Here is a 57,065-nt window from a genome sequence, read left to right on the forward strand (position 1 = left end):
CGTGATGCGGAAGATGCTGGTCATTCTCAACGCCCGCGTGCGCGACGCCTCAAGCGGACCGATCCCCGCTTGAGGCACGCCCAGGGCGCACGGCAGCGGCTGCCGGCCGGCAGCCGGCTTTGCCGTGTCTGTCTGCCAGACGGCCAAAATCCCATCCCACAACACAGTTGCTACATGGACGTACTTGCGGCGTGTCCTGCCCACCCACACCGCCCCGCCATCCCACGGAATGCCCGCTTTTGACGTTGCTTCAGTCGAGCACGGCTCGACTCTACAAGGGTGCAGGGCGCAGTCCTGCCGAACTAAACTAGACGCCGTTACCTGCAGGATCGCCCATGTTCGATATCTCGCCCCAGCTCGACTGCGCCGGCCGCATCCTGCGCCTGGATCGCGCCCAGGTCATGGGCATCGTCAACGTGACCCCCGATTCGTTCTCCGACGGCGGCGCACATGACAGCACCGACGCGGCGGTCGCCCATGGCCTGAAGCTGGTGGAGCAGGGCGCCGACCTGCTCGATATTGGCGGTGAATCGACCCGCCCGGGCGCCGCCCCGGTGTCGATCGACGAAGAGCTGCAGCGCGTCGTGCCGGTCATCGAACAGCTCGCGGCCCGCACCCAGGTGCCGATCAGCATCGATACCTTCAAGCCGGAAGTGATGCGCGCGGCCGTGGCCGCTGGCGCGGGCATGATCAACGACATCTACGGGCTTCGCCAGGAGGGCGCGCTGGAAGCCGCCGCCGCCGCGGGCGTGCCGGTGGTGCTGATGCACATGCAGGGCGAACCCGGCAACATGCAGGCCGAACCGCACTACGACGACGTGGTGGCCGAGGTGCACGGCTTCCTGGTGCAGCGCCTGTTTGCCGCTGAAATGGCCGGCATCGCCAAGAAGCATCTGGTCATCGACCTCGGCTTCGGCTTCGGCAAGACCACCGCGCACAACATGACCCTGCTTGCCCGTTCCGAGCGCTTCCTGGAACTGGGCGTGCCGATGCTGGCCGGCCTGTCGCGCAAGCGCAGCCTGGGCGAGCTGACCGGGCGGCAGGTGCCGTCCGATCGCGTCGCAGCGTCGGTGGCCGCGCACCTGATCGCGGTGCAGCGCGGCGCGCGCATCGTGCGCGTGCACGACGTGGCCGCAACGGTCGATGCATTGAAGATCTGGCAGGCGGTCGAGGCCGTGCCCGCCCCGCGCGTGGCCGCCTCCGCGGCGATCCGCTGGCCGGACGAAGACTGATGGCCGCCGACCGGCGACCGCTGGCGATCGCCGTGATGGGGCCGACCGCCAGCGGCAAGACCGCTACCGCGATCGCCCTGGCCAAGCAGTTGAATGGCGAGATCGTCAGCGTCGATTCGGCGCTGGTCTACCGCGGCCTGGATATCGGCTCGGCCAAGCCGGACGCCGCCGAACGCGCGCAGGCGGCGCACCATCTGCTGGACCTGCGTGATCCCTGGCAGACCTATTCGGCCGCCGAGTTCGCCGCCGACGCAGGCCGCGTGGTGGCAGACATCGTGGCCCGTGGCCGCATGCCGATCCTGGCCGGCGGCACCGGCCTGTACTTCCGGGCGTTGCTGGAAGGCCTTTCGCCGATGCCGGAAGCCGATCCCGGCATGCGCGAAGCGCTGGCGGCAGAGGCGGCCGAGCGTGGCTGGGCTGCCCTGCACAACGAGCTGGCGGCGGTCGATCCGGCCGCGGCGGCGCGCATCCATGCCACCGACCCGCAGCGCATCCAGCGGGCGCTGGAGGTGTACCGGCTGACCGGCACGCCGATCACCGAACTGCAGCGCCAGCGCGGTGTCGCGCCGCTGCCGGTGCGGACCCTGAAGCTGATCCTGGCGCCGCGCGAGCGGTCAGTGCTGCACCAGCGCATCGAAGCGCGGTTCGATACCATGCTGGCGAAGGGGTTCCTGGACGAGGTGCGTGCCCTGCGCGCCCTGCCGCAGATGGCCGCCGTGGCCGCGCCGCTGGACCTGCCGGCGGTCCGGGCGGTCGGCTACCGCCAGGCCTGGGAATTCCTGGACGGGCAGGGCACTGCCGCCGGGTTCCGTGACAAGGGCATCTTCGCCACCCGCCAGCTGGCCAAGCGCCAGCTGACCTGGCTGCGCGGCGAGCTTGATGCCCGCTGGTTCGACCCCCATATCGACCAACAGCGGCTGGCCGACGCAGTCGCGACCTTCGTCGCACGCTGAACGGCCGCTGGCCGTGTACCATCATGGGCCGGCGTGCGGCTCGGGGGCCGCAGCCAGCGCCGGCAATCCAATAAGAACAATAATCAGGAGTATGCAATGTCCAAGGGGCAATCGCTGCAGGATCCTTTCCTGAACGCACTGCGGCGCGAACGCGTGCCGGTTTCGGTGTACCTGGTCAACGGTATCAAGCTGCAGGGCACGATCGAATCGTTCGATCAGTTCGTTGTCCTGCTGCGCAACACCGTCAGCCAGATGGTCTACAAGCACGCCATCTCCACGGTGGTGCCGGCACGCAACGTCAAGGTCGGCCCGGGTGGCGGCTACGTGCAGTCGGGTGAAAATGGTCAGGCGGGTGATGAAGCAGACGAGTAACAACGGAGCGGTGAATGTTTGACCGCTCGAAACGGGGCGAACACGCCCTGCTGATCCAGCCCCACTTCGGCAAGCTGGAAGAGGATGTGCTGGAAGAATTCGGCGATCTGGCCCGCTCGGCCGGGGCCAGCATCGCTGCCACCATCACCGCGCGCCTGGATCGCCCCAATCCGTCCACCCTGATCGGCAGCGGCAAGCTGGATGAGATCAAGGCGGCGGTGGAGGCTACCGGCGCCGACCTGATCCTGGTCAACCACGCACTCAGCCCCGGCCAGGAACGCAACCTGGAGCGCTTCCTGGAGCGCCGGGTGATCGACCGTACCGGTCTGATCCTGGACATCTTCGCCCAGCGTGCGCACAGCCACGAAGGCAAGCTGCAGGTCGAGCTGGCCCAGCTGCGGCATATCGCCACGCGGCTGGTGCGCGGCTGGACCCACCTGGAGCGCCAGCGCGGCGGTTCGATCGGCCTGCGTGGCCCGGGTGAAACCCAGCTGGAAACCGACCGCCGCCTGCTGCAGAAGCGGGTGGAACAGCTGCAGAAGCGGCTGGAAAAGGTGGAAGTGCAGCGCACCCAGATGCGCCGTGCGCGCGTGCGCAGCGAACTGCCGCGCGTGGCCCTGGTGGGCTACACCAACGCCGGCAAGTCCACGCTGTTCAACGCGCTGACCGGTGCCGAGGCGTACGCGGCCGACCAGCTGTTCGCCACCCTGGATCCGACCGTGCGACGCATTGCGGTGCCCGGTGGCAACGTGGTGCTGGCCGACACCGTGGGCTTCGTGCGCGACCTGCCGCATGACCTGGTGGCGGCGTTCCGCTCCACCCTGTCCGAGGCGCGCGAGGCGGATTTCCTGCTGCATATCGTCGATGCCGCCGACCCGCACCGCGAAGAGCGCATCGCCCAGGTGGACGAGGTGCTGGCCGCGGTGGGTGCAGGTGACCTTCCGCAGTTGCTGGTGTTCAACAAGATCGACCGCATTGACGGCGCGCAGGTGCGCCACGACGGCCAGGACGGCGTGCCCGACGAGGCACGTCGCGAGCGGGTCTGGATCTCGGCGCGTGACGGCCAGGGCCTGGAGCTGCTGCAGACCGTGCTGGGCCGCCGCCTGGGCCTGCAGCACGTGACCGGCGAGCTGCGCCTGCCACCCAGTGCGGGGCGCCTGCGCGCACGCCTGCACCAGCTGGAAGTGATCCGCAGCGAGCAGGCCGATGAAGACGGCTGGCTGCTGCAGGTCGACCTGCCGATCGCCGAGGCCGAGAAACTGGCGGCGAGCGCCGATGGCGCGCTGATCCGCGCATTGCTGCCGGAAAAACTGCCGGAGTGGTGATGTCGGCGGCCGGGGTCGTAGCCCGTTGCGTTGCAACGGAATCCGACCCCGTCGCACAACCGGCCGATTACCGCACGCCAGCCGCCTGATGCTGCACACCGTCTTGCACACGGCGGGAGGATGATCCGAAGGTCGGCCCCCACGGCCCCCTTCGGAGTTCCCCATGTCGCAGGCCCCGGCCGTCGATCTGCCCCAGTACACCGCTGCGGAGAAGCGCCATCGCGTCTTCGCCATCATGTCGGCCTCGTCCGGCAACCTGGTGGAATGGTTCGACTTCTACGTCTACGCGTTCTGTGCGATCTACTTCGCGGGCGCCTTCTTCCCCGCCTCCAATCCCACCGTGCAGCTGCTCAACACCGCCGGCGTGTTCGCGGCCGGTTTCCTGATGCGGCCGATCGGCGGCTGGCTGTTCGGCCGCATTGCTGACCGCCTGGGGCGCAAGAAGTCGCTGCTGATCTCGGTCAGCATGATGTGCGGCGGTTCGCTGATGGTGGCCTGCCTGCCGACCTACGCGACCATCGGTGCGCTGGCGCCGGTGCTGCTGCTGGTGGCGCGGCTGATCCAGGGCCTGTCGGTGGGCGGCGAGTACGGCACCACGGCCACCTACATGAGCGAAGTCGCGCTGCGCGGCCAGCGCGGATTCTTCTCTTCGTTCCAGTACGTCACCCTGATCGGCGGCCAGCTGCTGGCCGTGCTGGTGATCGTCATCATGGAATCGGTGCTGAGCGAGGCCGAGATCCGCGCCTGGGGCTGGCGCATTCCGTTCGTGCTGGGTGCCGTCGCCGCCGTGGTGGCGCTGCTGCTGCGGCGTACCCTGCACGAGACCCAGAGCGAATCGAGCCGCGATGACAAGGACGCCGGCACGCTGGGCGCGCTGTTCCGCGACCACAAAGCGGCCTTCTTGACCGTGCTCGGCTATACCGCCGGCGGCTCGCTGATCTTCTACACCTTCACCACCTACATGCAGAAGTTCCTGGTGAACACGGTGCACCTGCCGATCAAGACCGCCAGTTACGTGATGACCGGGGCATTGTTCCTGTACATGTGCATGCAGCCGCTGTTCGGCATGCTCTCCGACCGCATCGGCCGTCGCACCAGCATGATGCTGTTCGGTGCGCTCGGTGCGCTCACCACCGTGCCGATCCTGATCACCCTGCAGCACGTCACCAGCCCGTGGGCGGCCTTCGGGCTGATCGTGCTGGCGTTGGCCATCGTCAGTTTCTACACCTCGATCTCGGGCATCGTGAAAGCTGAAATGTTCCCGCCGCAGGTGCGCGCACTGGGCGTGGGCCTGGCCTACGCCATCGGCAACGCCGTGTTCGGTGGCAGTGCCGAGTACGCCGCGCTGGGGCTGAAGCAGCTGGGCCATGAGCAGCTGTTCTTCTGGTATGTCACGGTGATGATGGTGGTGGCTTTCCTGGTCAGCCTGCGCCTGCCGGCCCAGGCCCGTTACCTGCACCACGACCACTGATGCGGCGGGACAGCGGCGCGGATCTGCGGTACAACGTGCCGTCGTTTCCGCGAACCCTGCCGATGTCCATTCCCACCGATGCCGATCTGAATGCCCAGGCCGCCGCGCTTGGGCAGCGCCTGCAGCACGCCGCGCTGCAACTGGTCACCGCCGAAAGCTGCAGTGGCGGCTGGATCGCCAAATGCATGACCGATATCGCCGGTTCGTCGGCGTTCTTCGACTGCGGCATGGTGGTCTACAGCTACGAGGCCAAGCAGCGGCTGCTGGGGGTGCGCGCGCAGACGCTGGAGCAGTCCGGTGCGGTCAGCCGCGAAACGGTGCTGGAAATGGTGTCCGGCGCGCTGGTCAATTCCGGGGCCGGCATTGCCGTTGCGGTCACCGGCATTGCCGGCCCGGGCGGTGGCAGCGCGGACAAGCCGGTGGGCAGTGTCTGGATCGGCTGGAAGCGCCGCGGCGGCTATGCGCATGCGGAATTGTTCCAGTTCGATGGCGACCGCGACGCCATCCGCCGGCAGACCGTTGCGGCAGCATTGCGCGGCATCGACGCCCAGCTGTGACATGCTGGCCCGGTACATGACCGGAGGCGTCAGCGATGTGGGAAACACTGGGCACAGTCCGTGACCTGGGCCGGCTGCAGGAAATCGCGGCCGTCCTGATCCGCTATGGATTCGGTGATGTGGTGCGCCGCATCGGCCTGGCCAGCGTGCTGGAGCGCGCCGGCCGCCTGCTGCACTGGAACGAGGAAGGCCAGCAGATGCTGCGCATGACCGCGCCGGTGCGCGTGCGCAGCGCCCTGCAGGATCTGGGGCCGACCTTCGTGAAGCTTGGCCAGGTGCTGGCCACGCGCGTGGACCTGCTGCCGCCGGACTGGATCGCCGAGCTGTCCGAACTGCAGAACGCCGTGCCCGCGCTGCCATACGCGGCCATCCGCGAACAACTGGAAGCCGACCTGGGGGCGCCGCCGGCGCAGGTGTTCGCCTTCCTGGATGAAACGCCGATGGCGGCCGCCTCGCTGGCCCAGGCACACCGGGCGCGCCTGCATGACGGCAGCGAGGTGGTGTTGAAAGTGCGCCGGCCCGGCATCCGTGACGTGGTCGAAGCCGACCTGCGGTTGCTGGCGCGCCTGGCCGAGATCGTGGAAGCACGGCTGCCCGACCTGCGCCGCTACCGGCCGGCCGAAGTGGTGCAGCAGTTCACCGTATCGCTGCGCCGCGAACTGGATTTCGCCGCCGAATGCCGCAACGCCGAGCGCATCGCCCGCAATTTCGAAGGGCGCGACGACATCCTGGTACCCGCGGTGCACTGGCAGTGGACCTGCGAAAGCCTGAACGTGCAGGACTTCGTGGACGGCATTCCCGGCCGTGATCTGGCGGCCGTGGATGCCGCCGGCCTGGACCGGCGTACGCTGGCGCGGCGCGGTGCCGACATCGTCCTGAAGATGGTGCTCGAGGACGGCAGCTTCCATGCCGATCCGCACCCGGGCAACATCATCTACCTGCGCGATGGCCGTATCGGGGTGATCGACTTCGGCATGGTCGGCGCTTTGTCCGAAGTGCGCCGATTCCAGGTCGCGCAGCTGCTGCACGGGCTGGTGGAACAGGACCCGCAAGGCGTGGCCGACGTGCTGCTGGACTGGGCCGGTGGCGTGGAGGTGGATGAAAACCGGCTGCAGCACGACATCAGCCAGTTCGTCGACCAGTACCGCGGGGTGCCGCTGAAGGACCTGCGCATCGGCCTGATGCTGGGTGACATCACCCAGCTGCTGCGCAGCTACAGCCTGACCCTGCCGGCCGACCTGGCGCTGATGATCAAGGCCTTCCTGACCCTGGAGGGCATGGGCCGGCAGCTGGACCCGGATTTCGACATGGCCAGCGCCGCGCGGCCGTTCCTTGAGCGCGTGGTGCTGCAGCGCTATGCACCGCGAGCGCTGATCAAGCGGGGCCGGCGCTCGCTGCAGGGCATGATCGATCTGGCCGGCGAACTGCCGCGCGACCTGCGCAAGCTGGTGCAGGCGGCGCGCCGCGGCCGCCTGCAGTTGAAGGTGGAGACCAGCGCCCTGCAAGGCTTCGGCGACCAGGTGAACCGGGCCGCCAACCGGCTGGTGATGGGCATCGTCACCGCCGCGCTGATCATCGGCTCGTCCATCGTGATGCACAGCGTGGGCGGCATCTCCAGTCGCTGGCTGCTGGCGCTGGGGGTGTGCGGCTTCGTCGGCGCCGGGTTCTGCGGGGTGTGGATCCTGTTCTCGATCTGGCGCAGCGGCAAGCACACGTAACCTGCGCGATTCCGGTAGGGCCGATCCGGTAGAGCCGACTGTCAGTCGGCTGCCCTTGCCGTTGCCTGCTGGTCCATGCCCCGCCGCCGTGTCGCACCCGGCACTTGCGGCGGCCGATATTAGTAGTAATACTACTAACCATGGACCTGACCGACACCCAGCAGGCGATCCTGCAGTTGATCGCCGAGCGTATCGAGAGCGATGGCGCACCGCCGTCGCAGACTGAAATCGCACGCGCCTTCGGCTTCAAGGGCGTCCGCGCGGCCCAGTACCATCTGGAAGCGCTGGAGCAGGCCGGGGCGATTCGTCGCATTCCGGGCCAGGCCCGTGGCATCCGTCTGGTACAGGCGCCGCCGCTGCAGAAACTGGCCGAACCGGGGCTGCCCGACAGCGTGCTGCGGCTGCCGGTGCTGGGTCGGGTCGCGGCCGGTCTGCCGATCGGCGCCGACATCGGCTCGGACGACTTCGTGGTGCTGGACCGGGTGTTCTTCTCGCCCGCGCCGGACTATCTGCTGAAGGTGCAGGGCGATTCGATGATCGACGAAGGCATCTTCGACGGGGACCTGATCGGTGTGCACCGTACCCGCGACGCCCATTCCGGGCAGATCGTGGTGGCCCGCATCGACGACGAGATCACCGTCAAGCTGCTGAAGATCGCCAAGGACCGCATCCGTCTGCTGCCGCGCAACCCCGACTACAAGCCGATCGAGGTCCTGCCCGACCAGGACTTCGCCATCGAGGGCCTGTACTGCGGCCTGCTGCGGCCCAACCGTTGACCCGTTCCACGGCGCAATTCCCCGCGGTCTTTTGTGGCGATTCTCTGGTTCCACTGAGGTTGGTACGGATGTCCGATAATTCTTTTCAGAGCGCCGGGCAGAATCTCAGCCTGTGCGATACGTCCGACTTAAAGTGAGCCCATGGCAAAGAAGACCCCCAAAGACAGCACCCCCAACGACATGACCTCTGCAAGGACCAATACGATGGACGAGAACAAGAAGCGCGCCTTGGCTGCTGCTCTGGGCCAGATCGAGAAGCAGTTCGGCAAGGGCTCGGTGATGCGCATGGGCGACCGCGTGGTCGAGCCCGTCGAAGCCATCCCGACCGGTTCGCTGATGCTCGACATCGCACTGGGCATCGGCGGTCTGCCGAAGGGCCGTGTCGTTGAAATCTATGGTCCGGAATCGTCGGGCAAGACCACCCTGACCCTGCAGGCCATTGCCGAATGCCAGAAGATGGGCGGCACCGCTGCCTTCATCGATGCCGAGCATGCGCTGGACCCGATCTACGCCGGCAAGCTGGGCGTGAACGTGGACGACCTGCTGCTGTCGCAGCCCGATACCGGTGAGCAGGCGCTGGAAATCGCCGACATGCTGGTGCGTTCGGGTTCGGTGGACATCCTGGTGATCGACTCGGTGGCCGCGCTGACCCCGAAGGCCGAAATCGAAGGCGAAATGGGTGATCAGCTGCCGGGCCTGCAGGCCCGCCTGATGAGCCAGGCCCTGCGCAAGCTGACCGGCAACATCAAGCGTTCCAACACGCTGGTCATCTTCATCAACCAGCTGCGCATGAAGATCGGCGTGATGATGCCGGGCCAGAGCCCGGAAACCACCACCGGCGGCAATGCGCTGAAGTTCTACGCCTCGGTCCGCCTGGATATCCGCCGCATCGGTGCGATCAAGAAGGGCGACGAGATCATCGGCAACCAGACCAAGATCAAGGTCGTCAAGAACAAGCTGGCACCGCCGTTCAAGCAGGTCATCACTGAAATCCTGTACGGCGAGGGCATCAGCCGCGAGGGCGAACTGATCGACATGGGCGTGGACGCCAAGCTGGTCGAGAAGGCAGGCGCCTGGTACAGCTACGGCGAAGAGCGTATCGGCCAGGGCAAGGACAACGCGCGCGGCTATCTGCGCGACAACCCGTCCGTGGCTGCCAAGCTGGAAGCCGAACTGCGCGAGAAGTTCCAGCCGGCCGAAGCGGCGCGCGAAGAAGGCGACGACGACGGCGACGACGAGTAAGTCTTGCTGTGGGGCAGGGCGGCGCCGTCAGTGACGTTGCCCTGTCCCGCAGGTTCGAATCGCCCACGGATGGGCTGGGTGCCAGGGACGGCGCCACCCTTGGAGTAACCGATGTCCGACGCTGACGACGTCCCCACCGGCCGCAAGCGCCGGCCCCGCGAGCAGACGCCGGTGCAGCGCGCCCTGGGCCTGCTGGTGCGGCGTGAGCATTCGCGCAAGGAATTGACCCGCAAGCTGACCGCCCGCGGGATCGAGGATGAGGCAGCGCAGGCCGCCGTGGCCAAGCTGACCGAGGCAGGCTGGCAGGACGACACCCGCTTTGCCGAGAATCTGGTGCGCATGCGTGCCAACACCGGTTATGGCCCGATCCACGTGCGCGCCGAACTGGGGACCCATGGCCTGGACAGTGCGGCCATCAGCGCCGCCATGGACAGCTACGAGGGCGATTGGCAGGAAAACGCCCGCGATCTGGTCCGCCGCCGCTTCGGCGAGGACGGTCCGCAGGACCTGGCCCAGCGCCGCAAGGCCGCCGATCTGCTGGCCCGGCGGGGCTTCGACGGCGACACCATCCGCCGCGCCACCCGCTTCGACCCGGATGACTGAGACTGGCGGCGCCGGGCCTGCTACCCTTTAGGTTTTCGGCGGTCCGTCGCGACCCCGGCCAGTGCGGCCGGCGGTGCAGGGTCGCCGGCCCGCAGACTGCCAGCCCCCAATGAACGCATCCGCCAAATTCACGACTTCCCAGATCCGCAGCGATTTCCTTGAATTCTTCAAGGGCAAAGGCCATACCATCGTGCCGTCCGCGCCGCTGGTGCCGGGCAACGATCCGACCCTGCTGTTCACCAATTCCGGCATGGTGCAGTTCAAGGACGTGTTCCTTGGCGCGGAAAAGCGCAGCTACGTGCGCGCGGCCGACGTGCAGCGCTGCCTGCGCGCCGGCGGCAAGCACAACGACCTGGACCAGGTGGGTTACACCGCGCGCCACCACACCTTCTTTGAAATGCTGGGCAACTGGTCCTTCGGTGACTACTTCAAGAAGGACGCCATTGCCTGGGCCTGGGAACTGCTGACCCAGGTCTGGAAGCTGCCGGCCGATCGCCTGCTGGTCACCGTCTACCAGACCGACGACGAAGCCTATGCGCTGTGGCGCGACATGGTCGGCATTCCGGAAGAGCGCATCGTGCGCATCGGCGACAACAAGGGCGCCCCGTTCGCCTCGGACAACTTCTGGCAGATGGCCGACACCGGCCCCTGCGGCCCGTGCACCGAGATCTTCTATGACCACGGCGACCATATTGCCGGTGGCCCCCCGGGTTCGCCGGATGAAGACGGCGACCGCTTCATCGAGATCTGGAACCTGGTCTTCATGCAGTTCGACCGCCAGCCCGACGGCACCCTGGTGCCGCTGCCGGCGCCGTGCGTGGACACCGGCATGGGCTTGGAGCGCCTGGCCGCGATCCTGCAGCACGTGCACACCAACTACGAGATCGACCTGTTCCAGGCGCTGATCCGCAAGGCCAGCGAGCTGACCGGCACGGCCGATCTGGAAAACAAGTCGCTGCGCGTGATCGCCGATCACATCCGCGCCTGCTCGTTCCTGATCGTCGATGGCGTGCTGCCGTCCAACGAAGGACGCGGCTATGTCCTGCGCCGCATCATCCGTCGCGCCCTGCGCCACGGCTGGATGCTGGGCGTGCGCCAGCCGTTCTTCAGCAAGCTGGTGCCGACCCTGGTCGAGCAGATGGGCGAGGCCTACCCGGAACTGCCGGCGGCGGTGGACACCGTCACCCGCGCCCTGCAGGCCGAAGAGGAGCGTTTCGCCGAAACCCTCGACGCCGGCATGAAGATCTTCGAGGACGTGGCCGCCAAGGCCGGCAATGGCGTTATTCCGGGCGTGGACGCATTCCGCCTGTACGACACCTATGGCTTCCCGCTGGACCTGACCCAGGACATTGCCCGCGAACGCGAACTGACCGTGGACATCGCCGGTTTCGACGCGGCCATGGAACAGCAGCGCGAGACGGCGCGCGCGGCCGGCAAGTTCGGCGGCGGCGTGACCCTGCCGGCCGAGCTGGTGGCCACGCTCACCCCGACCGCGTTCCTGGGCTACGACCGCCTGCAGGCCGATGGCCTGACCGTGCTGGCCGTGCTCAAGGACGGCCGCCCAGTGGCTGCCGCCGATGCCGGCGATGCCGTCATCGTGATCACCGACCAGACCCCGTTCTATGCTGAATCCGGCGGCCAGGTGGGCGATACCGGCGTGCTGAGCGGCGCCGGCGTGCGCTTGGACGTGACCGATACGCAGAAGTTCGCCGGCCAGTTCCATGGCCACGTCGGTACCCTGGCCGAAGGCGGCCTGAAGGTGGGCGACGTGCTGGCTGGCCAGGTCGATGGCGAGCGCCGTGGCGCCACCATCCTCAACCACTCGGCCACCCACCTGCTGCACGCCGCCCTGCGCGAAGTGCTGGGCACCCACGTGCAGCAGAAGGGCTCGCTGGTGGCACCGGACCGCCTGCGCTTCGACTTCTCGCATTTCCAGCCGATTTCGGCCGAGGAACTGGCGATCATCGAGCGCAAGGTCAACCAGCAGGTGCGTGCCAACAACGCCGCCGAAGTGCACAACATGGGCATGCAGGAAGCGCTGGATTTCGGCGCCATGGCCCTGTTCGGCGAGAAGTACGGCGAGAACGTGCGCGTGCTGAAGATGGGCGACTACTCCACCGAACTGTGTGGCGGTACCCACGTCGGCCGCACCGGCGACATCGGTCTGTTCAAGATCACCTCTGAAGGTGGTGTCTCGGCCGGCGTGCGCCGCATCGAGGCCGTGACCGGGCAGGGCGCGCTGGACTACGTGGATGCCGAAGAGGCCCGCCTGGCCGAGGCGGCCGAACTGCTCGGCGGCAGCGCTGCCGACGTGGTCGAGAAGATCCGCGCGCTGGGCCAGCGCCAGAAGCAGCTGGAACGCGAACTGGAGGCAGTGAAGGCCAAGGTTGCCGCCGGCGCTACCGCCGACCTGTCCAGCCAGGCCGTGGAAGTGGCCGGGGTGAAGGTCCTGGCCGCCCGCCTGGAAGGCTTCGATGCCAAGGCCCTGCGTGATGCCATCGACCGCCTGAAGCAGCAGCTGGGCGACGCGGTGATCGTGCTGGCCGGCGCCCAGGACGGCAAGGCCGCCCTGGTTGCCGGTGTGAACGGTAGTGCAATGGGCAAGGTCAAGGCCGGGGAACTGTTGTCCCACATCGCCGGTCAGATCGGGGGCAAGGGCGGCGGACGCCCGGACCTCGCCCAGGGTGGTGGCGAGGACGGGCCCGCCCTTGCTACCGCGCTGTCTGCGGTCGTCGAATGGGTCAGCCCCCGCCTGTGATGAATGCCCGGCCGTCCCCCTCCTTGTAGGAGCGGGACGGCTGACGGTACCATTGCGGAATCTTTTCCCTTTGTCGTGGGGACGCTTCTTGACGGAGCGTCAAGCCGGTGGGGGATACCCTTCCACACGGTTCCATGGAGACTTTCAAAAATGTTGATCCTCACTCGCCGCGTTGGCGAAACCCTGATGATCGGTGACTCGGTCAGCGTCACTGTGCTGGGCGTCAAGGGCAACCAGGTGCGCATCGGCATCACCGCGCCGAAGGACGTTGCCGTGCATCGCGAAGAGATCTACCAGCGCATCCAGCGCGGTGACGAAGCCGGCAGCACCGGCAACGAAAATTCTGCGGAATAAAGCTTTACCTTCGCGCGTGATTAACGTTATGATTCACGCCCCGCTGAGGTGCAACGCACCAGACGCGGTAAAAACCCCGGAGCGATGCCCGAGTGGCTGAAGGGGCTCCCCTGCTAAGGGAGTATAGGGTCAAAAGCTCTATCGAGGGTTCGAATCCCTCTCGCTCCGCCAGATACAAGAAAGCGCCCGCAGATTTTCGATCTGCGGGCGTTTTTCGTTGTGCGCGTTTCTCTGCGTGCAGCTGTCTGTCGCATGCATGCCTCGACCCTTTCGGCTCGCCGGGGCCGCACTGGTCTTCACGGCGTTGTGCAGCTTCGCCGTATCATCGAACCGTCGAACATGGCGACCGTCACTGCCTTGGATTCCCTGCAGAACTTCCATCCCGCCACGCGTGACTGGTTCCGTTCCACCTTCGCAGCATCGACGCCGGTGCAGGACCAGGCATGGGCATCGATCGCCGCAGGCCAGCACACGCTGGTGGTCGCGCCCACCGGGTCGGGAAAGACGCTGGCGGCCTTCCTGCATGCGATCGACCAGGTGTTCGCCGAGCGCGATGGTGATGCACGCCGCGACTCCGGGGCCAGGCCCGTGGCGCGCACGCGCGTGCTGTACCTGTCGCCGATCAAGGCGCTGGGCAGCGATGTGCAGCGCAACCTGCAGGTGCCGCTGCAGGGCATCAGTGCGCGCCGCAGTGAACGCGGCGACCCGGCCGTTGCGCTCACCGTGGCCATGCGCACCGGTGATACCAGCAGCAGCGACCGCGCGCGGCTGCTGCGGCGTCCGCCGGACATCCTGATCACCACGCCCGAGTCGCTGTATCTGATGCTGACCTCACAGGCGCGGGAGATCCTGCGCGATGTGCATACGGTCATCCTCGATGAGATCCATGCCGTGGCCGGCGGCAAGCGAGGCTCGCACCTGGCCCTCAGCCTGGAGCGGCTGGACGCCTTGCTGCAGGCGCCCGCACAGCGCATCGGCCTGTCCGCCACGGTGCGCCCGGTGCAGGGTGTGGCCGCCTTCCTTGGCGGCGATCGTCCGGTGCAAGTGGTGCAGCCGCCTTTGCAGCGGCAGTTGCAGCTGAAGATCGTGGTGCCGGTAGAGGACATGACCGACCTGGCCATGCACGGCCAGGCAGAAGGGCGCGGTGCCGGCACGCGCGTGGGGTCGATCTGGCCGCACGTGGAGGCCAGCATCCTCGATAACGTGATGCAGCATCGCTCAACGATCGTCTTTGCCAATTCGCGCGGCGTGGCCGAACGGCTCACCGCGCGGCTCAACGAGCTGCATGCCGAGCGCACGAGTGCGGGAAACGCGAGCGGCACCGAAAGTGCGGCCGCAACCGCCTACGGATCATTTACCGGCAGCACGGTGAACCGCGTCACTGCACCTGATGCGGTGATCGCGCGCTCGCACCATGGCTCGGTGTCCAAGGAGCAGCGCGCCGCCATCGAGCAGGCGCTGAAGACGGGTGAACTGCGCTGCGTCGTAGCGACGTCCAGCCTCGAGCTGGGCATCGACATGGGCCTGGTGGATCTGGTCATCCAGGTTGCGGCGCCGCCGTCGGTGTCCAGTGCACTGCAGCGGGTGGGGCGTGCGGGACACCAGGTGGGCGGTATGTCGCGCGGCCTGCTTTACCCGCGTACACGACGTGACCTGGTCGACGCCGCGGTGGTGGTGGACAGCATGCTGGAGGGCCGCATCGAAGCCATCGATCCACCGCGCAACCCGCTTGATGTGCTGGCCCAGCAGACCGTTGCGGCCGTGGCGATGGAGCCGCTCGATGCAGAGGCTTGGTTTGCACGGGTCTGCCGCGCCGCGCCTTACCGCACGCTGCCCCGCAGTGCCTTCGACGCGGTGCTGGACATGTTGGCGGGGCGCTATCCGTCCGACGAATTCGCCGGCTTCCGCCCCCGCCTGGTGTGGGACCGGAAGACAGGCACGTTGACCGCGCGCCCCGGTGCCCGGCAGTTGGCGGTCACCAGTGGCGGCACCATCCCGGACCGCGGCATGTACGCGGTGGTGCTGCCCGAGGGCGAGGAGCAGGCCGGCTCGCGTCGGGTGGGCGAGCTGGACGAGGAAATGGTGCACGAGTCGCGGGTGAACGATGTCATCACCCTCGGCGCCACGTCCTGGCGCATCGACCAGATCACCCTGGACCAGGTCGTGGTGACGCCCGCGCCCGGGCGCTCGGCGCGGCTGCCGTTCTGGCGTGGCGAGGGCATGGGTCGCCCGGCCGAGCTGGGGCAGGCCACCGGCGCGTTCCTGGCCGAACTGCAAGCTGATCCGCGCGGCGCTGGCGAGCCGTCACCGGCGCTGCTGGCGCGGCTGCGCGGGCAAGGCCTGGACGACAGTGCGATCGGCAACATGCTGGCGCTTGTTGCCGAGCAGCAGCAGGCGACCGGCGTGCTGCCGACTGACCTGCGCCTGGTGGTCGAGCGCTGCCGCGATGAACTGGGCGATTGGCGGGTGATGCTGCATTCGCCCTACGGGCGTCGCGTGCACGACCCTTGGGCGCTGGCCGTGGCCGCGCGGCTGCGCGAGCAGGCGGGCATCGACCCGGCCGTGGTGGCCAGCGACGATGGCATCATCGTGCGCATCCCTGACCGCAGCGGCGCGGCGCCGGGCGCTGACGTCTTTCTGTTCGACGCGGCCAGCCTGCGCCACACCATCACGCTGTCGGTCACCGGCTCGGCGCTGTTTGCCGCCCGTTTCCGTGAGTGCGCCTCGCGTGCCCTGCTGCTGCCGCGCCGCACGCCGGGCAAGCGCTCGCCGTTGTGGCAGCAGCGCCTGCGTGCGGGGCAGTTGCTTGAGATCGCGCGCGGCCACGAGGGTTTCCCCATCCTGGTCGAGACCGCGCGCGAATGCCTGCAGGATGTCTACGACCTGGAGGCGCTGGATGCGTTGATGCTGCGCGTGCAGGCCGGCCAGGTGCAGGTGGTCGAGGTGGAGACCGCCGTGCCGTCGCCCTTCGCGGCGGACCTGTTGTTCGGCTATGTCGCCGAGTTCATGTACGAAGCCGACGTGCCCCTGGCTGAACGACGCGCATCGGTGTTGTCGCTCGACAGTGGCCTGCTCGCCGAGCTGCTGGGCCAGGTCGACCTCGGTGAGCTGCTGGACGATGAGGTGGTGGACACCGTCGCGCGTGAGCTGCAGCGCTTGGACCCGCCCCGCCACGCGCGTGGCAGCGAAGGCGTAGCCGACCTGCTGCGCGAGCTTGGCCCATTGTCGGCCAGCGACATCGCGCAGCGCATCACCGAACCCAAGCAGGCGGTGGCCTGGCTGCAGGCGTTGCAGGCTGCTGGGCGTGCCATCCGCGTGACCATCGCCGGTGTGGAACAGTGGGCCGCGGTGGAGGACTCCGCGCGGTTGCGCGATGCCCTCGGGATCGAGCCGCCGGCGGACATTGCCGGGGTATTCCTGGCACCGGTGGTGGATCCACTGGGTGACCTGCTCGGCCGACACGCGCGCCACGTTGGGCCCTTCAGCAGCGGCAGCATGGCGGCCCGCTTCGGATTGGGCGTGGCGGTAGTGGATGACGCGCTGCAGGTGTTGCAGGAGCAGGGCCGGATCATTCGTGGTCGCTTCGGCCTTGATCGTCGCCAGCCGGCCGGCAATGCCGCACCGCCTTCGCCGCGCGCGGCCAATGAATGGGTGGCCGCCGATGTGCTGCAGCGATTGCGGCTGCGCTCGCTGCAGGCCGCCCGCGAGGCAACGCGGCCGGTACCGGTGGAAGCCTACGTGGGCGTGTTGCTGGAAGGGCAGGGCGTGCTGCCCAAGGCCACGCCGGGCAGCGACAGCGAGGCCGTGCTGCAGGTGATTGGACAATTGGCGGGGCTGCCACTGCCGGCATCGCTGTGGGAGCAGCAGGTGCTGCCTGCGCGGGTGCCCGGTTACACGCCTGCGCTGCTGGATGAACTGCTGGCCACCGGTACGGTGCTCTGGGCCGGCCACGGCCGCCTGGGCGATGATGATGGACTGGTGTCGCTGCACCTGCGGGACCATGCGGCCGAAACCCTGCCGCTCATGGCCCGTGATGCCATCCCATCGCCGATGCAGCACGCCATCCTGCAGGTGCTGGCTGCAGGCGGTGCGTTCTTCGCCCGGCAGCTGTCGATGCAGGTACAGCCGCATCTCGCCGATGCAGGTAGTGCAGGCGAGGATTTCCAGACGGCGCTGTGGCAGCTGGCCTGGCGCGGGCAGATCAGCAGTGACCTGTGGGCACCGCTGCGCGCGCTCGGCGGCGTACGCCCGGCGCGGCCGCGGCCGACGTCGGTATCGCGCCGCCGCCGCGACGTTGCCTTCGCACCCCCGGCAACGGGCGCCGCGGGACTGGCGCTGGCCGGCAGCGCGGGGCCGACGCTGGCCGGGCGCTGGTCGCTGCTGCCACAGGAACGGGCCAATGACACGGTGCGTGCGCTGGCGCAGACCGAGGCGCTGCTGGACCGCTACACGGTGCTCACCCGCAGCGCGGCGATGAGCGAGGCCGTGGCCGGCGGCTTCCCGGCACTGCGGCCGGTGCTGCGCAGCATGGAGGACGCAGGCCAGCTGCTGCGCGGACGCTTCGTGCAGGGGATGGGCGGTGCCCAGTTCGCCCAGCGCGCAGACATCGACCACCTGCGTGCCTGTGCCGAGCGTGCGTGCGGCGCTGGCGGATGGGTTGCGCTGTCTGCGATGGATCCGGCCAACCCGTTCGGCAGCCTGTTGCCGTGGCCGCAGGCCCTGGCCGGGTCGAGGCCGGTGCGACGCGCCGGTGCGCTGGTGGTGATCGGTGAGGGGCGGCTGCAGCTGTACCTGCCGCAAGGGGGCCGCCAGCTGTCCAGTTGGATCGATGACACCGACACCGACGCTGCAGCGCGCTGGACGGCGGCGGCACAGGCGCTGGCCGTCGGCCTGCGGCGCGGCCGGCGGCTGTCCTTCACGCTGCAGCGGATCAATGCCGAGCCGGTCCACCGCGGCCTTGCCGTGGACGCCCTGCGCGCGGCGGGGTTCAGCAGTGAGCCGCGCGGGCTGGGCTGGAACGGCTGACGCCCCGCCCAGCGCGAGCGTGAACAGGCGGCTGGGTGAAACTGTGTTCCAGTGTGCGCACGCGTTGCCGCAGATCCTTCTTCACTCGAACGGAGCCTTGCATGAAGCTGTTGTCCGCTGTGCTGCTGTCCGCGCTGTCACTGCAGGCCGGTGCTGCTTCCGCTGCCGATGCCTCCCCGTCGCCACTACTGGGCCGCTGGTCGCTGGACATCTCCACGTCGGCCCTGCCGGAAGCGCAGCGTCCGAAGCAGGTGGTGCTGGAATTCAAGGATGCCGGTGGCGGCCGCTGGAGCTCGCACGTGGACATCGTGCTGCACGATGGCAAGACCATGAAGTCTGACGGTAGGCTGTCGCTGGATGGCACGCCGGGCCCGCTGTCGGGCACTTACGGCGCCGACCAGGCCAACCTCAAGCTGCCGTCGCCCTCCACCTTGGTGATGCAGCTGGTCGACCACGGCGCCCCCGCGTCCACGCGCATCTACACGATCGCGGCCGACCCTTCGACGATGACCGAGACCAAGGCGTTCTACACCCACGAGGGCACGCCGATCCTGCAGACCAACCTGTTCCGGCGCCTGCCCTGAGCGAACGCTCGCGCAGGGCAGGCGCCGCGTGCCCGCGCAGGGATTCAGCCGTGCTCGAAGCGCAGCGGCTGGCTGCCCATCGCCGGGTCACTGCTGCCGGGGCGACCATCTTCGGCGCGACCGGCCAGGCGCAGCTGCTGTTCACCGGCCTGCAGATGCAGGTCATACCAGCCTGCAGTGGGTGCGGCATTCCAGTCCAGCACCTGTTCGGCACCGGCGGCCAGCGACAGCGTCTGTTCCGGCATGTGGCCTGCGTAGGCACCGGCGCTCACGTGGACCGTCTGTGCAGTGGTGCCCTGATTGCGCAACGACAGCCGCAGCCTGCCATCGCGATGCTGCACGAGGGCGTGCAGCGCAGGCGCACTCGCATTGCCCTGGAAGTGGCGATGGAAGCCGTTCGGACCCAGCACCCACAGGTCATAGCGCCCCTGTGCATCCAGCGGCCAGTGGTCCTGCAGCGGGCGCCCCGGCAGCAGCGTGTAGCGCCGCGGAATCTGCTCCAGCCGCAGCCGGTCGTACACGTGCAGCACCGCAGCGGCGCCTTCGCATGACAGCGCCAGCGTGACGCTGTCGGCATTGCGCGTCTCTACCTGCACCTGCGGTCGATAGGGCAGCGCGCGTGCCGGACGCACGCCGCGTTCCTGCCGCGCCGGCTGCAGATCGTCCGGCAATGCCGGCACTGTACGTCCGGGCAGGGTGGCGGCGCGGGCGGCCACCGCGCTGACATCGGGCAGGCCGCGCACGAACGGCCGGGTATCGCGCTGGGCGAAGTCGAACGCGTTGACCAGATCACCGCTGACCGCACGCCGCCACGGTGAGATGTCCGGGCAGGCCACGCCGAAGCGTCGCTCGATCAGGCGCAGCACCGAGGTGTGGTCGTACACCTGCGAGTCGACCCAGCCACCGCGGCTCCACGGCGAAATCACGTACAGGGGCACGCGCGGCCCCATTCCATAGGGGCGGCCACGCAGGTCGGCGTCGTCGTACTTCTCATCGCCCGGTGCCGGGTGCAGGTGGTATTCGCCTTCGGTGCTGACCGCAGAAGCACCGGCCCAGCCATCGCCCTGCGCGGACGGCGGTGCCGGCGGCGGCATGTGGTCGAAGAAACCGTCGTTCTCGTCGAACATCAGCAGCAGCGCGGTACGGCTCCACACCTCCGGATCGGCGGTAAGCGCATCGAGTACGCGCGCGGTGTAGGCCGCGCCCTGGGCGGGGCTGGACGGGCCGGGATGCTCGCTGCCGGCGGCGTCGGCAATGATGAAACTGACCTGCGGCAGCGTCCCGTCGATCACATCCTGGCGCAGTTGCGCCAGCCCGCGGCTGCTGACCGCACGGCGGCGCAGCTGCGGGTCATGTCCTTCAGCGCCGCGATAGGCCTGGCGGAACGCTTCGAAGCCGGCCAGCGGGTTGTCGGTGAAGTTGTCGTCCATGTCCTGGTAGATCTGCCAGGACACGCCGGCCTGCTGCAGGCGTTCCACGTAGCTGGCCCAGTGGTACGACTGCGCGTGGCCGCCGTACTCGGGGAAGTTGTCGTGGGAATTGGCGATGACCGGGCCACCGGCCCGGGCAAAGGCATCGTTGTGGCCGGTCCACAGGAACACGCGGTTCGGGTTGGTGCCCGCCTGCATGGCGCAGTGGTAGGCATCGCAGACGGTGAACGCTTCGGCCAGGGCGAACTGGAACGGCAGGTCGGCCCGCTGGAAGTAGCCCATCGAGTGGTTCTGCTTGGCCTGGGGCCAGTGCGCCATGCGCCCGTGGTCCCAGGCGCGCTGCGCGTCGGGCCAGGTATGCGGGGTGCCTTCCACGCGCATGTAGCCGAAGTGCCGGGCCGTATCCAGGGCGAAGGGGGCGATCGCCCGGTTGCCGTCGGCATCGGGCTGCAGCCACAGCGTGCGCGGCCCCTCGGCGCCGGCCAGTGGCGGTGCCGGCGCCACGAACCGATCACCGAAACCGCGCACGCCGGGCAGGGTGCCGAAGTAGTGGTCGAACGACCGGTTTTCCTGCATGAACACCACGATGTGCTGCAGGTCCTGCAGGCTGCGCGTATGCGCGGCCGGGGCGATCGCTGCGGCCCGGGCAATGCTGGGCAGCAGCGGGGAAAGGCCGGCAGCCACGCCGGCCTGCAACAACCGGCGTCGGCCGATATCAGTCACGGGCTTGCTCACAGATCCACACGGAAAGAGATGCCAACGGTACGCGGCGCGCCGATGAAGGCGGAATCGCGACCATCCACCCCTGCAAGATACCGCTTGTCGGTCAGGTTGCTCACCACCAGATTGGCGCCCATGCCCTTCAGGCGCGGCGACAGGCCCTGCAGGTCGAAGCCGATGTTGGCGTTGAAGACCGTGGCCGAGGGCAGCTTGTTGACGTTGGCCGCATCCAGGTAGCGGCTGCCCAGGTAGCGGCCGGACAGGCCGAAGTTCCAGTTCGTGCCCTGCCAGTCGGCCGACAGCACCAGGGTGTTCTGCGCCTGGCCGATCACCTTGGCGCCGTCGACGATGCCCAGCTCGGTATCGCGGGCGGCATCGCCACTGCCCAGATAGGTGGAGCGGTTGTAGGTATAGGCCGCGTTGACCCGCCAGCCGTTGTCCCAGCCATAGCCGAACGCTGCTTCCAGGCCATTGCTTTCCACGCCGCCGAAGTTCTCGTAGACGCCATCGGTCTCGTCCAGGTAGTCGATGCCACTGACCAGGCCGGCCGGCAGGTATACGATGCGGTTGTCGAAGCGGATGTTGTACAGGGTGACCGACGCGGTCAGCGGCCAGCGGCTGATGCGCAGGCCCAGTTCGATGTTGTCGGCGGTTTCCGGTTCCACGTTGCGGAAACGCTGCGGGTCGGTCTCGCCCAGCACCCCGGACGGGATGGCCGCGAAGTTCTGCGAGAAGCCGGCGAACAGCTCCATGCCTTCCGGGCCCGGGGCCCAGGTGAAGCCGGTGGACAGCAGCGGATCGGACTTCGAGTCGCTGCTGACCTGTTCGTTGGTACCGACGGTGCGCCGGCGCGACTGGTCTACGAAGAACTGCTTCACGCCCAGGCGAGCACTGAACGGCCCGAAGCGCGCCACATCCTCGATGTAGTACATCTGCTCATCGACCTTGTAGCGGTCGTCGAACTGCACCCAGTACGGCTGGTGGTCGAAGCCGATGTTCTGGCCGACGCTGAGCAGGCGGTGCCAGTCGCGGCGCGCCGTGCGGTCCAGCTTTTCCACCCACAGACCGCCGCGGATGGTGTTGTCCACGCTGCCGAAGGTCTGCCGCCATTCCACGTCAGCAGTCACGCCCATGCGGTCGTTGTCGTAATGGGTGTGGCGGTAGGACTGCGCGCCCAGCACGTTGCCGGCATAGCAGTTCGGATCGTACTCGGCGCTGAAGCCGGCGCGCGGCGTGCAGCCGGCAATGGGCTGGGCGGCGCTGCCGTCGGGGTTCACGAAGTAGATCTGGCCCAGGTTGCCGCCGCCGTACACGGTGCGGCCGCCCAGGTATTCCGATTCCGGGCGGCCGACGCCGTCGGCGCTGACATCGGCCAGGTACGGCGGCAGCCAGTCACCGCGGCCCTGCATGCGGTGGCCGTAGGCCGCCATCGAGGCCTTGAAGCCATTACCGCCGTCGAACGCGGCGCGCAGGTAGCCGAAGGTGTTCTCGCGCAGCGCGCGCGAACCGGAACGGTAGTTCTGGTCCAGGTAGGGAATGCCGGTGAGGGTGCCGACCAGGTTGTCGCGGTCGGGCTGGGTGGCGAAGCCCTGCGGGGTGACGCTGGTGTACTCCGGCTCGTCGGCGTCGTTGTAGGACAGGTAGCCGGTCAGCGTCCAGCGATCCAGTTCGGTGATGAACTTGCCGGCGATATGGTCGTTGCTGGCATGGCCGGTGCCGTCGATCCAGTCGTTCACTTCGGCCGACGAGGCGCTGATCCAGGCGCGGGTGTGGCCGCCCAGCAGGCCGGTGTCGTAGCGCACGTAGTACTTGCGCGCGTCGTTGTCACCGGCGCCGACCACGAAGCGCAGGCGGCTGTCGTGCAGCGGGTCGCTGGTGAGGAAGTTGAGCGTGCCGCCGAGTGCTTCGTTGGAGCGCGAGGATATATCGGCCGTGCCCTGGCTGACTTCCACCGTTTCCAGATCCAGGGTGTCGATGTAGCGGTTGGCCAGCGAGCCGCCGCCGTAGCCGGAGCCGCCGTTGGGCAGGCCGTCGATGGTGGTGCCGATCTGCTGGGTATCGCGGTTGGTGACAAAGCCGCGCATGCTGATCTGCGTGCCCCAGACCGACGAGCCGGTGGCATCGGCCTCGCTGACCACCACGCCCGGCACTTCATTCAGTGCATCGTTCACGCTGCTCATCGCCATCTGCCGGTTCAGGGTTTCCGCGCTGACCGCGGTCTTGGCGTAGCTGGTGGCCTGGCCGATCACCTGCACCTGGTCCAGGGTGCGCGCATCGGTGCTGGCGGTATCGGCGTCGGCCGCAGGCGCTGCGGCCATGGCATCCAGGGCGGGGGCGATCAGCAGGGCCAGCAGAGAAAGGCGGGGGAACGACGCACGCATGGGCATTGAGGGTGGACCTTGGGTGGGAAAGCCCGCGAGTGTCGGCAGTGCCAATGACATGGGGGTGACGTGAAGACGCAGGTTCGATGGCACTGCGGCGGCGGTCACAGCGCGGCCAAGGGGCAGGGCGCGGGCTGAACCGTGGCTGGGTTGTCATCAACTCGTCATGACAGTGCGATAGATGACAGGCCGTGACGCAGATAGCCTGTCGCGCTGTCGTCCCTTTCCCTTGATGCCCATGAAGCGCCTGCTGCTGCTCCTGCTGGCGTGCGCCGGCCTGTGGCTGGCTGCATGCTCCTCCTCGATCAATGCCGGTTCCACCTCGCTCAGCGACCGTCTGGTCGCGCCGGGTGGGGTCTCGACCCTGCTGGACCAGCCGCGCCTGCAGGCGGCCATTGCCGCGTTGCCCACCCGCCATGGTTTCGCCAGTGGCCGCGAGGGCGTACCGATCTTCTGGCGGGTGTTCGATCCGGGCGACTACGGTGCCCGCTACCACTACCTGCCGCAGCACCACCAGAATGGCCTGCCGCTGGACACCGGCCTGAGCCTTGCGCTGCCGCATCCGTTCCGCGCACAGGCGCCGCGCGGCACGGTGGTGCTGCTGCACGGCTGGATGATGAATGGTGATTCGATGCTGCCGTGGTCGCTGCAGTTGGCCGGGCAGGGTTACCGGGTGGTGACCCTGGACCTGCGCAACCATGGCCAGTCGGGCGCAGGACCCTCTGGCTACGGCACCTACGAGTCCGATGATGTGGTGGATGTGATCGCCGAACTGCGCGCGCGCGGCGAAATACGCGGCCCGCTGTACCTGTTCGGGGTGTCCTACGGCGCGGCCACTGCGCTGTTTGCGGCGGACAAGCTGGGTGACCAGGTCGAGGGTGTGGTGGCGATGGAGTCGTTCGCCAATGCGGGTGTGGCCATCCGCACGATGATTCCGCACCTGATGGCGCTGCAGCCGGAAGGGCTGAAGGCGCAGGCGATTGCCCGCTATGCCCGCTGGCGTTACGGCGGCCAGGATATCGATCAGGTGGTGGCCGCCGCCGGGCAGCGTCTTGATCTGGACCTGGACCAGGTGGACGTGGCCCGCGCTCTGGCCGATACCCGCGCCTGTGTGTTGCTGCTGCACGGCCAGGGCGACCAGCACATTCCGGTCAGCCAGGGCCGCGAGCTGGCCCAGGCCAATCCGCGTGCGCATTACATTGAAATGCGCGGCGAGGACCACATCACCCTGCCGCTGCGCCTGGACCTGCTGGCCGGGGTGGTGGATGACTGGATGGCGCGCGACGCGCAGCATCCGGCGGCGACCTGTCCGGCGCCGCGCCTGCCGGCGCAGGCGCATTGGCGGGCGTGAACCACTGAACCTGCGGTGCCACGCGGCACCGCAGGTTTCCGTGCCTTACAGCGGCAGGTCGAACACCAGCACTTCAGCGTCGTTGCCGTTTTCCAGGGTCAGCTGCGCTTCGTCGCTGACCTGCAGGGCATCGCCGGCTTCCAGGGTGATCCCGTTCACCTGCAGCTGGCCACGGGCCACCTGCACATAGGCGCCACGGCCGGTGGCCAGCGCATGGTGCAGCTTCTGCTCACCGTCCAGGATGGTGGCGAAGATGCGGGCGTCCTGCTGGATGCGCAGCGAACCGTCGGCACCATCGGGCGAAGCGATCAGGCGCAGCTGGCCGCGCTTGCTCTCCGGCGCGAAGTGGGTCTCGCGATAGGACGGCTCGATGTTCTCGCGATCCGGGAAGACCCAGATCTGCAGGAAGTGCACCGGATCGGTGGCCGAGTGGTTGAACTCGCTGTGGCTGACGCCGCTGCCGGCGCTCATCACCTGCACGTCGCCGTAGCGCAGCACCGAACCGGTACCCATCGAGTCCTTGTGCTCCAGCGCGCCGCCCAGCACGTAGGAAATGATTTCCATGTTGCTGTGGCTGTGGGTGCCGAAGCCCTGGCCGCCGATCACCTTGTCTTCGTTGATGACCCGCAGCGGGCCGAAGCTGACGTAGCGCGGGTCGTAGTAGCTGGCGAAGGAGAAGGTGTGGCGGGACGACAGCCAGCCATGCTCGGCCAGGCCACGGGTAGCGCTCTTGCGGATCTGCAGCATGATGATTCTCCTTGTTCGATGGTTTCGATGGGGCGGGGTGGGCCGGTGGCCGCTGTGTTTCCCCGTTGGAGAGAAGTATCTGCTTGCGCAGCGGGTTTGAAAAACGGATAGTTTTGACAGCCATCATCGAAAATTTCGAATGCTCAAGATCAGCCTCGATGCCCTGCAGATCCTGGATGCCATCGACCGCCGCGGCTCGTTTGCCGGGGCCGGCAAGGCCCTGCACAAGGTGCCGTCCACCATTTCCTACACGGTGGCCAAGCTGGAGGAAGACCTGGGCGTGCAGTTGTTCGACCGGGTGGGGCCACGCGCCGCGCTGACCGAGGCCGGGCGCGCGCTGCTGGACGAGGGCAGGCACCTGCTGCGTGCGGCCCGCGAGCTGGAGCTGCGGGTGCGCCGGGTGGCGTCGGGCTGGGAGGCGGAGCTGAGCCTGGCGGTGGATTCGATGTTCCCGACCTGGCTGCTGGGCCCGGAGATTGCCGCGTTCCGCGGTATCGAGGCGCCGACGCGCCTGCGGTTGTTTGGCGAGGCGCTGTCCGGCACGTGGGAGGCCCTGCTGGATCGGCGCGCCGACCTGCTGGTGGGGGCGGCGGGCGAGGGACCCAGCGGCGGTGGCTATGTGGTGGAGCCGCTGGGCAGCGTGGATTTCGTGTTTGCGGTGGCGCCGGGTCATCCGCTGGCGCAGGTGCCGGGCGTACTGGGTCGAGAGCATCTGGCCGAGCATTGCGCCATTGCGGTGTCCGATTCCGCGCGGCGGCTGCTGCCGCGCACCGTGGGCCTGCTGATGGGGCAGGAGATCCTGACGGTGCCGGACATGGCCAGCAAGCTGAAGCTGCAATGCCAGGGGCTGGGATTCGGTTTCCTGCCCGAGCCGTGCGCGCGCGCGGCGGCGGCGCGCGGCGAGCTGGTGATCCGCGAGGTGGAAGAGCCCAAGGCGGAAGAGACCTTCTGGCTGGCCTGGCGCACCGGCGAGGACGGTGCGGCCCTGCGCTGGTGGCGAGAACGGCTGCGCAGGCCAGAGCTGCTGGCGCAGTGGTGGCAGGCAATGGGGTAGACCCACGCCATGCGTGGATGAGGGTGTTGTCTGCAGGGCTGCGCCCTGCACCTGCTCAATGCAACGGCAACGGCAACGGCAACGTCAAAAGCTGGGTATCCGTGGGGTGGCGGGGCGGTGTCGGATTGCGGGGACGCCGCAAGTACGTCCCTGTAGGCTTGGCAGCCGCATCCATGCGGCTGACACCCCGCAATCCGACACCGCCCCGCCTCTGACAGCTCCCCGCTGCTGTTGGTAGGTGTCGACCTGGGTCGACACACATCTGTCAGATACCGATATGAATCTGGGGTCAGAGCCCGTTGCGTCGCAACGGGATCCGACCCCGTGCCGGCTGTTGGTAGGTGTCGACCTTGGTCGACACGGTAGATCCACGCCATGCGTGGATGAAAAAGATCGCGGGAATCTGTCGGGGTGGGGCAGTGTCGGATTGCGGGGTGTCCGCGGCATGGATGCCGCGGCCAAGCCCCCATGGAAGGGTTTACGGCATCCCCGCAATCCGACACTGCCCCGCCATCCCACGGAATGCACGCTCCTGACGTTGACGTTGCATTGAGCAGGTGCAGGGCGCAGCCCTGCAGAAAACACACAAAAAAAAACAGCAGGCCGGAGCCTGCTGTTTCGGTGTAATGGTGCGCCCGGAGAGATTCGAACTCCCGACCGCCTGGTTCGTAGCCAGGTACTCTATCCAACTGAGCTACGGGCGCCAATTACATAAACTTTTTGTGTTGATCGTGTGTGGTGCGCCCGGAGAGATTCGAACTCCCGACCGCCTGGTTCGTAGCCAGGTACTCTATCCAACTGAGCTACGGGCGCGCGGTACACAATCAATTTGTCACATCATTTTACTGCATCTTCCAGCGGCGGATGCCGGAAGCCTGTCGAGTGGTGCGCCCGGAGAGATTCGAACTCCCGACCGCCTGGTTCGTAGCCAGGTACTCTATCCAACTGAGCTACGGGCGCCCTGCGACAGGAGCGGAATTATGCGGATGTCGGCGGCCGACGTCAACGCTTTTGTGAAAATTTTCATTCAACTGAATGAAAAAGCCTTCCGCCACGGCGTCCGGGGCCTTCATCCATGCGAAGTGATCGGCACGCGTACCCAGTTCCTGCGCGGACAGCACGCGCACGCGTGAGGCCACATTCGGCAGCTTGGCCAGCAGGGCCTGCATCGAACCCAGCGGCGCGAACCAGTCATCGGCCATCAGCACTGCCTGCGCGGTGCCGTGGATGCGCGCCAGCTGTGCCTCCAGATCTTCGGCCATGCCGACAGCGGCGTAGCGGTTGTTCAGGCCCACCCGCGCCCAATCGGCGATCAGCCCGCGTGCTTCGGTGCCGCCAAAGCCCAGGCGGCGGCCGTGCAGTACGCCCTGGCGGCGCGCGATCCAGGGCAGGAAACGATAGAACAGCGGCAGCAGCCATCCGCGCGGGGGCGGGAAGGCGCGCCAGAACGGTGTGCCGCTGGCAGCCAGCCACAGGTGCTGGAAGCGATCCGGCACGCGGCCCGCATGCACGCAGGCCAGCTGCCCGCCCAGGCTGTGGCCGCCGATGATCCAGGGCACCAGCGTTGCTTCGTTGTCGTCGCGCGCCAGCACGGCCTGGCTGGCCGGCAGATCCTGTTCGAGAATCTCGCGGTAGCCCCAATCCACGTTCCTGGAGGGGCGCAGCGAGCTGCTGCCATTGCCACGCCACTCGTGCAGGTACACCGCAATGCCGCGTGCGGCCAGCGCCTGCGCCAGTGGCAGGTAATGGCGCGCGGCCACGCCCAGCGCCGGCAGCCACAGCAGGCGGGCCAGCGGCTGCGGCGGCACGCAGGCGATGATGTCGTACCGGTGGCCATCGTCGCTCTGCACGGCGAACGTGCGTGGCGTAGGGCTCATGCGTGCGGCGCCGCGCCGAAGTGGTCCAGTACCAGCACCTCACTGCGGCCAGGCGCATAGCCCTGCTGCAGCCCGCGCGCCACGTAGTCGATGCCCGCTTCGCAGGCGTTGCCCAGGCTCAGGCCGTTGCACAGCTGCGCGGCGATGGCCGAGGCCAGCGTACAGCCGGTGCCGTGTGCATCCAGCGGCAATCGCGCATGGATGAATTCTTCGCTGCTGACACCGTCGAAATAACGATCGACCACGCGGTTGCCTTCCTGCAGATGGCCGCCCTTGAGCAGCACCGCACCGGCGCCCAGGTCCAGCAGTGCCGCCGCCGCCTGTTCTGCCTGCGCGGCATTGCCGATGCGGTGGCCGACCAGCAGCTCGGCTTCGGGGGTGTTCGGGGTGATCAGCGTGGCCAACGGAATCAGGCGTTCGCGCAGCGCCTGCAGCGCGCTGTCTTCGAGCAGGCGCGCGCCGCTGGTGGCGACCATCACCGGGTCCAGCACCACGTGGGCGGGGCGGCGCTGCTCAAGTACCTCGGCGACCGCGTTGATCACCTCGGCATTGGCCAGCATGCCGAGTTTCACCGCGTGGATGTCGAAATCATCGAAGCAGGCGTCCAGCTGCGCGCGCAGGAAGTCGACTGGCGGCACATGCACTGCGGTCACCCCACGGGTGTTCTGCGCGGTCAGTGCTGCGATCACCGACAGGCCGTGCACACGGTGGGCGGCAAAGGCTTTCAGATCGGCCTGGATGCCGGCGCCGCCACCGGAATCGGAGCCAGCGATGGTCAGGGCGGAAACGGGCGTAGAGGGGCTCATCCGTCGATTGTGCCGTGGTCCCGCAGGTGCGGGTAGACTCAAACTTGCTCGACTGCCGTAAGCCGGGCCAGCGCCCTCTCCGCCGGAGAGGGATCTGACCCCAGGCACCCTCAATGCCGCCAGCGCGCCCATTGCTGGTACACCACGTAGACGATGCCGGTCAGGCCGGTCAGCAGCGCAGGGGCCAGCAACGCGTCGTACTGCCAGCGCATGAACAGCCAGGCGCCGATCACCCCGCCGGCCAGGAAGCCGCTGATGATCAGGCCGCTCAGGGTCAGCCGCCGCAGTTGCAGCGGCAGGCCGCGCAGCAGGTGGCCCAGGCCGATGCCCAGGTCGGTGAACATGCCGCTCAGATGCGTGGTGCGAATCACCGCGCCGCTGAAGGTGGTGGCCATGGCGTTCTGCAGGCCGCAGGCCATGGCCGCGGCCAGTGCGCCCCAGATCTGTTGCTGCTCAAACAGCGGGATGGCCACCAGCAGCAACATCGATTCAATTGCCAGCGCCACGCCGTAGCGGCGGCCCAGCTGCAGGGTGCTGTCCTGGATCAGCAGGCCGCTGAGCATGGCGCCCAGCGAGAAGGCGATCAGCAGGCCCCACAGGTGGCCCACCGCACGCCAGTCGCCCTGCGCCAATGCCATGCCCAGCTGGCTGGTGCTGCCGGTCAGGTGGCTGACCGCCTGGTGCTCGAAGCCCAGGAAGCCAACCACGTTGACCATGCCGGCCACGCACGAGAGCGCGACCGCGCCGATCCAGACCCAGGTGGGCAGGCGGATTCCCATGCCGCCGCGTCAGGGCGAGGACAGCTTGCCGCCGTTGAACTGCAGTTCGCTGAAGGTGGCGGTGGCCGGGTCGAATACCGCGCCCCAGAACTGGCGACCGCCATCGCACACGCGGATTGCTTCGCGGGCCGGATTCACGCTGCCATCGTCGGGCAGATGGAACGCATTGATGTAGATCAGCCGCTGGCCCGCGCTTTCAATGCCCACGTACTGGCGGTCGAAGTCCAGCACCTGCGGCACCTGTGCTTCCAGTGCGGACAGCTTCGCCTCCAGCTGGTCCACCTGCTGCCGGCTGGGCGCCCAGTAACCGCTGACCCGACCGGCCTCGCGGCCGGGGCTGGGCCGCGAGCAGGTATCCAGCACCTGCGCGGCGATGACCGGGCGGGTGACCACCCACGATTGGCCGGTGCGTTCGGCGGTGGGCACGCTGGCTGGCCCGCGCGTGGTGGTGCAGGCAGCGAGTGCGGTGGCGAGGGCGATCGCCACCGTGGGCAGCAACAGACGGGTGCAACGGTTCACAACACCTCCGAAGCGTAATCGGCCAGGCGCGAACGCTCGCCACGGCGCAGGGTGATGTGTGCGCTGTGCGGCCAGTTCTTGAAACGGTCCACCGCGTAGGTCAGGCCCGAGGTGGTCTCGGTCAGGTACGGGGTGTCGATCTGTTCGACGTTGCCCAGGCAGACGATCTTGGTGCCGGGGCCGGCGCGGGTGATCAGGGTCTTCATCTGCTTGGGGGTGAGGTTCTGCGCCTCGTCCAGGATCAGATAGCGTGACAGGAAGGTACGGCCGCGCATGAAGTTCATCGAGCGGATCTTGATGCGGCTGGCCAGCAGGTCGTTGGTGGCCTGGCGGCCCCAGGTGCCGCCTTCCTGGTTGTGCGTGAGTACTTCCAGGTTGTCGGTCAGCGCGCCCATCCACGGCGTCATCTTTTCTTCTTCGGTGCCGGGCAGGAAGCCGATGTCCTCGCCCACGCTCACCGTGGCGCGGGTCATGATGATTTCGCGGTAGCGCTGCTGGTCCATGGTCTGGGCCAGGCCGGCGGCCAGCGCCAGCAGGGTCTTGCCGGTACCGGCGGTGCCCAGCAGGGTGACGAAATCGATCTCCGGGTCCATCAGCGCGTTCAGTGCGAAATTCTGCTCGCGGTTGCGCGCGCTGATGCCCCACACGGCGTGGCTGCCGTGGCGGAAGTCATCGACCAGCGACAGCACCACCTTGCCATCGCCCACCACGCGGCTGACGCGCAGTTCCACTTCGTCTTCGCCGGGCAGGTAGACGTACTGGTTCGGATACCACTCCTCGCCATCCTGCGCCTGGATTTCGTAATGGGTGCGGCCCTTGTCGCTCCAGCTGCGCAGGTCTTCGCCGTGGCGCTTCCAGAAGTCTTCGGGCAGCTCGGTGGCGCCGGTGTACAGCAGGCTGAAATCGTCCAGCGCGCGGTCGTTCTCGTAGTCCTCGGACACGATGCCGGCGATGGCGGCCTTGATGCGCAGGTTGATGTCCTTGGAAACGAACACCACCGGCAGATCCGGGGTCTCTTCCTTCAGCGCCAGGATCGCGCCGAGGATGGCGTTGTCCGGAATGACCTTGCCGAAGCTCTTGCCCGCGTCGAAATGGCTGGTCTGGAAGCGCAGCTTGCCGGCGCTCTGCTTGCCTCGCAGCTGCAGCCCGTTCGGGCGCTGCAGCGGAATGCCGTCGGCCAGGTTGTCCAGGCCCGATTCCTGCACCAGCTCGTTGAGGAAGCGGCTTACCTGGCGCGCGTTGCGGCTCGCTTCAGAGGTGCCCTTCTTGCCGTTGTCCAGTTCCTCGATCACCTGCATGGGCAGGTAGACGTCGTGTTCCTCGAACTTGAACAGCGCGGTGGGATCGTGCATCAGCACGTTGGTATCCAGCACGTAGATGCGCTTGCCTCGGGTCATCGTCGTTTCCTGGTTACGGACAGGGAAAAACCACCACAGCCTGCAGGGCAGGGTGGTGGCGGACAGAGTGGGCGATGGGACTCACTTGGTTTGGGCGGCCTTGAGTTCGGCGAGGACGGCATCGGCGTGGCCAGCAACCTTGACCTTGCGCCATGCCTGCACGATACGACTGTCGGGTGAAATCAGGAAGGTGCTGCGCTCGATGCCACGTACCTGCTTGCCGTACATGTTCTTCAGCTTGATCACGTCGAAGGCGCTGCACAGGGCTTCGTCGCCATCGCTGACCAGCGGGAAGTTGAAACCCTGCTTGGCGCAGAAGTTGTCGTGCGACTTCACCGAATCGCGGGAGACGCCGAGCACGACCGCGCCGGCCTTCTTGAATCCGGGCAGCAGCGCGTTGAAGTCGATGCCTTCGGTGGTGCAGCCCGGGGTGCTGTCCTTGGGGTAGAAGTACAGCACCAGCCACTGGCCGGCGTAGTCGCCGAGGGTGGCGTGGTGGCCGCCGGACAGGGCCAGCGGCAGGGAGAGGGTGGTGCTGTCCAGGGTATCGCCGTTGTTCATGAGGTCCTTCTGTCGAGCCTGGGTTGTTTCTACGACAATTGCATGAAACGCCACGCGCCCGTGAGAGGCGCGCGAAGAATCAGAATTTCATCGGGTCCATGATCGCGTCCAGGTTCAAGTGGTCGCAGAATTCAAGGAAGTCATCGCGCAGCGCGGCGATGTGCATGTTGGCCGGCACGCCGATGGTCACCTGCGCGCTGAACATTTCAGCGCCGGTCTGCATGGCGCGGTAGCGGGTGCTCTGCAGGTTCTCGATGGTGATGCCCTGGCGGTCGAAGAAATCGGCCAGCTGGAACAGGATGCCCGGCTTGTCGGCGGCGATCACTTCCACGATGTAGGGCAGCAGGTTGGACTGCGCCTGCTTGGCGGCGGTGCGGTACCAGACCAGCTTCAGGCCTTCCTCGCGCTCCAGCCGGGTCAGCATGGCTTCCAGCTTGGCCACCGAATCCCAGGAGCCGGTGGCCAGCGCGGTTACCGAGACATCGCGGCCAACGGTGGCCAGGCGTGCGTCGACCAGATTGCAGCCACTGTCGGCGATGCGGCGGGTGACAGACAGCAGGGGGGACTCCGGATGCGTCGTATAGGCGTTGATCAGGAGGTGGTTTTCGCTCGGCGCGGGGCGCGGGGTGGTGTCGGTCAAGGCGATTCCGGGTAATGCTTGGGGTGAGTCTGAATGCCCGCCGGGGGGCGGGAATCCACCGGTGTCCAGCATACTTGCCCGTGGTTTCGCGCCGCAAGTAACATTCAGGTCGCCCCCGCCCAGTAATGGCGGGCGTTTCCCTTCCCAGCCAAGAGCAGCACGTCCTTGTCCCTTTCCGGCCTCATCACCGCGCTGGCGACCCCGTTCCGGGCCGACGGCTCCCTCGATCCCGACGGTTGGCAGCGCCTGCTGCACCTGCAGCTGGAGGCGGGCGTCCAGGGCGTTGTCGTCGCTGGCTCCACCGGCGAAGCCGCCACCCTGTCCGATGCCGAGTACGACCAGCTGCTGGCCAGCGCGGTCGAGCGCATCGGTGGGCGCATTCCGGTCCTGGCCGGCACCGGCCTGTCCGGCACTGCCAAGACCATCGAACAGACCCGCCGCGCCGCCGCGCTGGGGGCCAGCCATGCGCTGGTGGTCACGCCGCCGTACGTGCGCCCGACCCAGGCTGGCCTGATCGCGCATTACCGCGCCGTGGCCGACCAGGGTGGCCTGCCGGTGGTGCTGTACAACGTGCCCGGCCGTACTGGCTGCGACATGCTGCCGGAGACCGTGGCCGAGCTGGCCCGCCATCCGAACATCGTCGGCATCAAGGAAGCGGTGGGCGACACCGGCCGGGTGCAGGCGCTGCTGGCGCTGTCGGGCCCGGATTTCGCCGTGCTGAGCGGCGATGACGGCACCGCTGCCCGATCGATCCAGGCCGGCATGGATGGCCTGGTCTCGGTCGGCTCCAACGCGCTGCCGGGTGCCTACCGCCGCATGTGCGCGCTGGCTGCCGCCCACGACCATGAAGCGACCGAATCGTGGGATGGCCGCCTGCAGCCGTTCCATGATTTCTGTGGCGTCGAGCCCAACCCGATTCCGGTGAAGGCGCTGCTGCGCCGGATCGGCATCGGCCACGATCTGCGCCTGCCGCTGCTGCCGCTGTCGGCCGAGCATGCGCCGGCCGCCGACCATCTTGCCGGCGACATTGCCGCCCTTGAAGCCCTTTCCAGCCACTGACCTGTCGTCGTGGCCTGATCCAGGAGATCCACATGCGTCAATCCGTTTCCACTGTCCGCGTGCTGTCCTACGCCCTGCTTGCTGTCGCCGTTGCCGCCGGTACCACCGGTTGCTTCAAGCGCGGTGCCAAGGGCGACTACGCCCTGGCCCCTGAAATGCGTCCGCTGGAAGTGCCGCCGGACCTGAACCTGCCGGCCGGTGCGGGCAGCAACCAGATGCCGGCGCTGGGCGCAGCCCCGCAGCAGGCCGCGCCGATGGCCCCGGCCGCGCCGGCTGCACCGGCCGCCGCTGCGGCGCCGGCTGCCAACAACACCGGCTTCATCGTGCCGGGCAGCAAGGATGAGGCCTTCACCAAGGTCGGCACGGCGCTGGAGGGCCTGGAAGGCGTGACCATCGCGACCCGTGCGCAGCTGCTCGGCTCGTACGACGTGGCCTTTGAAGGCAGCAACTTCCTGGTGCGCGTGGTGGCCGTTGATGCCGGCGCATACATTTCGGCCGTCGACCCGCGTGGCCTGCCGGCCACCGCCGAAGCGCCGGTCAAGCTGATCGCCGCACTGAAGGCCAAGCTGGCGCCGTAAGCGCCGGGCCATGCCTTGCGATGGTAGGCGTCAACCTTGGTTGACGCTCAGGTGCCAACCAAGGTGGGCACCCACCCATGAAAAAGGGCGCCAATGGCGCCCTTTTTCCTTGCAGCCGCTGGCGTCTCAGCGCTCCAGCAGCTTCAGCTTGTCCGGCTTGCCGTCCCAGTCGCCGGCATCGGCGGGCGGGTCCTTGCGCACGGTCAGCACCGGCCACTCTCGCGCCAGTTCGGCATTCAGGCCCACGAACACTTCCTGGCCGGCGGGCACATCGTCTTCGGGGAAGATCGCGTTGACCGGGCACTCCGGCTCGCAGAGGGTGCAGTCGATGCACTCGTCCGGGTCGATCACCAGGAAGTTCGGGCCTTCGTGGAAACAATCCACGGGGCACACTTCCACGCAATCGGTGTGTTTGCACTTGATGCAGTTTTCGGTGACGACAAAGGGCATAAGGGGGGAGGCAGATCCGTCTTCAAGCGGACAATTCTAGAACAGGTTGACCGCGCGCGCTGCCGTTGCGCGCATCGGCGTGCTTGAACGCAGCGATTGCCCGGTCGCTGCCTGCTGCGACCGCAGGCATGCCCGCCCGCTTTGCCGCAGTGCACATTGCCAAGCCGCCGACGGCCCCGGCAGACTCGATGTCCATCGGTGGACATCTGGTGGGTGACAGTGCGGATCGCAGCGAAGGGCAGGGCATGAGCGTGTATCTGGGCATCGATGCCGGCACCCAGAGTGTGAAGGTGGTGGCCTATGACGCGCAGGCACGGCAGGTGCTGGCGCAGCAGGCGCGGACGCTGTCGCTGACCGCCACCGACGACGGCGGGCGCGAGCAGAACGCGGCCGACTGGGTACAGGCGCTGGTGCAGGCCATCCAGGCCTTGCCGGGCAGCCTGCGCGCGCGGGTGCGCGGGCTTGCAGTTTCCGGCCAGCAGCATGGCTTCGTACCGCTGGGCGCGGACAACCGCGCGCTGGGGCCGGTGAAACTGTGGTGCGACACCAGCAGCAGCGAGCAGTGCGCGCAGATCGTGTCGGCCATGGGCGGGGTGGCGGCCTGCATTGCCGAAGCCGGCAATGACCTGCGCGTGGGTTACACCGCTTCCAAGCTGCGCTGGACCCGCCAGCACCGGCCGGGCGTCGATGCGGCTCTGGACGGCATCGCGTTGCCCCATGATTATCTGAATCTGTGGCTGACCGGGCAGCGCTTCATGGAGGCCGGCGATGCCTCCGGTACCGGCTGGCTGGATGTGCGCCGGCGCACCTGGTCGGCGCCGATGCTGGCGGCCACCGATGAGCGGCGCGATCTGGCCGGACTGCTGCCGCCGCTGGTCGCGCCCGACCAGGGGTTCGCCCTGCTGCCCGCGGTGGCGGCGCTGCTGGGCCTGCCTGCGAACACCCGCGTGGCAGTCGGCGGTGGCGACAACATGATGGCGGCCATCGGCACCGGCGCGGTGCGCGAAGGACGGCTGAGCATGAGCCTGGGCACGTCGGGCACGCTGTTTGGCTGGAGCGCCACGCCGCGCATCGATTCGCAGGCACGCTGGGCCGCGTTCTGCGCCTCCGACGGTGGCTGGCTGCCCCTGATCTGCACGATGAACTGCACCGTGGCTACCGGCCAGGTGGCCGCGCTGCTGGGGCAGTCGCCCGCGCAGTGCGAAGACCTGCTGGCGCAGAGCGCGCCCGGCGCCGAGGGGCTGGTGATGCTGCCGTTCTTCAACGGCGAACGCAGCCCGGACCTGCCGTTGGCGCGCGGCGCCCTGCACGGGCTGGACCTGCACAACCTGGGCCCGGCCAACCTCTATCGCGCCGCGATGGAAGGGGCCAGCTACAGCCTGCGCCTGGGCTATGACGCCCTGGTCGAGGGCGGGCTGCAGGGCCAGCGCCTGGTGCTGACCGGCGGCGGCGCCAACAGCCCCGGCTGGCGGCAGATGATCGCCGATCTGTTCCAGCTGCCCGTGGTCGTGCCCGTGCAGGCCGAAGGCGCCGCGTTCGGCGCTGCGCTGCAGGCGCTGTGGCTGTGCGAGGGGCAGGGCGGGGCACTGGCCGATCTGGTCGATGAGCACCTGCAGTTCGATGCCGGCCAGGCCGCGCAGCCCGATCCCGCGCGCGGCGCCCTGTACCAGGCCGGTTACCAGCGTTTCGTCCACCACCTGCAGGCACTGACGCCGTTGTTCCAGCAGCGCCTGCCCTGATCCCGAAGAAGGAAGCATCGTCCATGGCAACCCCGTTCCATGTTGGTCAGCGTGAGTACTTCCCCGGCATCGGTCGCATCCCCTTCGAGGGCCGCGACTCCGACAATCCCCTGGCCTTCAAGGTCTATGACGCGCAGCGGCAGATCGGCGGGCGCAGCATGGCCGAGCATCTGCGCTTCGCGGTGGCCTACTGGCACAGTTTCTGTGGCGCCGGGCAGGACCCGTTCGGGCCGGGCACCCGCGCCTACCCCTGGGACCAGGGCGATACGCCGCTGGCCCGTGCCGAAGCGCGCTGCGATGCCGCCTTCGAATTCTTCACCAAGCTGGGCGTGCCGTACTGGTGCTTCCACGACGTGGACCTGGCGCCCGATGCCGATGACATCGGCGAGTACCGCGCCAACCTGGCGCACATGGTGGACCTGGCCGGCCAGCGCCAGCAGCAGACCGGCATGAAGCTGCTGTGGGGCACGGCCAACCTGTTCTCGCACCCGCGCTACATGAACGGTGCGGCGACCAACCCGGACTTCGCCGTGGTGGCGCGTGCCGCCGTGCAGGTCAAGGCCGCGCTGGAGGCCACGGTGGCCCTGGGTGGCAGCAACTACGTGTTCTGGGGCGGCCGCGAAGGCTATGCCTGCCTGCTGAACACCGACATGAAACGGGAGCAGGCCCACCTGGCGCGGTTCCTGGCTGCAGCACGCGACCACGGCCGCAGCATCGGCTTCGAAGGCACGTTCCTGATCGAGCCCAAGCCAATGGAGCCGATGCACCACCAGTACGATTTCGACAGCGCCACCGTGGTCGGCTTCCTGCGCCAGCATGGCCTGGATGCGGATTTCAAACTGAACATCGAGGCCAACCACGCCACGCTGTCCGGCCACACCTTCGCCCATGACCTGCAGGTGGCGGCCGATGCCGGGCTGCTGGGCAGCATCGATGCCAACCGGGGCAATCCGCAGAATGGCTGGGATACCGACCAGTTCCCGACCGACCTGTACGACACGGTCGGGGCGATGCTGGTGGTGCTGCGGCAGGGCGGTCTGGGCCACGGCGGGCTGAATTTCGATGCCAAGGTGCGGCGCGAATCGACCGACCCGCAGGATCTGTTCCTGGCCCATATCGGCGGCATGGACGCCTTCGCCCGCGGCCTGGAAGTGGCCCATGCGCTGCTGCAGCAGTCGCCGCTGGAACAGTGGCGGCGCGAGCGCTACGCCAGCTTCGACCAGGGCCCAGGCCAGGCGTTCGCGACCGGCCAGCTGGGCCTGGATGCGCTGTGTGCACTGGCCGAACAGGGCGACCCACTGCGCCAGCGTAGCGGCCGGCAGGAAGCCTATGAGAACCTGCTGAACCAGTACCTGCTGCGCTGAGCGGCAGGCCCATCCTTTTTGCGGAAGACCCAATGTCCACAGCGATTCCTGCAAACGCCGGCACGCGCGGCGAAAACACTGCCTTCATCGTCCTGATCAGCTGCGTTGCCACCCTCGGTGGCTTCCTGTTCGGCTTCGACAGTGGCGTGATCAACGGTACGGTCGACGGCCTGCGCCAGGCGTTCAATTCCAGCGAGGCGGCCCTGGGCTTCGAGGTGGCATCGATGCTGCTGGGCTGCGCCATCGGCGCCTTCGTGGCCGGGCGTCTGGGTGACCTGCTGGGCCGTCGCAGCGTGCTGATCATTTCGGCGGTGCTGTTCCTGCTGTCGGCGCTGGGCGCGGGCGCGGCGCATGCTTCGTGGCTGTTCGTGGCCGCACGCATGGTCGGCGGTTTCGCAGTGGGCGCGGCCAGCGTGATGTCGCCGGCCTACATTGCCGAAGTGGCTTCGGCGCGCTATCGCGGCAAGCTGGCCACGGTGCAGCAGATGGCGATCATCAGCGGACTGTTCGCCGCCTTTCTGAGCAACTACCTGCTGGCGCGCGCGGCCGGTGCGTCCACCGAGCCGCTGTGGCTGGGGCAGGAGGCATGGCGCTGGATGTTCTGGATGCAGGCCATTCCCTCGCTGCTGTTCCTGGTGCTGCTGCTGACCATTCCCGAGAGCCCGCGCTTCCTGATGGCCAAGGGCCGGCAGGCGCAGGCCGAAGCGGTGCTGGCCCGCCTGTACGGGCCGGCCGAGGCACGGGTGAAGCGTGGAGAGATCGAGGGCAGCCTGGCCCAGGACCAGCACCGGCCCACGTTTGCCGACCTGAAGGACAAGGCCAGCGGCAAGCTGCGTGGCATCGTCTGGGTGGGCATCGGCCTGGCGGTGCTGCAGCAGCTGGTGGGCATCAACGTGGTGTTCTACTACGGGGCTGTGCTGTGGCAGGCGGTGGGCTTCTCGGAAAACGACGCGCTGCTGATCAACGTGCTGTCCGGTGCGCTGAGCATCGGCGCCTGCCTGGTGACGGTGCTGCTGATCGACCGGATCGGCCGCAAGCCGCTGCTGTGGATCGGCTCGGTGGGCATGGCGGTGTCGCTGGCGCTGATGGTGGTGGCGTTCGCCAGTGGCAGCCTGGTGGACGGGCGCCTGCAGTTGTCCGACGGCATGGGCCGGCTGGCGCTGGTGGCGGCCAACGTCTACGTGGTGTTCTTCAACATGTCCTGGGGCCCGGTGATGTGGGTGATGCTGGGCGAAATGTTCCCGAACCAGATCCGCGGCTCGGCGCTGGCCGTGGCCGGCGCGGCGCAGTGGACATCGAACTTTGCCATCACCGTCACCTTCCCGATGCTGCTGGCCGGCATCGGCCTGGCCGGCGCATACGGCATCTACACCCTGGCCGCCTTCCTCTCGATCTTCTTCGTGGTCCGCTACGTCCGCGAAACCAAGGGCAAGGAACTGGAGCAGATGGAAGGCTGACGGCCGACCTGCGCTCCAGCGCCTTCCTTTTCCGTGGGGAGGCGGCCTGCCCCCTCCTGACAGTTTCATGGTGTGCGCGGCAGCCGCGGGCCACTGGCCGATTGCTGCCGCAGTGCGCGATCAACTTTCCGGAGACGGTGGGGTCACCCAGGCCAGGACCGCAGGCGCCATGGATGGCGCCTACGAGCCCCCATGGATGGGTTAACGGCGTGTCCTGGCCTGGGTGACCCCACCGGCTCATGCCGATAGCAAGCCGGCGCCACAGCGACCAAGCACCCGAAGCCATCAACCCCCGGAAAACAGAAAAGCCCGCACATTGGCGGGCTTTTTCGGTTCCTGCTGCGGCGACTGGTGCTCCCTAGGGGACTCGAACCCCTGTTTTAGCCTTGAGAGGGCCACGTCCTAACCACTAGACGAAGGGAGCATGTATGTCGCTGCCGAGGCAGGAGCGGTAGTATAGGTACCTCGATGCCAATGGGCAATCCCGAAACTTCAACCGGAAGCGCCAACATCATTTCCCCTGCTCCATCTCCGTTCAGCCTGCGCGTCATTCCGCGCGACCAGCACACGATCTCCCGCAAGGAGATCAGCCCGAACGCCCTGCGCGTGCTCTACCGCCTGCGCGATGCCGGTTTCGGCGCCTACCTCGTGGGCGGCGCAGTGCGCGACCTGCTGGTCAATGGCCAACCCAAGGACTTCGACGTGGCCACCGACGCCACGCCCGAACAGGTCAAGCAGCTGTTCCGCAACTGCCGCCTGATCGGCCGCCGTTTCCGCCTTGCCCACGTGGTCTTCGGCCGCGAGATCATCGAAGTGGCCACCTTCCGTGCCAACAGCGATGACGGCAGCGGCGACCGCGAAATGGAAAACGGCATGCTGGTGCGCGACAACGTCTATGGCACCATCGAAGACGATGCCGTGCGCCGCGACTTCACCTGCAACGCCCTGTACTACGCCATCGAGGATTTCTCGGTGCGCGACTACGTCGGCGGCTTCGAGGACGTGCAGGCACGCCTGATGAAGCTGATCGGCGATCCCGAGCAGCGTTACCGCGAAGACCCCGTGCGCATGCTGCGCGCGGTGCGCCTGGCGGCCAAGCTCGGGTTCCAGATCGAACAGGGCACCGCCGCGCCGATCCCGCAGCTGGCCGGCCTGCTCAACGAAGCGGCCCCGGCACGCCTTTTCGAAGAGGTGCTGAAGCTGTTCCTGTCCGGGCACGGCGTGGCCAGTTTCGAAGGCCTGGAGCGCTACGGCCTGCTGGACGTGCTGTTCCCGGAAAGCGCCAAGGCGCTGAAGTCGAACCGCACCGGCGCATTGCGCCGCATGCTGGTGGAAGGCCTGGCCAACACCGATGCGCGCGTGGCCAACGACGAACCGGTCTCGCCGGCGTTCCTGTTCGCGCTGCTGCTGTGGCCGGCCTACTGCCGTGCCCAGGCCACACTGCTCAAGCAGGGCGTGGCCCCGGAAGAAGCACAGCGGCGCGCCGCCGACCGGGTGACGGTGCAGCAGCTGAGCACCATCGCCCTGCCGCGCCGGTTCTCGCTGCCGATGCAGGAAATCTGGCTGCTGCAGTCGCGCTTCAGTTCGCGCCAGCGCAAGCGAGTATTCCGCACACTGACCCATCCGCGCTTCCGTGCCGCCTTCGATTTCCTGTCGCTGCGCCAGGTGGCCTCGGCCGAGCACGAAGCCGATGTGCAGTTCTGGCGCGAGGCGCAGGCGCAGTCGGGGAACGAGCTGGAACACTCGCTTGATGCCATGCACGCCGAGGGCGGCGACGAAGAGGGCGGGGCGCCGCGCAAGCGTCGCCGTCGCCGCCGTCGCAGTGGTGGCCCGGGCGGCGCCGCCGAGTAAGACATGACCGTTGCGTGGATAGGCCTGGGTGCCAACCTGGGCGATGCGGCGGGCACGGTCCGCGCGGCGATTGCCGCGCTGGACACGCTGGCCGGCACGCGCCTGCAGCGGGCATCGCGGCTGTATGCCACGCCGGCCTGGGGCAACGAAGACCAGCCGCCGTTCGTCAATGCGGTGGCGGCCGTGGATACCGCGCTGGCGCCGCTGGACCTGCTGCAGGCCCTGTTGGCGCTGGAGCAGCGTTTCGGCCGGGTGCGCGACCCGGCCGTGCACTGGGGCCCGCGCGCGCTGGATCTGGACCTGCTGCTGTACGGCCAGCAGACCGTGGACGCGCCTGCGCTGCAGGTGCCGCATCCGTACCTGCACCAGCGCGCCTTCGTGCTGGTGCCACTGGCTGAAATCGCGCCGGAACTGACCATTCCCGGCCATGGCAGCGTGCAGGACGCAGTGATGCGGGTCGATGCCTGCGGGATCGCGCCGATAGGGTGATAATGCCCGGGTTATCTCCCCCGGTTATCAGCACATGAGCACCCACGCAGACAGCAAGCCCTGGACCGTACCCGCGCTGGCCGAAGCCAAGCGCAATGGCCAGAAGCTGGTCATGTTGACCGCCTACGACGCAGGCTTTGCCCGCACTTTCGACGCCAATGGCGTGGACCTGATCCTGATCGGCGATTCGCTGGGCATGGTCGTGCAGGGCCACGATTCCACCCTGCCGGTGACCGTGGCGGACATGGTCTACCACACCCGTGCGGTGTCGCGCGTGCTGCAGCGGGCGCTGCTGGTGGCCGACCTGCCGTTCGGCGCCGATGCCACCCCGGAACGTGCGCTGGACGCCTCGCTGCAGCTGCTGCAGGCCGGTGCCGAGATGGTCAAGATCGAAGGCGCCGGCTTCAAGGTCGACATCGTGCGCTACCTGGTGGAGCGCGAGATTCCGGTGTGTTCGCACCTGGGCCTGACCCCGCAGTCGGTGCTGCGCCTGGGCGGCTTCAAGATCCAGGGCCGTGGCGATGCCGCGCGCCAGCTGGTGGAAGACGCCAAGGCCGTGGCCGCCGCCGGTGCCGCGCTGATCGTGCTCGAATGCATGCCGACCCCGGTGGCCGCCGAAGTGACCGCCGCCGTTGGCGTGCCGACCATCGGCATCGGTGCCGGCCCGCAGTGCGATGGCCAGGTGCTGGTGATGCACGATTTCATCGGCCTGGACAGCGGCCACCGCCGTCCGAAGTTCGTCAAGGACTTCCTGGCCGAAGGCGGTTCGGTGGCCAGTGCCACCCGCGCCTACGCCGATGCCGTGCGCGACGGCAGCTTCCCCGACGAACAGCACGCCTACGCCCAATGATCCAGATTTTCAACGAACTTGGCGCACTGCGCGAGCAGATCGCACAGTGGAAGCAGCAGGGCCTGCGCGTGGCGCTGGTGCCGACCATGGGCAACCTGCATGGCGGCCACCATTCGCTGGTGGCCCTGGCCCGTCAGTACGCCGATAAAGTGGTGGCCAGCATCTTCGTCAACCCGACCCAGTTCGGGCCGAATGAGGACTTCAGCCGCTATCCGCGCACGCCCGAAGCCGACGTGGCCGGGCTGGAGCAGGTCGGTTGCGATGCGGTGTGGCTGCCCAGCGTCGAGGCGATGTACCCGCTGGGCGTGGACAAGACCACGCAGATGCACGCCCCCGGCGTGAGCGAAGTGCTGGAGGGCGCCAGCCGCCCCGGTCACTTCGATGGCGTCTGCACGGTGGTCGCGCGCCTGTTCCTGCAGGTGCAGCCGGACGTGGCCGTGTTCGGCCGCAAGGACTACCAGCAGCTGGCGGTGATCAAGCAGATGGTGGCCGAGCTGTCCTTCCCGATCCAGATCGTCGGTGCCGAGATCGTGCGTGACGACGATGGCCTGGCCAAGAGCTCGCGCAACCAGTACCTGGATGCGCAGCAGCGACCGCTGGCCACCACGATCCACCGCACCCTGCTGGGCATGCGCGAAGGCTACGTGGCCGGGCACACGCGGGCGCAGATCGAAGCCGATGCCACCGCGGCGCTGCAGGCCGCCGGCTTCCAGGTCGACTACGCGGTGCTGCGCACCCCCGAGCTGGCCGAGCCGACCTTCGACGGCGGTGGCCGGGTGGCGCTGATCGCCGCCCGCCTGGGCAGCACCCGGTTGATCGACAACCTGGAATTCTGATGTCTACGGGGGCGGATCCCTTTCCCGGTGGGAAAGGGCTCTGGCCCCACTTCCAGCCTGCTACCTGAACAAGTTGCCAGCCGTGATGTCCGGCGCCACGCGGGTGCTAGAATCCCCGCTTTCCTTTGCGTTGTGCCGTGCCATGCACCTGTCCCTGCTGAAGACCAAGATCCACCGCGCCACCGTCACCCATTCCGAGCTGAACTACGAAGGTTCCATCGCCATCGATGACAACCTGCTGGCTGCCACCGGCATCCGCGAGTTCGAGCAGGTGCACATCTGGGACGTGACCAACGGTGCGCGCTTCTCGACCTACGCCATCCGTGCCGAAGCCGGCAGCGGCGTGGTGTCGCTCAACGGTGGCGCTGCACGCCACGTGCAGGTCGGTGACATCATCATCATCGCTGCGTTTGCCAGCATGACCGAGCAGGAAGCGGACAGCTTCAAGCCGAAGCTGGTGTACGTGGACGGCAACAACCAGATCACCCACACCAACGACACGATCCCGACCCAGGCCGCATGACAACGAACAACGGATTCGACTCGCTGCATTCCCACGCCCAGCGCCTGAAGGGCGCAAGCATTCCCAGTCTGCTCGCCGCCGAACCCGGCCGTGTACAGGACCTGGCGCTGCGGGTCGGTCCGTTGTATGTCAATTTCGCCCGGCAGAAATACGATGCCGCGGCGTTGCAGGCGCTGTTGGCGCTGGCTGCCGAGCGTGATGTCGGCGGTGCCATCACGCGCCTGTTCCGCGGCGAGCAGGTCAACCTGACCGAAGGCCGCGCCGCGCTGCACACCGCGCTGCGTGGCGATGGGGTCGATGCGCCGGTGGCGGCCGAGGCCTATGCCACCGCGCGCGGGATCCGCCAGCGCATGGGCGTGCTGGTGCGCGCACTGGAAGACAGTGGCGTGACCGATGTGGTCAGCGTCGGCATCGGTGGCTCCGACCTTGGCCCGCGTCTGGTGGCCGACGCGCTGCGTCCGGTCACTGGCGCGCGCCTGCGCGTGCATTTCGTGTCGAATGTGGACGGCGCCGCCATGCAGCGCACGCTGGCCACGCTGGACCCGGCCACCACCGCCGGCATCCTGATTTCCAAGACCTTCGGCACCCAGGAAACGCTGCTCAACGGGCAGATCCTGCACGACTGGCTGGGTGGCAGCGAGCGCCTGTACGCGGTCAGCGCCAACCCCGAGCGTGCGGCCAAGGCCTTCGCCATCGCCGCCGATCGCGTGCTGCCGATGTGGGACTGGGTGGGTGGCCGTTATTCGCTGTGGTCGGCGGTCGGTTTCCCGATCGCCCTGGCCATCGGCTTCGAGCGTTTCGAGCAGCTGCTGGACGGCGCCGCGCAGATGGATGCGCATGTGCTGGACGCGCCGCTGGAGCGCAATTTGCCGGTACTGCACGGCCTGACCGACATCTGGAACCGCAACGTGCTGGGCCATGCCACGCACGCGGTGATGACCTATGACCAGCGCCTGGCGCTGCTGCCGGCCTACCTGCAGCAGCTGGTGATGGAAAGCCTGGGCAAGCGCGTGCAGCGCGACGGCCAGCCGGTCACCACCGACACCGTGCCGGTGTGGTGGGGCGGCGCGGGCACCGATGTGCAGCACAGCTTCTTCCAGGCGCTGCACCAGGGCACCAGCATCATCCCGGCCGACTTCATCGGCTGCGTGCACAACGATGATCCGTACACGGTCAACCACCAGGCGCTGCTGGCCAACCTGCTGGCGCAGACCGAGGCGCTGGCCAACGGCCAGGGCAGCGATGACCCGCACCGTGATTACCCGGGTGGCCGCCCGAGCACGCTGATCCTGCTCGACGCGCTGACCCCGCAGGCGCTGGGCGCGCTGATCGCCATGTACGAACACGCGGTGTACGTGCAGTCGGTCATCTGGAACATCAACGCATTCGACCAGTTCGGTGTCGAACTGGGCAAGCAGCTGGCCAGTGGCCTGCTGCCGGCGCTGCAGGGCGAGGATGTGGCGATTGCCGATCCGATGACCCGCGAGATCCTGGCGCAAATCCGGTAGCGCCGGGCCATGCCCGGCGAACGTAATGCCCGCCCGCTAGCGCCGGGCCATGCCCGGCGAACGCGACCCCGCATCAACGGCTCGGGTCGCGCTCCGGGCTTGGCCGCTTGGCGAGCTTGCGCTGCAGCGAACGCCGGTGCATGCCCAGCAACCGCGCCGCGGCCGACACATTGCCGCCGGTCTCGTGCATGGCCTGTTGGATGTGTTCCCACTGCAGGCGACTGATCGGCGTCATCGCATCGGGTACTTCCATTTCGCCGTCATCGGCCGGGCCGTCATCCTCTTCGCCCAGGGCGCGCAGGATCATCGGCACCGTGGCCGGCTTGGGCAGGTAATCGTCGGCGCCCAGCTTGATCGCTTCCACCGCCGTGGCGATGCTGGCGTAACCAGTCACCAGCAGGATGCGCATGTCCGCACGCAGCGCGCGCAGCGGCTGGATCAGGGCCAGGCCCGAATCGTTGCCCAGCTTCAGGTCGATCAGGGCGAATGCAGGTGGGTGCTGGCGTGCCAGCATCAGCGCGCTGGCCGCATCCTGTGCGGTCTGCGTTTCCAGGCCCTTGCGGGCCAGGCTGCGCTGCAGGGTGCGCAGGTACAGTTCGTCGTCGTCGACCAGCAGGCCAAGGGGTGAGGCGTTCATGGGGTGTCCTCGCGTGGGGCCAGCGGTAGGCGGAAGCCGACGCGGCTGCCGGCCCCCTGGGCCGGGCGCATCCACATCTCGCCCTGCAGGCGTTCGATGGTGGCATGGGACAGGGCCAGGCCCACGCCCATGCCTTCGCTTTTGCTGCTGCCGAACAGCCGGCCCGGCAGCACCGCGGCACGGGCGTTGAAGCCGTGCCCGTAATCGCGCACTTCGCCGATCAGGTCGTCGCCTTCGATGCGCAGGTCCAGGTCCACGCGCGGCCGTCCGGCCTGTTCGCCCGCATCGGCGGCGTTGTTCAGCAGCACCATCAGCAGGTGGCCCACGCCGGGATCGAGCGGCAGCCGCAGCGGCGCGTCGTCGTTGCGGTGCAGGTCGATGGTCGGCCGCACCAGCCGCCACTGCTCCAGCACCTGCTGCGCGCTGGAATGGCTGCGGCCGGGGCCATCGGTGGATGCCGGCGCGGCCAGCGCCAGCACGCGTTCACGGCACTGCACCAGCAGTTCGCGCAGGGTTTCCATGTCCTCGCGCACTTCCGGCTCTTCGCTGCGCTCGGCCACGTCATCGGCCAGCAGGGTCATGGTCGCCAGCGGGGTGTTCAGTTCGTGCGCCACCGAGGCAGCGTGGGTGGCCAGGGCGACGATGCCTTCGTTGCGGGCGAAGCGTTCGCGCAGCGCCGACAGTTCCAGTTCGCGCTGGCGCAGGGCCGTCGCCAGGCGGGTGGAAAAGGTCAGCACGACCGCCGCGGACAGCAGGAAGTTGGCAACCACGCCCCAGCGGTTCAGGTCCAGCGCGCGGAAGTAGCCGGCGGGCAGGGGTTGGCCGAACACGCCGCTGGCGGCGTAGCCCAGCAGGCAGGCGCCGGCCACCGCCAGCGCCCAGCGACGGGGCAGGGCGAAGGCGGCCAGCGCGATCAGGATCAGGAACAGCGAGCCGAAGGGGTTGGCGATGCCGCCGCTCCAGCCGACCATCCAGGTCAGGATGATCACGTCCACCAGGATGTGCCCGAACGCGGTCAGCGGTGCGGTATCGCCCGCTTCCGGGCGCAGCTGGGTGTACAGGTTGAACACGGCCAGCACGGCCACGCCAGCCCACAGGGGCTGCTGCGGCAACGGCAGGCCCAGCACCCAGGTGGCGACCAGGATGGTGGCCGCCTGGCCGGCCACGGCCAGCCATCGCAGGCTGCACAGGGTACGAAGGAACGGGGCGTCGGGTCCGGTCATGCCTGCCCATCGTATTCGTTCATCGCACGGGCTGCCTGCGACAATCGGCCGCAGACGCGCTGGCCGCTGAATGCGACCCACCCCGAATGCAGGGGCGGGCGGTAGAATGGCCGCATGCACGACGCCGTCACCCGCCCCACGCCCCCCTCCGATGCCACCGCCTGGCCGCGCCGCCAGACCCATGCCGTCCAGATCGGCGGGGTCACTGTAGGCGGCGGCAAGCCGGTGGTGGTGCAGTCGATGACCAACACCGACACCTCCGACGTGGCGTCCACCGCCAAGCAGGTGGCCGAGCTGTGGCGTGCCGGGTCGGAAATGGTGCGCCTGACCGTCAACACGGTTGAAGCGGCCGCGGCCATTCCGCGCATCGTCGACAAGCTGGCGATGATGGGCATCGACGTACCGCTGATCGGCGATTTCCACTACAACGGCCACCAGCTGTTGACTGCCGAGCCGGCCTGCGCCGAGGCGCTGGCCAAGTACCGCATCAACCCGGGCAACGTCGGCTTCGGCAAGAAGAAAGACCTGCAGTTCGCACAGTTGATCGAATTCGCCGTGCGCTACAACAAGCCGGTGCGCATCGGTGCCAACTGGGGTTCGCTGGACCAGGCCCTGGCGGCGAAGCTGATGGACGAGAACAACCATCGCGAACAGCCCTGGGATGCCGGCCGCGTGCTGCGCGAAGCACTGATCCGCTCGGCGCTGGATTCGGCCGAGCAGGCGGTGGAACTGGGCCTGCCGCGCGATCGCATCGTGCTGTCGGCCAAGGTCAGTGGCGTGCAGGAACTGATCGCGGTGTACCGCGACCTGGCCCAGCGCTCGGATTTCGCCCTGCACCTGGGCCTGACCGAAGCCGGCATCGGCAGCAAGGGCATCGTGGCCTCGGCCGCGGCGCTGAGCGTGCTGCTGCAGGAAGGTATCGGTGACACCATCCGCATTTCGCTGACCCCCGAACCGGGGCAGTCGCGTACGCAGGAAGTGATTGTCGCCCAGGAACTGCTGCAGACCACCGGCCAGCGCGCCTTCACCCCGCTGGTGACCGCGTGCCCGGGCTGTGGCCGTACCACCTCCGAATTCTTCCAGGAACTGGCCAAGGTGGTGCAGAACCACGTGCGCGAGAAGATGCCGCTGTGGAAGATCCACCACCCGGGTGCGGAGAACATGACCCTGGCGGTGATGGGCTGCATCGTCAACGGCCCGGGCGAGTCGCGCCACGCCAACATCGGCATTTCCCTGCCGGGTACCGGTGAGACGCCGGCCGCACCGGTGTTCGTCGATGGCGAGAAGAAGGTGACCCTGCGCGGCGAGAACATTGCCCAGGAGTTCGTTGCCCTGATCGACGAGTACGTCGAACGTACCTATGTCCGAAGCGCAGGATAAGCCCGTCATCCTGGCCGCGCCGGAGCCGGCGTCCGGCTTCCGCCACTGGATGGCGCGCAACGCCTGGCGCCTGCTGCTGCTGTTTGCCGGCGTGCTGCTGCCGCTGGCCGGCTTCGTGGCGCTGGCCGACGAGGTGCACGAATTCGAATCGTTCCATTTTGATGCGCCGTTGCTGTGGCAGATGCACGGCCTGCACTCGCCGGCATTGGACACGTTCTTCGTGCTGCTGTCGCGGCTGGGCTACGAATGGTTCCTGATTCCCGCCGACGTGCTGATCGTGGGCGCACTGGCCTGGCGGCGGCGCTGGCGCGAAGCGACGTTCGTGGCCGTGTGCTTCGTCGGTTCGGCGCTGCTGAACATGGGCAGCAAGCAGTTCTTCCAGCGTGACCGTCCCAGTCTGTGGGAATCGATCGCGCCGGAATCGACATTCAGCTTCCCCAGCGGCCATGCCATGGGCTCGATGACCTTGGCGATGACCCTGGTGCTGCTGGCCTGGAACACCCGCTGGCGATGGCCGGTACTGGTGCTGGCCCCCGCGTTCAGCCTGCTGGTGAGCGTGTCCCGGGTCTATCTGGGCGTGCACTATCCCTCGGACATCCTGGCCGGATGGTGTGCCGCGCTCGTTTGGGTGGTAGGGTGCTATCTGGTCATGTTCCGTCGCCGGCATCCTTGGCGGCGTCACGGTTCGCCGCCAGCGAGGGCCAGCGAAGCGATCGCAACAGGGGATTGACGTGGCTGTCCCGTTTGGGACGCCGCGCAATGGATGTGTAGTTTCGATGTCGGGGGTTTTACGGGGCCAGGGACGGAATCGGCGCGTGAAGAATGTGATGCGCAAGGCAGAACGCCGTTTTTGCGCAGTTTCCGCGCTTGCGATGTGCCATGGCGCACGCCTAGCTTGGCCCCCGATGGCCGCATTCGAAGAGGGACGTGGATGACGATTCGAGTCTACCTGGTGGATGACCACGCGCTGGTCCGCACCGGGATGAAAATGATCCTGTCGGGGGAACCCGACATCGAGGTCGTGGGCGAAGCCGAGACCGGCGAGGACGCCCTGCGCGAGGTCCGCCAGCTGCTGCCGGACGTGGTGCTGTGCGACCTGCACCTGCCCGGTGTCAGTGGCATGGAGGTGACCGAGCGCATCGTGCGCAGTCACCGCGCCACGCGTGTGGTGATCGTATCGGTGCTGGAAGACGGGCCGCTGCCCAAGCGCCTGCTGGAGGCCGGTGCGGCCGGTTACATCGGCAAGGGCTGCGATGCACAGGAACTGCTGCGCGCGGTGCGCGACGTGGCCGGCGGTCGCCGCTACCTGGGCACCAGCATCGCGCAGAACCTGGCGCTGTCCACGGTGGAAGGCAACGCCTCGCCGTTCGATACGCTGTCACCGCGCGAACTGGAAGTGGCCCTGCTGCTGACCCAGGGTCTGCGCCAGGAAGACATCGCCCGGCGCCTGAGCCTGAGCGCGAAGACCGTGAACACGCATAAGGCGCGCCTGTTCGAGAAGATGGGTATCCACGACAACATCGCGCTGGCGCGCATGGCCAGCCAGTACGGGCTGGTGGATCCGGCACGGCCGCTGTAAGAATTCCAGCCAACGGCGCAGCCCCTCGCGGTGGTGGTGCGGTCAGATTCTGGAGGGTGGCCCTGCGGAGGGATTGCGCAGGGGACGCCGTGAATCCATCCCTGGAGGCTCGGTCGCGCCATCCATGGCGCTCACGCCCCTGCGCAATCCCTCCGCAGGGCCACGGATAGTTTCCGTGCGCCGCCACCGCGGAATGAAGAAGGAGGAGCGGGAGCGGGTCGCGCGCGTTGCGCGCTCGTGGCCTGGGGTCAGCGGACCCCGGGGTCGGATCCCTTTCCCGGCGGGAAAGGGCTCTGACCCCGTAGTTCTTCAGTGGCCGCGGACGCGCTTGACGATCTTCGCGGCCTGGGCGGCGCTTTCGCGCACCTTGTCCCACTGGCCATCGGCGATCCAGTTGCCCGGCACCATCCACGAACCACCGATGCAGACCACGTTCTTCTGCTCCAGGTATTCGGCGGCGGTGTTTTCGGTGATGCCACCGGTGGGGCACAGCTTCAGGTCAGCCACCGGCCCAGCCAGGCCCTTGATCATCGCCAGGCCACCCACGGCCGTGGCCGGGAACAGCTTGCACACGCGGAAACCGCGCGCGTAGAGCGACAGCAGCTCGGTCGGCGTGGCCGCACCCGGCACCACCGGCAGCGGCGCCGCCGCCAGCGCATCGGCCAGCACCGGCGGCGTACCCGGAGTGACCAGGAAATCCGCACCGGCATCGATGGCCTGCTGCATCTGCTCCACGGTCAGTACCGTACCGGCACCCACCACTACATCGGGCAGCTCGCGCTTGAGCATGGCCAGCGCCTCCATCGCCACCGGCGTACGCAGGGTCAGCTCGATGGCCGGCAGACCGCCCTCCAGCAGCGCCGCACTGACCGCGCGCGCCTGCTCCAGCGTATGAATCGTCACCACCGGCAGAATACCCGCCGCCCGCAGCATCTCCGCCGCCTTAACCTGATGTTGCTCGATACCCATGCTTTTGCCCTTGCCTTCGCTTTCGCTCTATTTGTGCTCTTCAACGATCACTTCGCGGCGTTGACGCGCCGGAGAGTGTCAGGAGGGCGCGGTCAGCCCCAGCCGGGACCGCAGGCGCCATGGATGGCGCCTACGAGCCCCCAAGGAGGGGTTTACGGCGTGTTCCGGCTGGGGCTGACCGCGCCCTCAACCAGCAAACCCACCGCCGCGACAAACCCGCAACGCTCTTCAAACCCTCAGGCGTCCTTCGCCTCATGCGGCGCCGCCGCCGCAGCCGCATCGTGCCCCAGCTCGTACTCCGCGTCGTAATCCCACGGCCCACCATCGGCCGCCGCCGGACCACACGAAATCGAAATTGCGCCCTGGTCCGCGGGCCCAACCACACGACGATTGATCGCAAACAGGTTGCGGCCCATATCGTTCGCCGCCGGCGCGGTATTCGGCGCCTGCGTACGCGCCGCCCATTCGGCCGCATCCACCAGCACTTCCAGCGTGCCGGCCTCGCCGTCCAGACGGATCATGTCGCCCTCGCGCACCTTGCCCAGCGGACCCCCGCGCGCCGCTTCCGGCGTCACGTGAATGGCGGCCGGAATCTTGCCCGACGCACCCGACAGACGGCCATCGGTAACCAGCGCCACGCGCCGGCCCTGGTTCTGCAGCAGGCCCAGCAACGGCGCCAGCGAATGCAGTTCCGGCATGCCGTTCGCACGCGGGCCCTGGTAACGCACCACCGCCACGAAATCCTGCGGCAGCATGCCTGCGGCGTGCAGCTTGTTCAGCACCTGCGGCGCATCGACCACCACGGCCGGGGCCTCGATGGTGCGGTACTGCGGCTTCACCGCCGACAGCTTGATCAGCGACTTGCCCAGGTTGCCACGCAGCAGGCGCAGGCCGCCCTGGCTCTCGAAGGGGTTGTCCACGCCGCGCACCACCTCGTCGTCGGCGCTGCGTTCCAGCCCCGGCAGGTAGACCAGCTGGCCATCGCGCAACTGCGGCTCGCGCGCGTAGTCGGCCATGCCGCCGCGCGCCACGCTGACCAGATCGCCGTGCATCAGCCCGGCCTTGATCAGTTCACCGAACACGAAGGCCGGGCCACCGGCGGCGGCAAAGCGGTTCACGTCGGCCTCGCCGTTCGGATAGACGCGCGCCAGCAGCGGGATCAGCTGCGACAGCTCGTCGAAATCGTCCCAGGTCAGCACGATGCCAGCCGCACGGGCCACGGCAATCCAGTGGATGGTGTGGTTGGTCGAACCGCCGGTGGCCATCAGCGCGATCACCGCGTTGATGATGGCGCGCTCGTCGATGATGCGGCCCAGCGGACGGAAATCGTCGCCCAGCGCGGTGATGTCCAGCGCGCGCTCGGTGGCTTCGCGGGTCAGCGCATCGCGCAGCGGCGTGCCGGGGTTCACGAACGACGCGCCCGGCAGCTGCACGCCCATCGCTTCCAGCAGCACCTGGTTGGAATTGGCGGTGCCATAGAACGTGCAGGTGCCGGCGCCATGGTACGACGCCGATTCGGCTTCCAGCAGTTCCTCGCGCGTGGCTTCGCCGGCGGCGTAGCGCTCGCGCACTTCGGCCTTCTGCTTGTTCGGAATGCCTGGGGTCATCGGGCCTGCCGGCACGAAGACTGCCGGCAGGTGGCCGAAGGCCAGCGCGCCGATCAGCAGGCCGGGCACGATCTTGTCGCACACACCCAGGTAGACGGTGGTGTCGAACATGTCGTGGCTCAGGCCGATCGCGGTCGCCTGGGCGATCACATCGCGCGAGAACAGCGACAGTTCCATGCCACCGCGGCCCTGGGTGACGCCGTCACACATGGCCGGTACGGCACCGGCCACCTGCGCGGTCGCGCCCAGTTCGCGGGCGATCTGTCGGATCTGCTCGGGGTAGGTCTCGAACGGCTGGTGCGCCGACAACATGTCGTTGTAAGCGGTGATGATGCCCAGGTTGGCGGTGACGCCTCCGCGCAGGCGGCTCTTGTCGGTGCCGCCACAGGCGGCGAAGCCGTGGGCGAGGTTGCCGCAGCTCAGGCGGCTGCGGAACGGGCCGTCACGCAGCGAGGCGTCGATCGCGGCCAGGTAGGCGGCGCGGGACGCAGCGCTGCGGCGGATGACACGCTCGGTGATGGCTTGCAGTTGCGGATGGAGGCTCATTGGCTACCGGCATTCAAGGTGGCGAGTGACAGGCGGCACCGAGGTGCCGCCGCCGACATCAATCAGCCCAGTGGACGCGCAGGCGCGCGCCGTCCAGGTTGATCGCAGAGAGGATCGGGTACTGCTGCGGGTCGTTGCTGTCCAAGGCCTGGCGCAGCACCTGCAGCTTCTGCTTGCCGCGCAACAGCAGCAGGCGCTGGCGGCACTGGCCCAGCCCGCGCGGGGTCAGGGTGATGCGCAGCGGCCACTGGTTCGAGCCCGGGCAGCCGGTGGCATCCAGCGCCGCGTAGGGCAGGGTGCTTTCCAGTGCGCGGGTCAGATCCTTCGAACCCGGGAACAGCGACGCGGTATGGCCGTCGTTGCCCATGCCCAGGGCCACCACGCTCGGCGCCTGGCTGTGCTGGGCCTGCAGGTTGGCGGTGTACACGCATTCGGGCAGCGGCTTGCCCACGCGCACCAGCGGGTCGAAGTGCGCACCTTCGGCACGCTTTAGCAGGTGCTCGCGCACCAGCCAGGCATTGCTGTCGCGATCCTGCGGCGACAACCAGCGCTCATCGGCCAGGCTCACTTCCACCCGGTCCCAATGCACGTCCAGTTCGGCCAGCGCCTGGTACACCGGCGCCGGGGTGGTGCCGCCGGACAGCAGGATGCGGGCACGGCCCACGTCGTTGATGTCATGGTTGATGGCCTGGGCCATCTCGGCGGCCACCGCTTCGATCCAGGCATCGGCGTCACCGTGCTGTACGAAATCGATGCGGTCGTCGTGGAAGATCGGGCTCATGCAGCAACTCCAGGGGCATCGCGTTCGGCGTCGGCGGCGTAGGCGGCAGCGCCCAGCAGGCCGGGGCAGGGGTGCATGATCGCCAGTGACGGCACCCGGCCCATGATGGAAGAGAACCGGCCCTTGTGTTCGAAGCGCTGGCGGAAACCGGAATGCTGCAGCGAATCAAGCATCTTCGGCACCAGGCCGCCGGTCAGGAACACGCCGTCCCAGGCGCCCTGCACCAGCACCAGGTCACCGGCGATGGCACCGAACACGGCGCAGAACACGTCCACCGTGCGCATCGCCTGCGGGTCACCCAGCGCGGCACGCGCGGTGACGTCGGCCGGCTGCAGCTGGCCCGGATCGAAACCGGCCATCTCGCACACGGCGCGATGGATGTTGACCAGGCCGGGGCCGCAGATCAGGCGTTCGTTGGAGACGCGGCCGAACTGCTCGGACAGGATCTCCAGGATGCGGATCTCCTCCGGCGTGCCCGGCGGGAAGCTGACGTGGCCACCTTCGGTTTCCAGCGGATAGCTGCGGCCGTGGCGCACGATCAGGCCGCCGACACCGAGGCCGGTGCCCGGACCGATCACGCCGTAGTTGCGCGGCTGGCCCGGTGCGGCCGGGGTCCAGTGCGCGCCGCCGATCTGCACCACGTCATGCGGCTGCAGCAGCGCGACGGCCATGGCCTGCGCGGCGAAATCGTTGATCAGGTGCAGTTCGTCGAAACCGAGCATGGCCGCGGTGCGGCTGCGCGAGATCACCCACGGGTGGTTGGTGATGCGGGCTTCGTCGCCATCCACGCGGCCGGCCACGGCGAACACGCCGCGGCGGGCGCTGGCGCCGGCCTGTTCCAGGTAATGGCGCGCGGCATCGCCCAGCGACGGGAACTCGGCCACCGCGTATTCGCGGATGCTGTCCTTCAGCAGCGGCGCGTCCTGCGAGGTGTCGGCCAGGGCGAAACGGGCGTTGGTGCCGCCGATATCGGCCACCAGCACCGGCTGGCTGGCAACACTCATGCCGATGCTCCGCTGTCGGGAGCATCGACGCCCTGGGGCAGGAACCCGGTTGCGCTGCTCGGGCCCCACTGGCCGGCCGGGTAGGGTTCCAGCGGCAGCTTGGCGTCCTTCCAGGCGTCGGCCACGCTGTCGATCCAGGCCCAGGCGGCGCGCACTTCGTCATCGCGCACAAACAGCGTGTGGTTGCCGTTGAAGGCATCCAGGAACAGGCGTTCGTAGGCGATGCGGCGGTGCAGGCCAGTCGGCACCGACAGTTCCAGTTCCAGCGGGTGCAGTTCCAGTGCGCCCCATTCCGGGCCGGCCAGGCTGCTCATCAGGCCCAGTTCGATGTTCTCCTGCGGCTGCAGCTGGAACACCAGGCGGTTCGGCGCGGCCTGCGCACGCTGCGGGCGCTCGAACAGCCAATGGGTGACCGGCTTCAGCGTGACCACCACGCGGGTGGTGCGCTCGGGCAGGCGCTTGCCGGTAACCAGGTGGAACGGCACGCCGCTCCAGCGCCAGTTGTCGATGTGCGCAGTGACACCGGCGAAGGTTTCCACGTCGCTGCCTTCCGGCGGCTGGTAGGCCTGGGCCGGCTGGCCGTTGATGCTGCCGGCGGTGTAGCGGCCACGGATGCTGTCACGCGCGGCGTGCTTGGCATCCAGCGGGCGCAGGGCACGCAGCACCTTCACCTTTTCGTCGCGGATACGGTCGGCTTCCAGCGACGCCGGCGGCTCCATCGCCACCATGCACAGCAGCTGCAGGATGTGGCTCTGCACCATGTCGCGCAGCGCGCCGGAGCGGGCGTAGTACGCGTCGCGGCCGTCCACGCCTTCGCTTTCGGCCACCAGGATGTGCACCGATTCGATGTAATTGCGGTTCCACACGGCTTCCAGCAGCGTGTTGCCGAAGCGCAGGGCGATCAGGTTCTGCACCGCGGCCTTGCCCAAGTAGTGGTCCAGGCGGAACACGCGGTCTTCGTCGATCCACTGGCCGATGGTGCTGATGATCTCCTCAGCGCTTTCGCTGTCGCTGCCGATCGGCTTTTCCAGCATCAGGCGTGCCGGCGATGCCAGTGCGCCGCCCTTGGCCAGGCCTTCGCAGGTGGAGATGTACAGGCCCGGCGGAATGGCCAGGTAGCTGACGCAGCGGCGGTGTACCAGGTCGGACACGGCGGCGGCCACCGAGTCCACGTCGCGCAGGTCCACCGAGCGGTAGTCGATGCGGCGCAGCAGGCCGGCGATGTCGTCCTGGCTGGCCATGGGCATGGCCTGCTGCAGGCGCGGGCGCAGGATGTCATGGAAGGCTTCGGTGTCGTGGCCGGACAGGGCCAGCGCACGGATGCGGAAATCCTCCGGCAGCAGGCCGTCGCCGAGCAGGCGCAGCAGCGAAGGGAACAGGTAGCGCTGGGCCAGATCACCTGT

General features: G+C 67.9%; 48 protein-coding genes and 5 tRNA genes (1 of these 53 cut by a window edge). 31 read left to right on the top strand and 22 right to left on the bottom strand.

Annotated features, from left to right (window positions below; translation table 11 throughout):
• The first annotated feature begins 335 nt into the window (after positions 1-335).
• From folP to C1922_RS07865, 15 genes are all read left to right on the top strand, one after another.
• Entirely contained in the window at positions 336-1,232 is an 897-nt protein-coding gene (gene folP, locus C1922_RS07795; RefSeq protein WP_108749241.1) for a dihydropteroate synthase, read from the top strand.
• Positions 1,232-2,185, top strand: a complete 954-nt coding sequence (gene miaA / locus C1922_RS07800; RefSeq protein ID WP_108749242.1) for a tRNA (adenosine(37)-N6)-dimethylallyltransferase MiaA — start codon at positions 1,232-1,234, stop codon at positions 2,183-2,185. Before folP ends, miaA begins: the two co-directional genes overlap by 1 nt.
• 96 nt (positions 2,186-2,281) lie before the next feature.
• The gene (gene hfq / locus C1922_RS07805; protein ID WP_079221450.1) at positions 2,282-2,557 is read left to right on the top strand and encodes an RNA chaperone Hfq; all 276 of its coding nucleotides are present in this window, start codon (positions 2,282-2,284) and stop codon (positions 2,555-2,557) included.
• Positions 2,558-2,571: 14 nt separating this feature from the next.
• Positions 2,572-3,882: a ribosome rescue GTPase HflX gene (gene hflX / locus C1922_RS07810; protein WP_108749243.1), complete on the top strand. Its 1,311-nt coding sequence runs from the start codon at positions 2,572-2,574 to the stop codon at positions 3,880-3,882.
• A 163-nt stretch (positions 3,883-4,045) separates the two neighbouring features.
• The gene (locus tag C1922_RS07815) at positions 4,046-5,353 is read left to right on the top strand and encodes an MFS family transporter (protein ID WP_108749244.1); all 1,308 of its coding nucleotides are present in this window, start codon (positions 4,046-4,048) and stop codon (positions 5,351-5,353) included.
• Positions 5,354-5,415: 62 nt separating this feature from the next.
• Positions 5,416-5,910: a nicotinamide-nucleotide amidohydrolase family protein gene (locus C1922_RS07820; protein WP_108751521.1), complete on the top strand. Its 495-nt coding sequence runs from the start codon at positions 5,416-5,418 to the stop codon at positions 5,908-5,910.
• A gap of 35 nt (positions 5,911-5,945) precedes the next feature.
• A complete protein-coding gene (gene ubiB / locus C1922_RS07825; protein ID WP_108749245.1) occupies positions 5,946-7,628 on the top strand; it encodes a 2-polyprenylphenol 6-hydroxylase in 1,683 nt (560 codons plus the stop codon).
• A gap of 140 nt (positions 7,629-7,768) precedes the next feature.
• On the top strand, positions 7,769-8,404 hold the full coding sequence (lexA, locus tag C1922_RS07830; protein ID WP_108749246.1) for a transcriptional repressor LexA: 636 nt from the start codon (positions 7,769-7,771) through the stop codon (positions 8,402-8,404).
• Between the two features lie 204 nt (positions 8,405-8,608).
• Positions 8,609-9,646, top strand: a complete 1,038-nt coding sequence (gene recA / locus C1922_RS07835) for a recombinase RecA (RefSeq protein WP_108749247.1) — start codon at positions 8,609-8,611, stop codon at positions 9,644-9,646.
• Positions 9,647-9,757: 111 nt separating this feature from the next.
• Positions 9,758-10,249 (top strand): recombination regulator RecX, encoded by a 492-nt coding sequence (recX, locus tag C1922_RS07840; RefSeq protein WP_108749248.1) that lies wholly within the window; start codon positions 9,758-9,760, stop codon positions 10,247-10,249.
• A gap of 109 nt (positions 10,250-10,358) precedes the next feature.
• Positions 10,359-13,007 (top strand): alanine--tRNA ligase, encoded by a 2,649-nt coding sequence (gene alaS / locus C1922_RS07845; RefSeq protein ID WP_108749249.1) that lies wholly within the window; start codon positions 10,359-10,361, stop codon positions 13,005-13,007.
• A 150-nt stretch (positions 13,008-13,157) separates the two neighbouring features.
• Complete coding sequence (gene csrA, locus C1922_RS07850; RefSeq protein ID WP_108749250.1) at positions 13,158-13,361, top strand: carbon storage regulator CsrA; 204 nt, start codon at positions 13,158-13,160, stop codon at positions 13,359-13,361.
• 78 nt (positions 13,362-13,439) lie between these two features.
• A tRNA-Ser gene (locus C1922_RS07855) sits at positions 13,440-13,532 on the top strand.
• A 168-nt stretch (positions 13,533-13,700) separates the two neighbouring features.
• Entirely contained in the window at positions 13,701-18,386 is a 4,686-nt protein-coding gene (locus C1922_RS07860; protein ID WP_108751522.1) for an ATP-dependent helicase, read from the top strand.
• Between the two features lie 101 nt (positions 18,387-18,487).
• Positions 18,488-18,970 carry a LuxR family transcriptional regulator gene (locus tag C1922_RS07865; RefSeq protein ID WP_108749251.1) on the top strand — a complete coding sequence of 161 codons (483 nt, stop codon included), beginning with the start codon at positions 18,488-18,490 and terminating at the stop codon, positions 18,968-18,970.
• 44 nt (positions 18,971-19,014) lie between these two features.
• Here C1922_RS07865 and C1922_RS07870 read toward each other — a convergent pair whose 3' ends face one another.
• A complete protein-coding gene (locus tag C1922_RS07870) occupies positions 19,015-21,123 on the bottom strand; it encodes a phospholipase C, phosphocholine-specific (RefSeq protein WP_108751523.1) in 2,109 nt (702 codons plus the stop codon).
• A gap of 8 nt (positions 21,124-21,131) precedes the next feature.
• A complete protein-coding gene (locus C1922_RS07875) occupies positions 21,132-23,507 on the bottom strand; it encodes a TonB-dependent receptor (RefSeq protein ID WP_108749252.1) in 2,376 nt (791 codons plus the stop codon).
• Positions 23,508-23,739: 232 nt separating this feature from the next.
• Here C1922_RS07875 and C1922_RS07880 point away from each other — a divergent pair, with 232 nt between their 5' ends.
• The gene (locus tag C1922_RS07880) at positions 23,740-24,852 is read left to right on the top strand and encodes an alpha/beta fold hydrolase (RefSeq protein WP_108749253.1); all 1,113 of its coding nucleotides are present in this window, start codon (positions 23,740-23,742) and stop codon (positions 24,850-24,852) included.
• A 45-nt stretch (positions 24,853-24,897) separates the two neighbouring features.
• On the opposite strand, the gene C1922_RS07885 is transcribed toward C1922_RS07880, so the two are convergent.
• Positions 24,898-25,599, bottom strand: coding sequence for a pirin family protein (locus C1922_RS07885; RefSeq protein WP_108749254.1), 702 nt, complete (start codon positions 25,597-25,599; stop codon positions 24,898-24,900).
• A 139-nt stretch (positions 25,600-25,738) separates the two neighbouring features.
• Between C1922_RS07885 and C1922_RS07890 the strand changes: the two genes are divergently transcribed.
• Positions 25,739-26,653: a LysR family transcriptional regulator gene (locus C1922_RS07890; protein ID WP_108749255.1), complete on the top strand. Its 915-nt coding sequence runs from the start codon at positions 25,739-25,741 to the stop codon at positions 26,651-26,653.
• Positions 26,654-27,280: 627 nt separating this feature from the next.
• Here the strand turns inward: C1922_RS07890 and C1922_RS07900 are convergent.
• The 10 genes from C1922_RS07900 to C1922_RS07945 form a co-directional block, all read right to left on the bottom strand.
• A tRNA-Arg gene (locus C1922_RS07900) sits at positions 27,281-27,357 on the bottom strand.
• 32 nt (positions 27,358-27,389) lie between these two features.
• A tRNA-Arg gene (locus tag C1922_RS07905) sits at positions 27,390-27,466 on the bottom strand.
• Between the two features lie 70 nt (positions 27,467-27,536).
• A tRNA-Arg gene (locus C1922_RS07910) sits at positions 27,537-27,613 on the bottom strand.
• The gene (locus tag C1922_RS07915; RefSeq protein ID WP_108749256.1) at positions 27,604-28,530 is read right to left on the bottom strand and encodes an alpha/beta fold hydrolase; all 927 of its coding nucleotides are present in this window, start codon (positions 28,528-28,530) and stop codon (positions 27,604-27,606) included. Before C1922_RS07915 ends, C1922_RS07910 begins: the two co-directional genes overlap by 10 nt.
• Positions 28,527-29,336 carry a bifunctional hydroxymethylpyrimidine kinase/phosphomethylpyrimidine kinase gene (gene thiD / locus C1922_RS07920; RefSeq protein ID WP_108749257.1) on the bottom strand — a complete coding sequence of 270 codons (810 nt, stop codon included), beginning with the start codon at positions 29,334-29,336 and terminating at the stop codon, positions 28,527-28,529. The genes C1922_RS07915 and thiD overlap by 4 nt, the downstream gene beginning before the upstream one ends.
• Before the next feature lie 110 nt (positions 29,337-29,446).
• Positions 29,447-30,115 carry a YoaK family protein gene (locus tag C1922_RS07925; protein ID WP_108749258.1) on the bottom strand — a complete coding sequence of 223 codons (669 nt, stop codon included), beginning with the start codon at positions 30,113-30,115 and terminating at the stop codon, positions 29,447-29,449.
• A gap of 9 nt (positions 30,116-30,124) precedes the next feature.
• Positions 30,125-30,634, bottom strand: coding sequence for a hypothetical protein (locus C1922_RS07930; RefSeq protein WP_108749259.1), 510 nt, complete (start codon positions 30,632-30,634; stop codon positions 30,125-30,127).
• Positions 30,631-32,031 carry a PhoH family protein gene (locus tag C1922_RS07935; protein ID WP_108749260.1) on the bottom strand — a complete coding sequence of 467 codons (1,401 nt, stop codon included), beginning with the start codon at positions 32,029-32,031 and terminating at the stop codon, positions 30,631-30,633. The genes C1922_RS07930 and C1922_RS07935 overlap by 4 nt, the downstream gene beginning before the upstream one ends.
• A gap of 81 nt (positions 32,032-32,112) precedes the next feature.
• Positions 32,113-32,592, bottom strand: coding sequence for a peroxiredoxin (locus tag C1922_RS07940; protein ID WP_108749261.1), 480 nt, complete (start codon positions 32,590-32,592; stop codon positions 32,113-32,115).
• A 79-nt stretch (positions 32,593-32,671) separates the two neighbouring features.
• Complete coding sequence (locus tag C1922_RS07945) at positions 32,672-33,232, bottom strand: glycine cleavage system protein R (protein WP_005409051.1); 561 nt, start codon at positions 33,230-33,232, stop codon at positions 32,672-32,674.
• Positions 33,233-33,397: 165 nt separating this feature from the next.
• On the opposite strand from C1922_RS07945, the gene dapA reads away from it, so the two are divergent.
• Positions 33,398-34,291: a 4-hydroxy-tetrahydrodipicolinate synthase gene (gene dapA / locus C1922_RS07950; protein ID WP_108749262.1), complete on the top strand. Its 894-nt coding sequence runs from the start codon at positions 33,398-33,400 to the stop codon at positions 34,289-34,291.
• A gap of 32 nt (positions 34,292-34,323) precedes the next feature.
• Positions 34,324-34,869, top strand: coding sequence for a hypothetical protein (locus tag C1922_RS07955; RefSeq protein ID WP_108749263.1), 546 nt, complete (start codon positions 34,324-34,326; stop codon positions 34,867-34,869).
• Between the two features lie 126 nt (positions 34,870-34,995).
• On the opposite strand, the gene fdxA is transcribed toward C1922_RS07955, so the two are convergent.
• Complete coding sequence (gene fdxA / locus C1922_RS07960) at positions 34,996-35,319, bottom strand: ferredoxin FdxA (RefSeq protein ID WP_108749264.1); 324 nt, start codon at positions 35,317-35,319, stop codon at positions 34,996-34,998.
• Between the two features lie 245 nt (positions 35,320-35,564).
• On the opposite strand from fdxA, the gene xylB reads away from it, so the two are divergent.
• From xylB to C1922_RS07975, 3 genes are read left to right on the top strand one after another with little or no spacing between them, the layout of a single operon-like run.
• Complete coding sequence (xylB, locus tag C1922_RS07965) at positions 35,565-37,058, top strand: xylulokinase (RefSeq protein WP_108751524.1); 1,494 nt, start codon at positions 35,565-35,567, stop codon at positions 37,056-37,058.
• 23 nt (positions 37,059-37,081) lie between these two features.
• Positions 37,082-38,422 (top strand): xylose isomerase, encoded by a 1,341-nt coding sequence (gene xylA / locus C1922_RS07970; RefSeq protein ID WP_108749265.1) that lies wholly within the window; start codon positions 37,082-37,084, stop codon positions 38,420-38,422.
• 32 nt (positions 38,423-38,454) lie between these two features.
• Positions 38,455-39,879, top strand: a complete 1,425-nt coding sequence (locus C1922_RS07975) for a sugar porter family MFS transporter (protein ID WP_108749266.1) — start codon at positions 38,455-38,457, stop codon at positions 39,877-39,879.
• A 349-nt stretch (positions 39,880-40,228) separates the two neighbouring features.
• Here C1922_RS07975 and C1922_RS07980 read toward each other — a convergent pair.
• Positions 40,229-40,303, bottom strand: a tRNA-Glu gene (locus C1922_RS07980).
• Between the two features lie 50 nt (positions 40,304-40,353).
• Here C1922_RS07980 and pcnB point away from each other — a divergent pair.
• The 6 genes from pcnB to pgi all read left to right on the top strand — a co-directional run bounded on the left by pcnB (position 40,354) and on the right by pgi (position 45,936).
• Positions 40,354-41,730 carry a polynucleotide adenylyltransferase PcnB gene (gene pcnB / locus C1922_RS07985; protein ID WP_108749267.1) on the top strand — a complete coding sequence of 459 codons (1,377 nt, stop codon included), beginning with the start codon at positions 40,354-40,356 and terminating at the stop codon, positions 41,728-41,730.
• Between the two features lie 3 nt (positions 41,731-41,733).
• The gene (folK, locus tag C1922_RS07990) at positions 41,734-42,219 is read left to right on the top strand and encodes a 2-amino-4-hydroxy-6-hydroxymethyldihydropteridine diphosphokinase (RefSeq protein WP_108749268.1); all 486 of its coding nucleotides are present in this window, start codon (positions 41,734-41,736) and stop codon (positions 42,217-42,219) included.
• 34 nt (positions 42,220-42,253) lie between these two features.
• Entirely contained in the window at positions 42,254-43,069 is an 816-nt protein-coding gene (panB, locus tag C1922_RS07995) for a 3-methyl-2-oxobutanoate hydroxymethyltransferase (protein WP_108749269.1), read from the top strand.
• On the top strand, positions 43,066-43,905 hold the full coding sequence (gene panC / locus C1922_RS08000; protein ID WP_108749270.1) for a pantoate--beta-alanine ligase: 840 nt from the start codon (positions 43,066-43,068) through the stop codon (positions 43,903-43,905). Before panB ends, panC begins: the two co-directional genes overlap by 4 nt.
• A gap of 142 nt (positions 43,906-44,047) precedes the next feature.
• On the top strand, positions 44,048-44,428 hold the full coding sequence (panD, locus tag C1922_RS08005) for an aspartate 1-decarboxylase (protein ID WP_006432456.1): 381 nt from the start codon (positions 44,048-44,050) through the stop codon (positions 44,426-44,428).
• Positions 44,425-45,936, top strand: coding sequence for a glucose-6-phosphate isomerase (gene pgi, locus C1922_RS08010; RefSeq protein ID WP_108749271.1), 1,512 nt, complete (start codon positions 44,425-44,427; stop codon positions 45,934-45,936). Before panD ends, pgi begins: the two co-directional genes overlap by 4 nt.
• A gap of 73 nt (positions 45,937-46,009) precedes the next feature.
• On the opposite strand, the gene C1922_RS08015 is transcribed toward pgi, so the two are convergent.
• Together C1922_RS08015 and C1922_RS08020 are read right to left on the bottom strand one after the other, a co-directional pair.
• Positions 46,010-46,573 carry a response regulator transcription factor gene (locus C1922_RS08015; RefSeq protein ID WP_108749272.1) on the bottom strand — a complete coding sequence of 188 codons (564 nt, stop codon included), beginning with the start codon at positions 46,571-46,573 and terminating at the stop codon, positions 46,010-46,012.
• Positions 46,570-47,796, bottom strand: coding sequence for an ATP-binding protein (locus C1922_RS08020; RefSeq protein ID WP_108749273.1), 1,227 nt, complete (start codon positions 47,794-47,796; stop codon positions 46,570-46,572). The genes C1922_RS08015 and C1922_RS08020 overlap by 4 nt, the downstream gene beginning before the upstream one ends.
• Before the next feature lie 114 nt (positions 47,797-47,910).
• Here C1922_RS08020 and ispG point away from each other — a divergent pair, with 114 nt between their 5' ends.
• The 3 genes from ispG (at position 47,911) to C1922_RS08035 (ending at position 50,755) form a co-directional block, all read left to right on the top strand.
• Positions 47,911-49,176: a flavodoxin-dependent (E)-4-hydroxy-3-methylbut-2-enyl-diphosphate synthase gene (gene ispG / locus C1922_RS08025; RefSeq protein WP_108749274.1), complete on the top strand. Its 1,266-nt coding sequence runs from the start codon at positions 47,911-47,913 to the stop codon at positions 49,174-49,176.
• Positions 49,157-49,906, top strand: coding sequence for a phosphatase PAP2 family protein (locus C1922_RS08030; RefSeq protein ID WP_108749275.1), 750 nt, complete (start codon positions 49,157-49,159; stop codon positions 49,904-49,906). The genes ispG and C1922_RS08030 overlap by 20 nt, the downstream gene beginning before the upstream one ends.
• Positions 49,907-50,107: 201 nt before the next feature.
• Positions 50,108-50,755, top strand: a complete 648-nt coding sequence (locus C1922_RS08035) for a response regulator (protein ID WP_108749276.1) — start codon at positions 50,108-50,110, stop codon at positions 50,753-50,755.
• 309 nt (positions 50,756-51,064) lie between these two features.
• On the opposite strand, the gene C1922_RS08040 is transcribed toward C1922_RS08035, so the two are convergent.
• From C1922_RS08040 to zwf, 5 genes are all read right to left on the bottom strand, one after another.
• The gene (locus C1922_RS08040; RefSeq protein ID WP_108749277.1) at positions 51,065-51,724 is read right to left on the bottom strand and encodes a bifunctional 4-hydroxy-2-oxoglutarate aldolase/2-dehydro-3-deoxy-phosphogluconate aldolase; all 660 of its coding nucleotides are present in this window, start codon (positions 51,722-51,724) and stop codon (positions 51,065-51,067) included.
• A 236-nt stretch (positions 51,725-51,960) separates the two neighbouring features.
• A complete protein-coding gene (gene edd, locus C1922_RS08045) occupies positions 51,961-53,877 on the bottom strand; it encodes a phosphogluconate dehydratase (protein WP_108749278.1) in 1,917 nt (638 codons plus the stop codon).
• Positions 53,878-53,935: 58 nt separating this feature from the next.
• Positions 53,936-54,658 (bottom strand): 6-phosphogluconolactonase, encoded by a 723-nt coding sequence (gene pgl / locus C1922_RS08050; RefSeq protein ID WP_108749279.1) that lies wholly within the window; start codon positions 54,656-54,658, stop codon positions 53,936-53,938.
• Positions 54,655-55,662 carry a glucokinase gene (gene glk / locus C1922_RS08055; RefSeq protein WP_108749280.1) on the bottom strand — a complete coding sequence of 336 codons (1,008 nt, stop codon included), beginning with the start codon at positions 55,660-55,662 and terminating at the stop codon, positions 54,655-54,657. Before glk ends, pgl begins: the two co-directional genes overlap by 4 nt.
• Positions 55,659-57,065, bottom strand: partial view of a glucose-6-phosphate dehydrogenase gene (gene zwf / locus C1922_RS08060; RefSeq protein WP_108749281.1) — the 3' portion only. The gene runs 30 nt beyond the window's last position; the window shows 1,407 of its 1,437 coding nt (coding positions 31-1,437); its start codon lies beyond the right edge, outside the window; its stop codon occupies positions 55,659-55,661. Before zwf ends, glk begins: the two co-directional genes overlap by 4 nt.

It is taken from the genome of Stenotrophomonas sp. ZAC14D2_NAIMI4_7, assembly GCF_003086675.1.
Taxonomy (GTDB): Bacteria; Pseudomonadota; Gammaproteobacteria; order Xanthomonadales; family Xanthomonadaceae; genus Stenotrophomonas.

Excerpts from the sequence above, each read along its gene's own strand:
- fdxA (WP_108749264.1), bottom strand. The coding sequence starts at position 35,319 with ATGCCCTTTGTCGTCACCGAAAACTGCATCAAGTGCAAACACACCGAT.
- C1922_RS08030 (WP_108749275.1), top strand. The coding sequence starts at position 49,157 with ATGTCCGAAGCGCAGGATAAGCCCGTCATCCTGGCCGCGCCGGAGCCG.
- hfq (WP_079221450.1), top strand. The coding sequence starts at position 2,282 with ATGTCCAAGGGGCAATCGCTGCAGGATCCTTTCCTGAACGCACTGCGG.
- C1922_RS07890 (WP_108749255.1), top strand. The coding sequence starts at position 25,739 with ATGCTCAAGATCAGCCTCGATGCCCTGCAGATCCTGGATGCCATCGAC.
- pgl (WP_108749279.1), bottom strand. The coding sequence starts at position 54,658 with ATGAGCCCGATCTTCCACGACGACCGCATCGATTTCGTACAGCACGGT.
- C1922_RS07915 (WP_108749256.1), bottom strand. The coding sequence starts at position 28,530 with ATGAGCCCTACGCCACGCACGTTCGCCGTGCAGAGCGACGATGGCCAC.
- folK (WP_108749268.1), top strand. The coding sequence starts at position 41,734 with ATGACCGTTGCGTGGATAGGCCTGGGTGCCAACCTGGGCGATGCGGCG.
- ispG (WP_108749274.1), top strand. The coding sequence starts at position 47,911 with ATGCACGACGCCGTCACCCGCCCCACGCCCCCCTCCGATGCCACCGCC.
- C1922_RS07880 (WP_108749253.1), top strand. The coding sequence starts at position 23,740 with ATGAAGCGCCTGCTGCTGCTCCTGCTGGCGTGCGCCGGCCTGTGGCTG.
- C1922_RS07975 (WP_108749266.1), top strand. The coding sequence starts at position 38,455 with ATGTCCACAGCGATTCCTGCAAACGCCGGCACGCGCGGCGAAAACACT.
- C1922_RS07940 (WP_108749261.1), bottom strand. The coding sequence starts at position 32,592 with ATGAACAACGGCGATACCCTGGACAGCACCACCCTCTCCCTGCCGCTG.
- xylA (WP_108749265.1), top strand. The coding sequence starts at position 37,082 with ATGGCAACCCCGTTCCATGTTGGTCAGCGTGAGTACTTCCCCGGCATC.
- panC (WP_108749270.1), top strand. The coding sequence starts at position 43,066 with ATGATCCAGATTTTCAACGAACTTGGCGCACTGCGCGAGCAGATCGCA.
- C1922_RS08015 (WP_108749272.1), bottom strand. The coding sequence starts at position 46,573 with ATGAACGCCTCACCCCTTGGCCTGCTGGTCGACGACGACGAACTGTAC.
- hflX (WP_108749243.1), top strand. The coding sequence starts at position 2,572 with ATGTTTGACCGCTCGAAACGGGGCGAACACGCCCTGCTGATCCAGCCC.
- pcnB (WP_108749267.1), top strand. The coding sequence starts at position 40,354 with ATGGGCAATCCCGAAACTTCAACCGGAAGCGCCAACATCATTTCCCCT.
- C1922_RS07875 (WP_108749252.1), bottom strand. The coding sequence starts at position 23,507 with ATGCCCATGCGTGCGTCGTTCCCCCGCCTTTCTCTGCTGGCCCTGCTG.
- C1922_RS07925 (WP_108749258.1), bottom strand. The coding sequence starts at position 30,115 with ATGGGAATCCGCCTGCCCACCTGGGTCTGGATCGGCGCGGTCGCGCTC.
- alaS (WP_108749249.1), top strand. The coding sequence starts at position 10,359 with ATGAACGCATCCGCCAAATTCACGACTTCCCAGATCCGCAGCGATTTC.
- pgi (WP_108749271.1), top strand. The coding sequence starts at position 44,425 with ATGACAACGAACAACGGATTCGACTCGCTGCATTCCCACGCCCAGCGC.
- ubiB (WP_108749245.1), top strand. The coding sequence starts at position 5,946 with ATGTGGGAAACACTGGGCACAGTCCGTGACCTGGGCCGGCTGCAGGAA.
- glk (WP_108749280.1), bottom strand. The coding sequence starts at position 55,662 with ATGAGTGTTGCCAGCCAGCCGGTGCTGGTGGCCGATATCGGCGGCACC.
- thiD (WP_108749257.1), bottom strand. The coding sequence starts at position 29,336 with ATGAGCCCCTCTACGCCCGTTTCCGCCCTGACCATCGCTGGCTCCGAT.
- C1922_RS08020 (WP_108749273.1), bottom strand. The coding sequence starts at position 47,796 with ATGACCGGACCCGACGCCCCGTTCCTTCGTACCCTGTGCAGCCTGCGA.
- C1922_RS07815 (WP_108749244.1), top strand. The coding sequence starts at position 4,046 with ATGTCGCAGGCCCCGGCCGTCGATCTGCCCCAGTACACCGCTGCGGAG.
- C1922_RS08035 (WP_108749276.1), top strand. The coding sequence starts at position 50,108 with ATGACGATTCGAGTCTACCTGGTGGATGACCACGCGCTGGTCCGCACC.
- lexA (WP_108749246.1), top strand. The coding sequence starts at position 7,769 with ATGGACCTGACCGACACCCAGCAGGCGATCCTGCAGTTGATCGCCGAG.
- C1922_RS07860 (WP_108751522.1), top strand. The coding sequence starts at position 13,701 with ATGGCGACCGTCACTGCCTTGGATTCCCTGCAGAACTTCCATCCCGCC.
- csrA (WP_108749250.1), top strand. The coding sequence starts at position 13,158 with ATGTTGATCCTCACTCGCCGCGTTGGCGAAACCCTGATGATCGGTGAC.
- edd (WP_108749278.1), bottom strand. The coding sequence starts at position 53,877 with ATGAGCCTCCATCCGCAACTGCAAGCCATCACCGAGCGTGTCATCCGC.
- C1922_RS07885 (WP_108749254.1), bottom strand. The coding sequence starts at position 25,599 with ATGCTGCAGATCCGCAAGAGCGCTACCCGTGGCCTGGCCGAGCATGGC.
- panB (WP_108749269.1), top strand. The coding sequence starts at position 42,254 with ATGAGCACCCACGCAGACAGCAAGCCCTGGACCGTACCCGCGCTGGCC.
- miaA (WP_108749242.1), top strand. The coding sequence starts at position 1,232 with ATGGCCGCCGACCGGCGACCGCTGGCGATCGCCGTGATGGGGCCGACC.
- panD (WP_006432456.1), top strand. The coding sequence starts at position 44,048 with ATGCACCTGTCCCTGCTGAAGACCAAGATCCACCGCGCCACCGTCACC.
- recA (WP_108749247.1), top strand. The coding sequence starts at position 8,609 with ATGGACGAGAACAAGAAGCGCGCCTTGGCTGCTGCTCTGGGCCAGATC.
- recX (WP_108749248.1), top strand. The coding sequence starts at position 9,758 with ATGTCCGACGCTGACGACGTCCCCACCGGCCGCAAGCGCCGGCCCCGC.
- C1922_RS07865 (WP_108749251.1), top strand. The coding sequence starts at position 18,488 with ATGAAGCTGTTGTCCGCTGTGCTGCTGTCCGCGCTGTCACTGCAGGCC.
- C1922_RS07820 (WP_108751521.1), top strand. The coding sequence starts at position 5,416 with ATGTCCATTCCCACCGATGCCGATCTGAATGCCCAGGCCGCCGCGCTT.
- C1922_RS07955 (WP_108749263.1), top strand. The coding sequence starts at position 34,324 with ATGCGTCAATCCGTTTCCACTGTCCGCGTGCTGTCCTACGCCCTGCTT.
- folP (WP_108749241.1), top strand. The coding sequence starts at position 336 with ATGTTCGATATCTCGCCCCAGCTCGACTGCGCCGGCCGCATCCTGCGC.
- C1922_RS08040 (WP_108749277.1), bottom strand. The coding sequence starts at position 51,724 with ATGGGTATCGAGCAACATCAGGTTAAGGCGGCGGAGATGCTGCGGGCG.
- xylB (WP_108751524.1), top strand. The coding sequence starts at position 35,565 with ATGAGCGTGTATCTGGGCATCGATGCCGGCACCCAGAGTGTGAAGGTG.
- C1922_RS07935 (WP_108749260.1), bottom strand. The coding sequence starts at position 32,031 with ATGACCCGAGGCAAGCGCATCTACGTGCTGGATACCAACGTGCTGATG.